Annotated in this window: 61 protein-coding genes (2 of these 61 only partly in view); 12 read left to right on the forward strand and 49 right to left on the reverse strand. The window is 58.5% G+C overall.

What is annotated here, in order from left to right:
• The 10 genes from ACO6TG_RS01010 to ACO6TG_RS01055 all read right to left on the reverse strand — a co-directional run.
• On the reverse strand, positions 1–1,456 hold the 5' portion of the coding sequence (locus ACO6TG_RS01010; RefSeq protein WP_422376493.1) for a xanthine dehydrogenase family protein molybdopterin-binding subunit. It extends 905 nt beyond the left edge of the window; 1,456 of the gene's 2,361 nt are visible here — the first part of the coding sequence; its start codon is at positions 1,454–1,456; its stop codon lies beyond the left edge, outside the window.
• A 209-nt stretch (positions 1,457–1,665) separates the two neighbouring features.
• Positions 1,666–2,157: a (2Fe-2S)-binding protein gene (locus ACO6TG_RS01015; protein ID WP_422376494.1), complete on the reverse strand. Its 492-nt coding sequence runs from the start codon at positions 2,155–2,157 to the stop codon at positions 1,666–1,668.
• A 129-nt stretch (positions 2,158–2,286) separates the two neighbouring features.
• Positions 2,287–2,991, reverse strand: coding sequence for an SRPBCC family protein (locus tag ACO6TG_RS01020; RefSeq protein ID WP_422376495.1), 705 nt, complete (start codon positions 2,989–2,991; stop codon positions 2,287–2,289).
• Positions 2,992–3,263: 272 nt separating this feature from the next.
• The gene (locus ACO6TG_RS01025; protein WP_422376496.1) at positions 3,264–5,507 is read right to left on the reverse strand and encodes a bifunctional diguanylate cyclase/phosphodiesterase; all 2,244 of its coding nucleotides are present in this window, start codon (positions 5,505–5,507) and stop codon (positions 3,264–3,266) included.
• Between the two features lies 1 nt (position 5,508).
• Complete coding sequence (locus ACO6TG_RS01030; protein WP_422376497.1) at positions 5,509–7,182, reverse strand: sensor histidine kinase; 1,674 nt, start codon at positions 7,180–7,182, stop codon at positions 5,509–5,511.
• A 371-nt stretch (positions 7,183–7,553) separates the two neighbouring features.
• Positions 7,554–8,357: a response regulator transcription factor gene (locus ACO6TG_RS01035; RefSeq protein WP_422376498.1), complete on the reverse strand. Its 804-nt coding sequence runs from the start codon at positions 8,355–8,357 to the stop codon at positions 7,554–7,556.
• A 297-nt stretch (positions 8,358–8,654) separates the two neighbouring features.
• A complete protein-coding gene (locus tag ACO6TG_RS01040; protein WP_422376499.1) occupies positions 8,655–10,001 on the reverse strand; it encodes a FliI/YscN family ATPase in 1,347 nt (448 codons plus the stop codon).
• Complete coding sequence (locus ACO6TG_RS01045; RefSeq protein ID WP_422376500.1) at positions 9,970–10,755, reverse strand: hypothetical protein; 786 nt, start codon at positions 10,753–10,755, stop codon at positions 9,970–9,972. The genes ACO6TG_RS01040 and ACO6TG_RS01045 overlap by 32 nt, the downstream gene beginning before the upstream one ends.
• Positions 10,752–11,483, reverse strand: a complete 732-nt coding sequence (flgF, locus tag ACO6TG_RS01050) for a flagellar basal-body rod protein FlgF (RefSeq protein ID WP_422376501.1) — start codon at positions 11,481–11,483, stop codon at positions 10,752–10,754. The genes ACO6TG_RS01045 and flgF overlap by 4 nt, the downstream gene beginning before the upstream one ends.
• A gap of 3 nt (positions 11,484–11,486) precedes the next feature.
• Positions 11,487–12,275: a DUF1217 domain-containing protein gene (locus ACO6TG_RS01055; RefSeq protein WP_422378824.1), complete on the reverse strand. Its 789-nt coding sequence runs from the start codon at positions 12,273–12,275 to the stop codon at positions 11,487–11,489.
• A gap of 185 nt (positions 12,276–12,460) precedes the next feature.
• On the opposite strand from ACO6TG_RS01055, the gene motA reads away from it, so the two are divergent.
• From motA to ACO6TG_RS01090, 7 genes are all read left to right on the forward strand, one after another.
• A complete protein-coding gene (gene motA, locus ACO6TG_RS01060) occupies positions 12,461–13,360 on the forward strand; it encodes a flagellar motor stator protein MotA (protein WP_094070864.1) in 900 nt (299 codons plus the stop codon).
• A 3-nt stretch (positions 13,361–13,363) separates the two neighbouring features.
• A complete protein-coding gene (locus ACO6TG_RS01065; protein ID WP_094070865.1) occupies positions 13,364–14,323 on the forward strand; it encodes a flagellar motor switch protein FliM in 960 nt (319 codons plus the stop codon).
• Positions 14,304–14,873: a hypothetical protein gene (locus ACO6TG_RS01070; protein ID WP_422376502.1), complete on the forward strand. Its 570-nt coding sequence runs from the start codon at positions 14,304–14,306 to the stop codon at positions 14,871–14,873. The genes ACO6TG_RS01065 and ACO6TG_RS01070 overlap by 20 nt, the downstream gene beginning before the upstream one ends.
• 86 nt (positions 14,874–14,959) lie before the next feature.
• A complete protein-coding gene (fliN, locus tag ACO6TG_RS01075) occupies positions 14,960–15,262 on the forward strand; it encodes a flagellar motor switch protein FliN (RefSeq protein WP_208988908.1) in 303 nt (100 codons plus the stop codon).
• 49 nt (positions 15,263–15,311) lie between these two features.
• Positions 15,312–16,376: a flagellar motor switch protein FliG gene (locus ACO6TG_RS01080; RefSeq protein WP_094070868.1), complete on the forward strand. Its 1,065-nt coding sequence runs from the start codon at positions 15,312–15,314 to the stop codon at positions 16,374–16,376.
• Between the two features lie 52 nt (positions 16,377–16,428).
• Positions 16,429–17,502 (forward strand): flagellar biosynthesis protein FlhB, encoded by a 1,074-nt coding sequence (flhB, locus tag ACO6TG_RS01085; RefSeq protein ID WP_094070869.1) that lies wholly within the window; start codon positions 16,429–16,431, stop codon positions 17,500–17,502.
• A 25-nt stretch (positions 17,503–17,527) separates the two neighbouring features.
• Positions 17,528–17,974, forward strand: coding sequence for a hypothetical protein (locus ACO6TG_RS01090; protein ID WP_208988608.1), 447 nt, complete (start codon positions 17,528–17,530; stop codon positions 17,972–17,974).
• 31 nt (positions 17,975–18,005) lie between these two features.
• Here ACO6TG_RS01090 and ACO6TG_RS01095 read toward each other — a convergent pair whose 3' ends face one another.
• Entirely contained in the window at positions 18,006–18,416 is a 411-nt protein-coding gene (locus ACO6TG_RS01095) for a hypothetical protein (protein ID WP_422376503.1), read from the reverse strand.
• Positions 18,417–18,501: 85 nt separating this feature from the next.
• Between ACO6TG_RS01095 and ACO6TG_RS01100 the strand changes: the two genes are divergently transcribed.
• Positions 18,502–18,771 carry a hypothetical protein gene (locus ACO6TG_RS01100; RefSeq protein ID WP_422376504.1) on the forward strand — a complete coding sequence of 90 codons (270 nt, stop codon included), beginning with the start codon at positions 18,502–18,504 and terminating at the stop codon, positions 18,769–18,771.
• A gap of 38 nt (positions 18,772–18,809) precedes the next feature.
• Here the strand turns inward: ACO6TG_RS01100 and ACO6TG_RS01105 are convergent, their stop codons facing one another.
• From ACO6TG_RS01105 to flgB, 31 genes are all read right to left on the reverse strand, one after another.
• Complete coding sequence (locus ACO6TG_RS01105; RefSeq protein ID WP_094070873.1) at positions 18,810–19,064, reverse strand: acyl carrier protein; 255 nt, start codon at positions 19,062–19,064, stop codon at positions 18,810–18,812.
• A gap of 240 nt (positions 19,065–19,304) precedes the next feature.
• A complete protein-coding gene (locus ACO6TG_RS01110; RefSeq protein WP_094070874.1) occupies positions 19,305–19,760 on the reverse strand; it encodes a hypothetical protein in 456 nt (151 codons plus the stop codon).
• Positions 19,757–20,200 (reverse strand): hypothetical protein, encoded by a 444-nt coding sequence (locus ACO6TG_RS01115; RefSeq protein ID WP_422376505.1) that lies wholly within the window; start codon positions 20,198–20,200, stop codon positions 19,757–19,759. The genes ACO6TG_RS01110 and ACO6TG_RS01115 overlap by 4 nt, the downstream gene beginning before the upstream one ends.
• The gene (locus tag ACO6TG_RS01120; protein WP_422376506.1) at positions 20,200–20,640 is read right to left on the reverse strand and encodes a rod-binding protein; all 441 of its coding nucleotides are present in this window, start codon (positions 20,638–20,640) and stop codon (positions 20,200–20,202) included. The genes ACO6TG_RS01115 and ACO6TG_RS01120 overlap by 1 nt, the downstream gene beginning before the upstream one ends.
• Positions 20,641–21,062: 422 nt before the next feature.
• Positions 21,063–21,443, reverse strand: coding sequence for a flagellar biosynthesis protein R (locus tag ACO6TG_RS01125; RefSeq protein WP_094070876.1), 381 nt, complete (start codon positions 21,441–21,443; stop codon positions 21,063–21,065).
• Between the two features lie 27 nt (positions 21,444–21,470).
• On the reverse strand, positions 21,471–22,157 hold the full coding sequence (locus ACO6TG_RS01130; protein WP_422376507.1) for a flagellar biosynthetic protein FliR: 687 nt from the start codon (positions 22,155–22,157) through the stop codon (positions 21,471–21,473).
• Positions 22,158–22,243: 86 nt separating this feature from the next.
• Positions 22,244–24,334 carry a flagellar biosynthesis protein FlhA gene (flhA, locus tag ACO6TG_RS01135; protein WP_422376508.1) on the reverse strand — a complete coding sequence of 697 codons (2,091 nt, stop codon included), beginning with the start codon at positions 24,332–24,334 and terminating at the stop codon, positions 22,244–22,246.
• Positions 24,335–24,632: 298 nt separating this feature from the next.
• On the reverse strand, positions 24,633–24,899 hold the full coding sequence (fliQ, locus tag ACO6TG_RS01140; protein WP_094070879.1) for a flagellar biosynthesis protein FliQ: 267 nt from the start codon (positions 24,897–24,899) through the stop codon (positions 24,633–24,635).
• A 14-nt stretch (positions 24,900–24,913) separates the two neighbouring features.
• Positions 24,914–25,309, reverse strand: a complete 396-nt coding sequence (gene flgD / locus ACO6TG_RS01145) for a flagellar hook assembly protein FlgD (protein ID WP_094070880.1) — start codon at positions 25,307–25,309, stop codon at positions 24,914–24,916.
• A gap of 20 nt (positions 25,310–25,329) precedes the next feature.
• Positions 25,330–25,824, reverse strand: a complete 495-nt coding sequence (gene flbT / locus ACO6TG_RS01150) for a flagellar biosynthesis repressor FlbT (protein ID WP_422376509.1) — start codon at positions 25,822–25,824, stop codon at positions 25,330–25,332.
• 4 nt (positions 25,825–25,828) lie between these two features.
• On the reverse strand, positions 25,829–26,179 hold the full coding sequence (gene flaF, locus ACO6TG_RS01155; RefSeq protein WP_094070882.1) for a flagellar biosynthesis regulator FlaF: 351 nt from the start codon (positions 26,177–26,179) through the stop codon (positions 25,829–25,831).
• Positions 26,180–26,230: 51 nt separating this feature from the next.
• Positions 26,231–27,277 carry a flagellar hook-associated family protein gene (locus ACO6TG_RS01160; RefSeq protein WP_422376510.1) on the reverse strand — a complete coding sequence of 349 codons (1,047 nt, stop codon included), beginning with the start codon at positions 27,275–27,277 and terminating at the stop codon, positions 26,231–26,233.
• Positions 27,278–27,283: 6 nt separating this feature from the next.
• Positions 27,284–28,774 carry a flagellar hook-associated protein FlgK gene (flgK, locus tag ACO6TG_RS01165; protein ID WP_422376511.1) on the reverse strand — a complete coding sequence of 497 codons (1,491 nt, stop codon included), beginning with the start codon at positions 28,772–28,774 and terminating at the stop codon, positions 27,284–27,286.
• A gap of 32 nt (positions 28,775–28,806) precedes the next feature.
• Positions 28,807–30,081, reverse strand: coding sequence for a flagellar hook protein FlgE (locus tag ACO6TG_RS01170; protein ID WP_094070885.1), 1,275 nt, complete (start codon positions 30,079–30,081; stop codon positions 28,807–28,809).
• Between the two features lie 168 nt (positions 30,082–30,249).
• Complete coding sequence (locus ACO6TG_RS01175) at positions 30,250–30,807, reverse strand: transglycosylase SLT domain-containing protein (protein ID WP_371681849.1); 558 nt, start codon at positions 30,805–30,807, stop codon at positions 30,250–30,252.
• Positions 30,773–32,083: a flagellar hook-length control protein FliK gene (locus tag ACO6TG_RS01180; RefSeq protein ID WP_422376512.1), complete on the reverse strand. Its 1,311-nt coding sequence runs from the start codon at positions 32,081–32,083 to the stop codon at positions 30,773–30,775. The genes ACO6TG_RS01175 and ACO6TG_RS01180 overlap by 35 nt, the downstream gene beginning before the upstream one ends.
• Positions 32,073–33,308, reverse strand: coding sequence for a chemotaxis protein (locus ACO6TG_RS01185; RefSeq protein ID WP_422376513.1), 1,236 nt, complete (start codon positions 33,306–33,308; stop codon positions 32,073–32,075). The genes ACO6TG_RS01180 and ACO6TG_RS01185 overlap by 11 nt, the downstream gene beginning before the upstream one ends.
• The gene (locus ACO6TG_RS01190) at positions 33,308–34,768 is read right to left on the reverse strand and encodes a MotB family protein (RefSeq protein ID WP_422376514.1); all 1,461 of its coding nucleotides are present in this window, start codon (positions 34,766–34,768) and stop codon (positions 33,308–33,310) included. The genes ACO6TG_RS01185 and ACO6TG_RS01190 overlap by 1 nt, the downstream gene beginning before the upstream one ends.
• A complete protein-coding gene (locus tag ACO6TG_RS01195; RefSeq protein WP_422376515.1) occupies positions 34,768–35,406 on the reverse strand; it encodes a hypothetical protein in 639 nt (212 codons plus the stop codon). Before ACO6TG_RS01195 ends, ACO6TG_RS01190 begins: the two co-directional genes overlap by 1 nt.
• On the reverse strand, positions 35,406–37,052 hold the full coding sequence (gene fliF / locus ACO6TG_RS01200) for a flagellar basal-body MS-ring/collar protein FliF (RefSeq protein WP_422376516.1): 1,647 nt from the start codon (positions 37,050–37,052) through the stop codon (positions 35,406–35,408). The genes ACO6TG_RS01195 and fliF overlap by 1 nt, the downstream gene beginning before the upstream one ends.
• Positions 37,053–37,210: 158 nt before the next feature.
• Complete coding sequence (locus tag ACO6TG_RS01205) at positions 37,211–38,134, reverse strand: flagellin (RefSeq protein ID WP_094070891.1); 924 nt, start codon at positions 38,132–38,134, stop codon at positions 37,211–37,213.
• 309 nt (positions 38,135–38,443) lie between these two features.
• Positions 38,444–39,187, reverse strand: coding sequence for a flagellar type III secretion system pore protein FliP (fliP, locus tag ACO6TG_RS01210; RefSeq protein ID WP_422376517.1), 744 nt, complete (start codon positions 39,185–39,187; stop codon positions 38,444–38,446).
• Positions 39,184–39,684: a flagellar basal body-associated FliL family protein gene (locus ACO6TG_RS01215; protein ID WP_422376518.1), complete on the reverse strand. Its 501-nt coding sequence runs from the start codon at positions 39,682–39,684 to the stop codon at positions 39,184–39,186. Before ACO6TG_RS01215 ends, fliP begins: the two co-directional genes overlap by 4 nt.
• 26 nt (positions 39,685–39,710) lie before the next feature.
• The gene (flgH, locus tag ACO6TG_RS01220) at positions 39,711–40,415 is read right to left on the reverse strand and encodes a flagellar basal body L-ring protein FlgH (RefSeq protein WP_422376519.1); all 705 of its coding nucleotides are present in this window, start codon (positions 40,413–40,415) and stop codon (positions 39,711–39,713) included.
• Positions 40,415–40,957, reverse strand: coding sequence for a MotE family protein (locus ACO6TG_RS01225; RefSeq protein ID WP_422376520.1), 543 nt, complete (start codon positions 40,955–40,957; stop codon positions 40,415–40,417). The genes flgH and ACO6TG_RS01225 overlap by 1 nt, the downstream gene beginning before the upstream one ends.
• Before the next feature lie 179 nt (positions 40,958–41,136).
• Positions 41,137–42,240 (reverse strand): flagellar basal body P-ring protein FlgI, encoded by a 1,104-nt coding sequence (gene flgI / locus ACO6TG_RS01230; RefSeq protein ID WP_422376521.1) that lies wholly within the window; start codon positions 42,238–42,240, stop codon positions 41,137–41,139.
• Entirely contained in the window at positions 42,241–42,693 is a 453-nt protein-coding gene (gene flgA, locus ACO6TG_RS01235) for a flagellar basal body P-ring formation chaperone FlgA (protein ID WP_422376522.1), read from the reverse strand.
• Positions 42,694–42,709: 16 nt separating this feature from the next.
• Positions 42,710–43,498 carry a flagellar basal-body rod protein FlgG gene (flgG, locus tag ACO6TG_RS01240; RefSeq protein WP_094070897.1) on the reverse strand — a complete coding sequence of 263 codons (789 nt, stop codon included), beginning with the start codon at positions 43,496–43,498 and terminating at the stop codon, positions 42,710–42,712.
• Between the two features lie 51 nt (positions 43,499–43,549).
• Positions 43,550–43,882 carry a flagellar hook-basal body complex protein FliE gene (locus tag ACO6TG_RS01245; protein WP_422376523.1) on the reverse strand — a complete coding sequence of 111 codons (333 nt, stop codon included), beginning with the start codon at positions 43,880–43,882 and terminating at the stop codon, positions 43,550–43,552.
• A gap of 2 nt (positions 43,883–43,884) precedes the next feature.
• Positions 43,885–44,301 carry a flagellar basal body rod protein FlgC gene (flgC, locus tag ACO6TG_RS01250; protein ID WP_422376524.1) on the reverse strand — a complete coding sequence of 139 codons (417 nt, stop codon included), beginning with the start codon at positions 44,299–44,301 and terminating at the stop codon, positions 43,885–43,887.
• A 12-nt stretch (positions 44,302–44,313) separates the two neighbouring features.
• Positions 44,314–44,694, reverse strand: coding sequence for a flagellar basal body rod protein FlgB (flgB, locus tag ACO6TG_RS01255; RefSeq protein WP_094070900.1), 381 nt, complete (start codon positions 44,692–44,694; stop codon positions 44,314–44,316).
• A 182-nt stretch (positions 44,695–44,876) separates the two neighbouring features.
• Here flgB and ACO6TG_RS01260 point away from each other — a divergent pair, with 182 nt between their 5' ends.
• From ACO6TG_RS01260 to ACO6TG_RS01270, 3 genes are all read left to right on the forward strand, one after another.
• Complete coding sequence (locus ACO6TG_RS01260; RefSeq protein WP_422376525.1) at positions 44,877–45,404, forward strand: hypothetical protein; 528 nt, start codon at positions 44,877–44,879, stop codon at positions 45,402–45,404.
• A gap of 9 nt (positions 45,405–45,413) precedes the next feature.
• A complete protein-coding gene (locus ACO6TG_RS01265) occupies positions 45,414–45,782 on the forward strand; it encodes a PilZ domain-containing protein (protein ID WP_422376526.1) in 369 nt (122 codons plus the stop codon).
• 236 nt (positions 45,783–46,018) lie between these two features.
• Positions 46,019–46,774, forward strand: a complete 756-nt coding sequence (locus ACO6TG_RS01270) for a FadR/GntR family transcriptional regulator (RefSeq protein ID WP_422376527.1) — start codon at positions 46,019–46,021, stop codon at positions 46,772–46,774.
• 30 nt (positions 46,775–46,804) lie between these two features.
• On the opposite strand, the gene dgoD is transcribed toward ACO6TG_RS01270, so the two are convergent.
• The 6 genes from dgoD to ACO6TG_RS01300 form a co-directional block, all read right to left on the reverse strand.
• On the reverse strand, positions 46,805–47,938 hold the full coding sequence (dgoD, locus tag ACO6TG_RS01275) for a galactonate dehydratase (RefSeq protein WP_422376528.1): 1,134 nt from the start codon (positions 47,936–47,938) through the stop codon (positions 46,805–46,807).
• Positions 47,935–48,813 (reverse strand): NAD-dependent epimerase/dehydratase family protein, encoded by an 879-nt coding sequence (locus ACO6TG_RS01280; protein ID WP_422376529.1) that lies wholly within the window; start codon positions 48,811–48,813, stop codon positions 47,935–47,937. Before ACO6TG_RS01280 ends, dgoD begins: the two co-directional genes overlap by 4 nt.
• A 4-nt stretch (positions 48,814–48,817) precedes the next feature.
• Positions 48,818–49,822 (reverse strand): ABC transporter ATP-binding protein, encoded by a 1,005-nt coding sequence (locus tag ACO6TG_RS01285; protein WP_422376530.1) that lies wholly within the window; start codon positions 49,820–49,822, stop codon positions 48,818–48,820.
• A gap of 3 nt (positions 49,823–49,825) precedes the next feature.
• Positions 49,826–50,647: a carbohydrate ABC transporter permease gene (locus ACO6TG_RS01290; protein ID WP_422376531.1), complete on the reverse strand. Its 822-nt coding sequence runs from the start codon at positions 50,645–50,647 to the stop codon at positions 49,826–49,828.
• Positions 50,644–51,609 carry a carbohydrate ABC transporter permease gene (locus ACO6TG_RS01295; protein WP_422376532.1) on the reverse strand — a complete coding sequence of 322 codons (966 nt, stop codon included), beginning with the start codon at positions 51,607–51,609 and terminating at the stop codon, positions 50,644–50,646. Before ACO6TG_RS01295 ends, ACO6TG_RS01290 begins: the two co-directional genes overlap by 4 nt.
• 70 nt (positions 51,610–51,679) lie before the next feature.
• Positions 51,680–52,933 (reverse strand): ABC transporter substrate-binding protein, encoded by a 1,254-nt coding sequence (locus ACO6TG_RS01300; RefSeq protein WP_422376533.1) that lies wholly within the window; start codon positions 52,931–52,933, stop codon positions 51,680–51,682.
• A gap of 341 nt (positions 52,934–53,274) precedes the next feature.
• Here ACO6TG_RS01300 and ACO6TG_RS01305 point away from each other — a divergent pair, with 341 nt between their 5' ends.
• Positions 53,275–54,426, forward strand: coding sequence for a fumarylacetoacetate hydrolase family protein (locus ACO6TG_RS01305; protein ID WP_422376534.1), 1,152 nt, complete (start codon positions 53,275–53,277; stop codon positions 54,424–54,426).
• A 14-nt stretch (positions 54,427–54,440) separates the two neighbouring features.
• Here the strand turns inward: ACO6TG_RS01305 and fumC are convergent, their stop codons facing one another.
• On the reverse strand, positions 54,441–54,828 hold the 3' portion of the coding sequence (fumC, locus tag ACO6TG_RS01310; RefSeq protein ID WP_422376535.1) for a class II fumarate hydratase. Its footprint extends 998 nt past the window's final position; the window shows 388 of its 1,386 coding nt (coding positions 999–1,386); its start codon lies beyond the right edge, outside the window; it ends in the stop codon at positions 54,441–54,443.

Here is a 54,828-nt window from a genome sequence, read left to right on the forward strand (position 1 = left end):
CAGATTCCCAAAGCCCGACGCCGGCACCGAGCGAACCGACAGCCGCAGACGGAGCGATGCCGCAAGCTTCGATGTAGCAGGAAAGGCCGATCCCGCGGAGCTTGCCCCGCGAGGCTGCTTCCGCCTTGCGTGCAGCAAAGCCGTCATAGTCCGCAGCCTTCATCGCCGCATCAAGTGTCGCATCGTAATTGCCTGCGTCGTAACACATGATCACGGGCGTCTGGTGCGGGAACTCGCGGATGAAGTTCTTGCGCCGGAACTCGGCCGGAGACAGACCGACTTCACGTGCAGCCGTCTCCATCACCCGTTCCAGAAGGTAGGTTGCTTCCGGGCGACCTGCCCCACGATAGGCATCCACCGGAGTGGTGTTGGTATAGACCGTCTTCACGTTGGCGTGGATTGCCGGAATATCATACTGGCCCGACAAAAGTGTCGCGTAGAGATAGGTCGGAACCGAAGAAGAAAACAGCGACATATAGGCGCCGAGATTGGCCACCGTCTTGACCCGGAAACCGATGATTTTGTTGTCAGCGTCAAGCGCGAGTTCCGCTTCGGACCTGTGGTCGCGTCCATGTGCGTCGGTCAGGAAGGCTTCTGTCCGGTCCGACACCCATTTAACGGGGCGGCCGACACGCTTGGAGGCCCACAGACAGACCATTTCTTCAGGGTAGATGTAGATCTTGGAGCCGAAGCCACCACCGACGTCCGGCGCGATCACCCGCAGCTTGTGCTCCGGCGCCACATTGTAGAACGCCGACAGCACCAGACGCGCGACATGCGGGTTCTGGGAGGTGGTGTAGAGCGTATAGTGCTCTTCCGCCTCGTCGTATCCGGCCAGAGCCGCCCGCGGCTCCATGGCGTTCGGTACCAGCCGGTTGTTATGGATTTCCATGCGGGTGACATGGGCGGCTTTTTCAAAGGCGGCATTGGTTGCAGCCTCGTCGCCGATCTCCCAGTCATAGATAAGATTGCCTTCAGCTTCCGGGTGAAGCTGCGGCGCCCCCGGTTCAAGCGCAGCCAGCGGATCGATTACGGCCGGCAGTTCTTCATAGTCGACCACAACGGCATCGGCGGCATCCCGCGCCTGCGCCTGGGTATCTGCCACAACAACGGCCACGGCCTGACCGACATGCCGCACGATTTCCGGCTCCAGAGCGCGCCAGCCACCCATTTTCATCGGCGAACCATCCTTGGAGTGGATCATCCAGCCGCAAATCAGGTTGCCGATGCCGTCGCCAACCAGCTGATCCCCCGTGAGCACCGCGTCGACGCCCGGCATTGCCAGGGCGGCGCTGGCGTCAATTCCGGTCACCTTTGCATGTGCATGCGGTGAACGCACGAAGGCGGCATAACCCATGCCTGGCATGGACATGTCGTCGGTATACCGGCCCTTGCCGGTTATGAAGCGCTTGTCTTCCTTGCGCAGGGCGCGGGCACCAATCCCATCAACTGCCATGTTTTCTCTCCCAAATTCTTCGACCGGTCCCGCCTAAACCGGACTGTCTCCTCCAACCGGCCTGGCCGGTTCCGCCCAACGGGCGACAATTGGATCAAGACCTGGCGGGCCACCCTTCGGGCCAGTCTCCTCCCGGCTGGAGAGGTGGCAAAGAGGTCTTGCTTGAACTCGGCGCGGTCTGGCCGCGCAGACGTGTGGGAAATCGCCGGTTATTCGGCGGCTTGGGCCATGCCGGCTATCTGGTCGGACGCGGCCTTGATGGCCTTGACGATGTTGTGGTAGCCGGTGCACCGGCAGATATTGCCTTCCAGCTCGTGACGAATGGTGGCCTCATCCAGGTTACCGGCGCCGTGACGGTTGATCATATCAACGGCACTCATGATCATTCCGGGTGTGCAGAACCCGCATTGCAGACCATGATGTTCACGGAAAGCCGCCTGGACCGGATGAAGATTGTCGGCGGAACCAAGTCCTTCCAGCGTCACCACATCGCTGCCATCCGCCTGGGCAGCCAGCATGGTACAGGCTTTGACTGCCTTGCCGTCGACATGCACGACACAGGCACCGCATTGAGACGTGTCGCAACCGACATGCGTGCCGGTGAGACCGCGGGTCTCGCGGATAAACGATACGAGCAGCGTCCGGTCTTCGACATCAGCCGAAACCGTCTTGCCGTTCAATACCATCGATACTTTCGACATGAATTCCTCTCCCTCATGAAATTCCGTGAGCAAAGGCTCGTGAAAGATCCGGCTTGTCACCGTGTTCTATTGGGTTCAGCGGCGCGACCCGCTTTGGAACCCGATCATTTCAAAAATTGGACCGTCCGGTCAACTTGCAAGGGCAAGAACAACAATTAAGGCCCCCAGAAGCACAAGTCCCCAGACCATCGGACCACCAAAGGCATTTCGACCTGCTGCGGCCTCAATATTCTCTTCCGCCTTGTGAATTGTCTCCTCGACCGCGTGCTCTGCATCCTCGATTGCATGCATCACCTCGCCAGGGGATTCCTCGATCGCGATCCGTTTCGCCTCCTCCGCAAGGCCCGGATCCAGATCATCGCCCGCAATGTCCAGAGCAGGCCCCTCCTCGCGGGTTTCTCCGACCATCTCGGCAAACTTTGTGAAAAAATCCTCCGCCATTTTTTTCGCAGTGGAATCAATCAAGCGGCTCCCGAGCTGCGCAAGTTTACCCCCGACCTGGGCCTTGGCCTCATAGGAGAGCACGGTATCGTCCCCATCCTCGGCAAGAGACACGTTGGCTGAGCCCTTGGCAAAGCCCGCGACACCGCCCTTGCCTTCTCCGGCAATCGTGTAACTCTCGGGCGGATTGATATTCTCAAGCGTGACCGCGCCCTTGAACTTGGCTTTCACCGGCCCGATCTTCGACGTAACGGCAGCCGTCATTTCCGTTTCGGACGTCTTTTCAAGGCTTTCACAACCTGGAATACAGGCTTTCAGAATTTCCGGATCGTTCAAAGCCTCCCAGACTTTTTCCCGCTTAGCCGGAATCCGGTGGGAGCCATTCATGTCCATGTGTTTTTCTCCCCAGGTCGCTCTTAGGCGATTTTTCAATGCTTTAGGGAATGCACAGCAGCGCGGCAGCGCATTCTTAAAAACGCGTCGTCATCATGAGAACGTGTTTCGTGCAAAACTTCAATCGCTTAAATGAATGTGCCTGCAATTTGGCCGGATGTGTCGGCTGAGCAGCAGGACAACATCAAGGAAGCCGCGCAGGCGTAACCTATCGGGAATGGCCGACACCAGGGTGGCGTGATTGCAGGTCAGCTGACCCGGTGATGGTCCGTTCAGCCGAACTTCACGCCCGGCTCAACGGCCATGGACACGAAAGACCGCAGATCGTCCGCATTGAGCGGCTTGGAATAAAGATACCCCTGCAGGTAGTCGCAATGCAGTTCCTGCATGATCTTGCGCTGCGCCACCGTTTCCACGCCTTCCGCAGTGATGCTCAGATCAAGAGCCTGGGCGACTGCAATGATGGACTTCACGACGGCAAGCGCATCACCGTCCTGATCCATGTTCATGATGAAGCTCCGGTCGATCTTGATGCCATCGACGGGCAGCTTGCGCAGATAGCTGAAGGAGGAATAGCCGGTGCCGAAATCGTCGATCACCACCTTTGCGCCCTTGTTGCGCAGCCAGGTCAGCAAAGCCAGGGTGACCTGATCGTTGCTCAGGAACAGGCCCTCGGTAACTTCAAAGACCAGGCGATCCATCGGCAGCTCGGCCGCATTGACCGCGTCTTCGATATCCTTGTAGATCCTGTTTGTCTGAACCTGTCTCGGCGACAGATTCACGTTTAACCGCACGCTTTCGTCCAGTCCGCTCATCTGACTGAACTCGGCAAACGCGTTCTTGAACATCCACGCCCCGATCTCGGTGATCAGGCCGCTGGCTTCCGCAGCCTCGATCATGCGTGCTGTATTGAGGAAATTGCCGGAGGGTGTGCGGAACCGCATCAACGCCTCAAAGGAAGCGATGGACTCGTCCTTTGCCAGCATGATCGGCTGATAATGCAGCGAAAATTCGGTCTGGTTGCTTGCACTTGTCAGCAGCGAAGCGAGACGAAGGCGCTCAAACGCCGCTTCCTGCATCAGTGGATGGAAGACCGCGTGGTTTGTCAGCCCCTTCTGCCGAACATCATTCAGTGCGATGGAAGCAAAACGAACGAGCTGCTCCGCATTCTGGCTGTCTGTATCTTCCGAAGCGAACCCGAGCCGCATGCGCAGTGTGATCTGATTGTCGTCAAGGGTGATCGGTTCCTGAAAGGCTTCCTCGACACGTGCGACAACATCCTGGATCTTGTTGGCATCGCCTCCCTTGAGCAGGATGAGAAACTCGTCCTTTTCCTTGCGGGCTATGGTCAACGCATCCGGGAAGGTCTGGGACAGACGGTGTCCTGTTCTCTTCAGGACCGCGCCGGCCTTTTCATCCCCGATCCCGTCAACAATCACGCGGAAGCGTTGAATGTCCGAATGCACCACCAGAAGCGGCGTGTTATTGGCTGCATTGCGCTGGAAGGTTTCGATGAACCCGGAAAATGTCGACAAGCCGGTCACCCGGTCAACATAGGCCAGGTTTCGGATATGCTCCAAAAGCCCGGTTTTTTCGTAGCCGAGCGCGACATTGGAGACGAAAAGCTTCACGACTTCCGCACCGACCAGCTCTTCAAGCTGCTCTTCGGACATGCTCAGGTAAAGTGCGCCCGCCATGCCGTTCCGTGTGACCAGCGGCAACGCCATACCGCTCGGCGTCGAGCAAGAAACTTGCGATTCCATGCACTTTGAGACGCAACCACGGATCACGTCGTCGCTGATCACATCGACCGGGAGATCAACCTTGTCCTCGAAGCTGCCTGTGGCCGCAAGCACACGAATGCTGGATTTGTCGGCGACCCCGTAATCCGGCAAAGCCTCCAGTCCGCAGAGCAGGCAATCAACAGGTTGACCGACCAGGTCGGTCAGGTGCTGCAAGACGGCAGACGCGAACTCGCTCAAGGCATTCTTTTCGACGATTGCCGCGAAATGCTCATTCAGCAGCTGCAGTTTTTTCCGATTGGTCTCCAGCGACATGACCAGTTTGTAACCGCGCAACGCGGTGATGATCGCTGTTATGAGCTTGGTTCGGGACAACTCCGCTTTTTCGGTGTAGCCATCAATGTCGAATTTCATGATGACATCGGTCTGCGGCGCGTAGCCCGGCTGGCCGGTGCGCAGAATCAGGCGCGTGAAGTTGTTGTTCAGTTCTGAACGGATCCAACTGACCAGGCTGAGACCGGCCGTATCGCTCTCCATGACCACATCGACGAGAGCGACGGCAATATCCTGCTGCTTTTCCAGCACTTCCCGCGCTTCCTGGGCCGACAGCGCATGCAGCAGTTCGAAGGGGCGGTTTTCAAACATGCAGCCGGCAACAGCAATCTTGGTGACCTCGTGCACATCCGGGTCGTCATCGACGATCAGGATCTTCCAGGGCACTTGCGTGGCCTTTTTGACGTCGGGTTCCGAAGGAGCGAGAAAGTCCATCACCATGTCAATGCACCTTCTGTCCGCGTCGTTTGGTTGCTTCCACCGGGGTAACGGCCGGGAATTCGATGGTGAACTCCGTACCGGTTCCCACATTTGAAGAAACGGAGATTGTTCCGTTCAGCGCTTCTGTCACCAACTGATAGCAAATCGCCATTCCCAATCCGGATCCGCCTTTACCAAATTTGGTCGTAAAGAAAGGTTCAAATACCTTCTTAAGATTCTTTTCGGGAATGCCCACCCCGAAATCCTGACACTTGAAGACTATTTTCTTCTCTTTGTGAGCGTTCCGTCCACGATCATTGGGCACAACGAGCCGCGACGACAGTTTGATGACCCCTTCGCTACGGCCTTCATATCCGTGCTTCAAGGCGTTTTCGACCAGGTTTGACACCAGCTGACTGACGGCGCCCGGATAACTGTCAACAATCTCGTCCGCATGGAGATCAAGTTCTACCTTGAAAGGCGTCTTCTTGAGAGTTGGCTGAAGGGTTGCCAGGGTTTCTCGGATGATGTGGTCAAAGTTGAAGGACCGCTTCTTTTCGCTCTGCCGGTCAACGGCGACCTGCCGGAAATTGCCAACCAGTTCGCGCGCGCGCCCAAGGGTCTTCTCGATAATACTGGCCGTTTCCGAGATTCGGTCGACTTCGTTTTCGAGCGCTTCCTTGCTGAGGCTCTGGGCTTCGAGTTCCTTGTGCAGATACCCGGTGGCGTCCTTGATCGTCGTTGCCGCCATCAGTGCGTTGCCGAGTGGAGTGTTCAATTCATGAGACACCCCGGCGACGAGCGCGCCAAGCGCCGCCAGGTTATCCGCCTGAATGAGCTCTTCCTGAACCAACTTCAGCTGCTCCGTACGATGGGCCACCAAGTCTTCCAGGTTAGTTTGATATTCTTGAATTTTTTGCAAATCGAGATGTCGTCGCTGCACCATGGATTGCAGGCTGGCAGAAAGAATACCGATTTCATCTGCACGCCCCGGCATCAACTCTGCCTTGGGCGGATCTTCGATGAGCCTCGGCGTCGACAAATACTCAACGATTGCGGACAGGGGCTGGCCGATCAATCGCCGGAAAACCGTTCGAATGACGATGGCAAGCAACAGCAAATAGATGATAATTGCCGTGACGATAAACCCGACAGTGGACACGATTTCATAAGAGATCGTGTTCCGGTCGATCAGGATGAAAACCTGTCCGATGGCATCCTTGTGCAAGATGGTACTGGGCGAATTCAGCGTGTAACTCAGAGCCTCCTGCGCCCGCGCGCCCGTCACCGGCTCGCCGAAGTTTCCGGTATCCGGCGTTTCAACCCAGACCTTTTCGACAACCTCAAGACTTTCAAGCCCCCTGATGAGCTGCAGCGTTGCATCGGCATTCACGGTCCAGATGGCGCGCTCGAAGGGCCGTTTGGTTGCTTGAAAAAACGCCTCGGTGACACGGATGGCCCGCGCATGGGACGCGTCCCAGGTGATCTTGGTCAGAATTCCGATGAAAATGACGCCAAGAATGGCAAACAGCCCGAGTGTATAGAGAATAAAGGTTCGGGACAGGCTGGCACGGCCCATCTCCTTGGGAGTATATGGCAACGACGTACTGCCGCTAAGACTCAAGACGCCCACCTCAATCCATGGTGTCCGTTTCGTCGCTTGAGAAGACGGCAAAACGCTTTGCTTCGAATCCACCCCTTTCGGGGATATTCCGAACCGCAGGAGCGGACCGTTTCTTCACTACATATTCACAGACACTTCAACTTTGCCCCTTGCCCAACCAACAGGCACGCATCTAGCACGTCACATGATCAGGGCGCCGGTGTGCCGCTATTGTGGCTAGGTTTTCTAAATTTTCCATAAAAATCAATTGTAAATAGAAACAGTCATTACGTCGGTAGCTTGAAGCGAGAATAAACCGGACAAAGAGAAGTAAAAACCGATGTTTCCGAGCGGCATCGCATCATGCAAATTTGTCTGGCAACGTCCTCATGCCATACCGCTCCATCCTTGTTTCAACCGATCTCTTCCGCTGCCAGGTTTACCGGCGAATCTCCGACCTTCGACTAGGCATTCACGACAGACAGGAAAGGTTTGCCGGAATTTCGCAGGTCCGAAGCAGCTTCCAGCGCTTTCGCGGTTGCCTGAGACGCCTGAACCGGACGGCGTGTATCGTTGACTTTCTGCTTGGTAGCGTTGGCATCCTTCAACATGTAACCGATGTAACGGGTGGACTCGATGGCGTCGAAACCAAGCTTCTTGCGCAGCTTCTTGCGCAGCTTCGAGATATGACTCTCCACCACACATTCATCGACGCCATCGTTCATGACACCATATACGGCGTTAAAGATCTGCGTCTTGGTGACCCGGCGCCCCTTGTTCTTGACAAGATACTCAAGGATCCGGCGTTCCCGCCGCGGCAATTCCATGACATCACCCCCCACCATCGGGTCGCGCCCATCGAAGAATACTTCGATTGCGCCAGTGCCGGCGGAATTGTTGCGCGAAGTGATGCGACGACGGAAGGCGCCCACGCGAGCAATGATTTCGCGGACATGGACAGGCTTTTTCAGAACGTCATCCATGCCGGCTGAGAACAACTCAAGTGTGCTGTCCAGACTTGCCGTGTCTTCCAGTGCCACGATCTGCGCTTCCGGGCAGCGGGACCGGATAGGTGCGACATAGCCGCAACGCTCGGCACATTCTCCAAGCAAGATCGCATCAACCGAACTCAAGTCCTGCGCACAGGTGATTTCCAGCCAGTCCAGCAACTCCTGAGGTTGCAATTCCAGGGAGGCATAGCCTTCCCGTTCGAATGCCGAGGCATAACCTGCGGTTACTATCTCTCGTGTATCTACTATGATGAACATGTCAGCCCCTTGGATTTTTCCAATACCAAATCCGTAGAATTGACGGGGCACTAGGTCAACGCTCCTCACCTGTTTTAGATACTATTTCAAGATTTAAGGTAGCGGCAATTCTTATATCCACATAGAAATATGAATAAAAACTCAGAGGTATTGCGAATAACTTGAGAGAAAAATTTACTAAAAAACGACAGATCGCTGTTTTCTGCGACTTTTCAAAGAATATTGGCTAGGTATATACGCAAATGGCCGCTTTAGAAAGCGGCAATTCGACATTTAATACTGTTGTGAACAGGTCCTTCAGCCCTCGGCGGCCAAAGCCTGAGCAAGGTCTGTAAAGGGATCCGTTGGCGCCACCTGGTCGGCACGCTGCCGCAACGCTTCATAAAGTTTCGGCACCAGGCGACACGCCTTCTCCAGTTGTTCATCACCGGATGCCTGGAACCCGCCCATCATGCGCAGATCCTTGGTATCTTCAAATTGAGAAATCAGCCCCTTGATCCGGTGGATCAACTCCTGCTGCTCGGGCGTCCAGGCACGGTCTGCCAACCGCGAAGCGGAGCGCAGCACATTGACCGGAGGATATCGACCGGCATCGGCAACCTGACGATCCAGCACGATATGCCCATCCAGCAAACCGCGGATGGCATCAGACACCGGGTCGTTGTGGTCGTCACCATCCACCAACACCGAAAAGATGCCCGTAATCGAGCCCTCACCGCAGGCCCCAGGTCCGGCCCGCTCGATCAGGCGCGCAAGATCGGCAAAAACGCTGGGCGGATACCCACGGGCGACGGGGGGTTCGCCAGCTGCCAGCGCAACATCCCGTGCGGCATGGGCAAATCGTGTCGCAGAGTCCAGAATCAGCAGGACCTTGTGTCCCTGGCTTCTAAAGTACTCTGCAACGCTCATGGCCGTTTTTGGCGCAAGGCGGCGCTGCATGGCGCTTTCGTCGCCGGTAGAGGCAACGACAACAGAGTTGCTCAGCGTTTCCCCGAGGATATCGTCAATAAACTCCCGCACTTCCCGGCCGCGTTCTCCAACAAGGCCAACGACGACCGTGTCAAACTCGCCGAAACCTGCCAGCATGCCAAGCAATGTCGACTTACCAACACCGGAGCCGGCGAAAATGCCGACACGCTGACCGACACACAGCGGCGTGAACAGATCAATCACACGGACACCGGTGCGCGCGGCTTCCGAAATCTTGTTACGATTCATGGCAGGTGGCGGTGCCCGGTCCAGCAAAAACGCCTCGACACCGTGACTAAGCGCGCCGGCACCGTCGATCGGCTCTCCCAGCGCGTTGATAATGCGCCCGCGCCAACTCATGTCCGGATGAATGGCCAGGCCGCCCATCACCGAGGCAACGCTGCCAATACCGATATCGGTCACCCGTTCCAGGGGTTTCACCACGACATCGGTCTGATCGAGCCGGATGATCTCACCCTGACGCTTTGCAGACCGGCCCTCGAATTCAACGAGGTCTCCCAGGCAGACAACACGTGACAGACCGGAAACCCGGATTGATTCAGACGACACCTGGGTGACCCGGCCGCTCAGTTTGACCGGTCCGACTTCTGTCTCAAGCGCGGCCAGCGACGCGGAGACCTGATCAAGAGCGTTCAGATGCGGAGCGTTCGGCATGGCGTTCCTGCAGGGCTTTCAAGACGTCGAGCGGCAGACGATTGGATTGATGCGTGGCAAGTTGGCCAAGACCGGCGTCGGTCGGCACCACAGGGGCCTTTGCCACATCAATCTCCGTCCGTTCCACATAGGCCACAAACGACGCAGCCGTTGAGGACACCGCCCCGTCAGTTTTGATATCGTTCTGCATCAAGGCGTGGTCAGCAGAGCCTGTCTCGAACAATGCACCAAGCCCAGCCCCCACTTTTGGAACCTCACCGGTTTTGGCAGTTGTTTCCCCCAACAAGCTGGTTTGACCACCGGGCGGGCTCGCTGGAACCTCGTCCGGGCCCGGTTTGCGCGGCGGCACTGGAACGTCTGGCAACTCCTGGACCTCGCCAATCGGGGAACGTGTTTCCGCGACGAGCTGAGGCTCCGCGACGGGCGCGGCTTCACCACCTTCAAATCGGTCGCCAAGCGCGTTATAGGCCAGCATTGCCCCGAGACCGACCGGCCCGCCAAGTGCAAATCCATAAAGCGCATTGCCGGTCTTGCGGGCTTCAGTGGAGATCTGGTCGTTTGTCACGGAACGGTAGAGTTCGGCGATGCCAGGAATATGCTGCAGCGGGTTGATGACGTCGATGAAGTCGCCAAAACTGAAACCCGATTGCGCGACGTCCGGCGTTTTGGCGGCAACAGGACTTTCCTTCCGGGCTGCAAGCCCTGCGAGATCCAGCGGCTGGCCGACCGGTACGGTCAGGTCGACGGCGGTCATGAGGTCGCCCCCAGTTCGCGAATGGCCTTCTCCTGGCTCTCATTACTTGTGTCGATCATCTTGGTCGCGCTTTCGAAGGCGCGCGAGATCATGATCATTTTGGTCATTTCCCGAACAGGGTTGATATTCGCCCCTTCGACATAACCCTGCCGGATGCCATGAAGATCATAGGTCTGAACGGGTATGACCGGTTGATCCGGAATGACGGCCGAGTTTTCGGTTCTGGTCAGTGTCGCGTTGTTCGGGATCAGGAACAGCCCGATCTGACCGATCACTCCGACATCGCTCTGGCTGACTTCACCGGACTGGGTGATGAGCGGCGGCCCGCCTTCCGGGTCGAGCGAAATCGGCTGCCCGCCCGTCCCCAGGATCTGTTGACCGGTCAGTGTCCTGAGCGTGCCGTCGTCGGCAATCTGGAGCCGTCCGTCACGTGTGTAGCTGAGTGCGCCATTCGGGCTGCGGATCGCAAACCAGGCCTCGCCTTCAACGGCCAGGTCCAGCGGGTTGTCGGTCTTGTTGAGGCTGCCCGACTGCCGGGAAATATAGATCTCCCCGCCTGTTGCGAAACTCACCTGGTCCTGTCCGGCCTTGGAAATCAGCTCGGCGAATTTCACTTCGTCCGCCCGGTAACCGGCCGTGTTCATGTTGGCGACGTTGCGGGCAACCGTTTCGAGCCGGTTGGACAGGGCGACCTGCGCCGAAAGGGCGACATAAAGTGCAGACTGCATGGATCAGGATCCTCCGAGACGCAAATTCTGAATGCTGGCAAGAAGCCCCTCGCCCATCTGAACGACGCCGCTGCCATTGCCGTAAAGAGTGAGCGTCGGCGACGTCGCGCCGGCCGGTCCGTTGGCCAGGTCGTAAAGAGCGGAAAAGCGGTTGAGGAATTTCGACAGGTAGTCCGGATCGCCGAACTTGTCGAACTCCAAGTGTTCTTCCAGATAGGCCGCCTGCTTGTCGATGTCGGACAAGCCAAATTCCTGCGGCAGTCCCAGCGACGTATAGACCGCTTCCGACAAGGCCCGGTCGGCCAGAACGTCATAGGCGTTGGTAATGTCCGGAGCACGTCGCTCGAAATAGAGTGCCAGACGAACGCCCTGGTTCTGTTCGCCTTCGCGCACTTCCAGTGTCTGTCGATGAAACTTCTCGACAATTCCTTCCTGGGTTCGGGAAAACGAGGTGGTCGTTTCGCCGTAGCGCTTGAAATTGAAGGTCTCGGCGAAGGTCTTGTATTTCTGGTCTGCCAGCTGATTGGCAAAGGCCGTGCGCTCGTCCGTTCCCTCTTCCAGCACCTTGCGAATGAAGGCCTTGGCATAGGTCATGTCTTCCAGACCCATTGCCGTCATCGCGTAGCTGAAGATCCGGTCGTCGGTCAGGAACTCGTCGATGGTTTTGATGTTCCGGATGTTCTCCAGATAATACTCGCTCTGGCGCTCGACCGTCGGATCCGCCGCCACCGTCTTCAGCGAGCGCTCCATGTTGGTTCTGACCAGCTGAACCTGTGTCAGGGTGTTGATCATCGTCTTGGTTCCCGTTGCGCCCGGATGCGGGCAATCATTCACGGAAACCTTCCCCGTCAAACCTTACGCCAGGCTGACCCGACCCGGTCGTGGAATGGCGTTCCAATCGGTCAGCTTCAGACAAGTCTCAGCTTCTAGCGTCGTCCCGATCCGAGTTGACATCCACACCAGTCGGGAGCTGTTAGGTGACTATTTTAATCGGCCTGTTTATTGCGGGTGCATCTCTCATCGGCGGTTTCGCCGCCCTCGGCGGCAAGGTCTCCGTGCTGTGGCAGCCGTGGGAACTTCTCATCATCCTGGGCGTCGCGATCGGCGCCTTTGTTGTCGCCAACCCGATGAAGGTCATCAAGGGCACGCTGGTTGCCGTCTCGGATGCCCTGCGCAACGCGGTCCCGAACAAGCGCGAACATCTGGATGTGCTCGCACTTCTTTATGGGCTGATGCGTGAATTGCGCGCCAAGGGCCGCAACCAGGTGGAACCGCATATCGAGGATCCGAACACCTCGCCGATTTTCCAGAAATATCCGTCGGTCCTGCGCAATGCCAGCCTGACCACGTTCATCTGTGACTATTTCCGGCTGATCATTGTCGGCAATGCCCGGGCACACGAAATCGAGGCACTGGTCGACGAGGAACTGCACACCATCCACCGCGACCAGATGAAGCCCTTCCATGCGGTCTCGAGCATTGCCGATGCCCTGCCTGCCATTGGCATCATCGCCGCTGTGCTTGGCGTCATCAAGGCCATGGGCGCGATCGACCAGTCGCCGCAGCTTCTGGGCAGCCTGATCGGCGCAGCGCTTGTGGGCACCTTTGTCGGCATTTTCTTCTCCTATTCGCTGTTTGGGCCCCTGGCCGCGAAAATCCGGACGGTCCGGGAAAGCCGGCTGCGCCCCTATATCGTGGTCAAGCAGACCCTCCTGGCCTTCATGAACGGGGCAGATCCCCAGATCGCGCTGGAACATGGCCGCAAGACCATTTCCGACATCGATCGGCCGACCATCGACGAAGTTGAAAACGAGACCATGAGCGCCGGCGCCGCTGCCAGCGCAGACAATGTCCAGGACCTGCAGGGAGCTGCCTAAGCCATGATCGAAGCAGCGACCGCAAGCGCCGGCTCCTCCAGTTCCGAACGGGCGATGATCGCAGATCGCCTCCTGGATGCCGCCGGCATCTCTGTCGACCGCCTGCCGATGCTTCCGGTGGTGTTCGACCGGATGGCCAGGCTGATGGCCGACGCCATGCGCCAGAAATCGCCCTCACCGTCCTACATCTCGGTGAGCTATGTGGAAAACAACCGCATCGGTGACGTGCTCGACGAATTCGAATCCAACGCTCTTGTTGCCGTTCTCTATTCGCCCGAATGGGATGCGCGCGTGCTCGTCGGCTTCGACCGCGACTTCATCTTCACGCTGGTGGATGTGCTTTTCGGCGCGGACGGCACCGAACCGCCGATCGACGACGAACGCTCCTTCTCCAACATCGAGACCCGCATTGCGCGCACGATGTTCGAGGTCGCCGCCAAGGCGTTGGCGGAGAGCTTTGCTCCGATCGCTGAGACGACCCTGAAGATAGAGCGTATCGAAAGCCGCATGGATTTTGCCGTCGTCGGCCGGCGCAACAATCCGGCTGTCGTCGCCCGCCTGCTGCAACAGGCCATTGGCCGTGGCGGCGAGGTCTTCGTGGTGATGCCGCACTCGACCCTCAACCCGCTGCGTCAGCGACTGTCACAGGTTCTCTCCGGTGAGATGTCCAGCCGCGACAAGCAGTGGACCCAACACTTCCACAACGAGATCCAGCGCACCGAAGTCAAGCTGGAAGCCATTCTGGAAGAACGCGAAATGTCGCTGGGCGATCTCACCAGCCTTCAGGTTGGTCAGGTCATCGAACTCCAGGCGACTGCGCGCTCCCCGGTCACCCTCGCCTGCAACGAACAGCCCGTCTTCACTTGCCAGCTTGGTCAGCTGAACGGGTCCTACACGCTGCAGATCGAGGAACTCATCCACGAGGAAGAAAAGGATCTGTTCGATGATCTCCGTAATCGTTGATGGCATCCTGCTGGTTGCGCTTGTCGCGACCACGGTCCGGATGCTGACCATGCACCGGGAGCTGCGCCAGCTCGGCAGCTACCATGAAGACTACCAGCGCATCTTCGACCAGACAGCACTCGCGCTCGATGGCATCGAGGTCTCGATCCAGGAAATCAATGTCAAAAGCGCGCAATTGCTCAATGCCCTTGGCAGCCGGATGGACGACGCTCGGGAGCTGATCGCGGAGATCGACGGGCTGACCCGGGAAGCCAAGCGTCAGCAATCCGTCCTGAGAGCGGAGCTGAAAGAGCTTTCCAGAGCAACAGCCGTCATGAACGATCCGAAGCGCTATCAGCCGTCCCCCGACGACCTGGACCTTTTTGTCAAGGACGCAGCCGAAGATCCCGCCGCCGACCGGACTGACCCTCCCCGCACGTCGGTCCGGTCTCAGACAACCATTCATCGTGGGCAGGCCGTCGAGCAGACCCCGACCCGGGTGCATCGCATCGAAAACTCGCTGCACAGCCCGTTCCGCACCGTCTCCATGACCCAGAAGGATAAGATGTAATGTCCGACACCATCATTGATCACATTGACGCTGACGCCGGCACCAAGGCCAAGCCCGCCGATGCCACCAATTTCGCCAAGGTGGAAATGCCGGAAAAAGACCAGGCCGAGACCATCGGCGACGACCGCAATCTGGACACCATCCTCGGCATCCCGGTCAATATCCAGGTAGTTCTGGGTTCGGCGACCATGCTCGTTTCCAATCTCCTGAAACTCGGTCGCGGCGCTGTCATTCCGCTCAATCACCGGGTCGGCGAACCGATCGACATCGTTGTCAACGGCCGGGTGATCGCCCGTGGCGAAGTGGTCGTTGTAGAAGACGACAATTCCCGTTTTGGCGTTTCGCTTACGGAAATCATCAATACGCAGAACGGCGCGCTCGAGGTCTGAAACCGATCGCAAGCCTCCTCCCGGGCAGTCTCCATAAGGTAAGAAGAGTATGACGAGCACCGCCAACGCTGCCGCAGCGACCGCCAATGCCCTGGCCAAACCACCGGCACCACCAGCCAGACGCCTGAACGGTGTCCAGAGAGTGGCCGCCCTGCTGCTGTCATTGGGCAAGACAAGTTCGCAAAAGCTGCTCCGGCATTTCGATCAGGAAGAAATCCGCATGATCACCGTGACGGCCGCGCAGCTCGGCACGGTGGCCTCCACGGAACTCGACTGGCTTGCAGAAGAATTCATCGAACAGTTCTCCACCGGCACCACACTCTACGGATCCGCCAACGAGGTGGAGAAAATGCTGGAGGGCGTGCTGCCGGACGACCAGCTGGCCGACATCATGTCGGACGTGCTTGGCAACTCCAACCGTTCGATCTGGGACCGGCTGACCACCGTGTCGGAGACTGTCTTTGCCAACTATCTCCTGAAGGAGCATCCGCAGACCGCTGCCCTGATCCTGACCAAGATCAAACCGAGTGCAGCGGCAAAGGTGCTCGGCCAGATCAATGTCGAGACGCGCAACTCACTTGTTCGCCGCATGTTGTCCATCAAGGCGGTGGTACCGGAAATCATGCGGGACGTTGAAAAGACCATGCATGAGGATTTCATGCTCAATCTGTCCGGAACCCTGGAGGCCGACAGCCATGCCCGCATGGCGGACATCCTCAACAAGATGGACCGCGAGCACATGGAAGATGCGCTCGACAACCTGAACGAGGTCCGGCCGAAGACCGCGGAACTGCTGAAGGGCCTGCTCTTCACCTTCGACGATATCATCAACCTCAATGCCCGTACCCGCATGGCCATCTTCGACCAGATCCCGACCGATCGCATTGTCATGGCGCTCAAAGGGACGGACGGGCAGTTCCGGGAAGTGATCCTGTCGTCGTTGACCTCCCGTGCCCGGCGCATCGCCGAACACGAGCTGGCAGCCGCCGAACCTGCTGCGCAACGCGACGTGCTCGATGCGCGCAGCGCCATTACCAACCTTGCACTGGAAATGGCCGGGCGCGGCGAAATCGAACTCAATCCGAAACAGGACGAAGGGGCGTTCTTTGCCTGATCTGTTATCGGCCGGGTCGCGTGTTCTCGCATCCGCCTAGGCAGGAGGCCTGATGTCGGAAGAAGACAAGGATCTCAAGACAGAAGAACCCACCGAGAAGAAGATCAACGATGCCATTGAGAAGGGCAACACACCGGTCTCCCGGGAAGCCCCGGTTCTGGCAACGTTCATCGCAACGCTTCTGATCGGCAGCTTTGTTCTTACCTCGGCTGCGCAGCGGCTTTTGGAACGGCTGACCCATCTTCTGGACATTTCGGGAGGAGTGGATCTTGGAAACAGTGCAGACGCCTTGCTGCTCAGCCACGCAGTCTCCGTCGAGGTGCTCATCTTCCTGGCGCCGATCGTCTCGCTGCTGGCCGTGGCGGGGCTCGCCTCGGCCTTTCTGCAAAATGCACCCCGCATCGTCTTTCACCGGATCAAGCCGGACTTTTCAAAGCTCTCGCTCGCCAAGGGCTGGAACCGGATCTTTGGCGCCCAGGGTCTCGTGGAGTTCCTCAAGGCTGTCTTCAAGTTCTCCACGGTCAGCGCCATTGTCTATGGCCAGTTCCGAACAAATGAAGCGGATCTGATCAACGCCATGTTCACCGACCCAAGCGCCCTGCCCGAAGCGATCCTTCAGATCTCCATGAAGCTGATCGCCGGCGTCTGCATCGTCACCATCCTGCTGGTCACCGTCGACATCCTGTGGTCCCGCGCCCATTGGCGCAAGAACCTGCGCATGAGCAAGCAGGAGATCAAGGACGAGCACAAGCAGATGGAGGGTGACCCGATCGTCAAGGCGCGCCAGAGATCGCTTGCCAGGGACCGTGCCCGCAATCGCATGATCGCAGCCGTGCCCCAGGCCACCCTCGTCGTCGCCAATCCGACACATTTTGCAGTTGCACTGCGTTATGACGGGGATCAAAACCCCGCGCCGATTGTTGTAGCCAAGGGACAGGACCTGATCGCGCTCAAGATCCGCGAGATCGCGGAAGCCAACGAAATCCCCGTGATCGAGGACCGCCAGCTGGCCCGATCCCTTTACGCGGCCACCGAAGTGGAAAGGATGATCCCGCCGGAATTCTACAGGGCAGTTGCGGAAATCATTTGCTACGTGTACTCACGCCAGGCCAAAACTGCTGTATAATTTAATGTATTTGGAGGCCCGGGGAATGCACGATATGCCGGAAGGCGACGGCGACAAGCCGTCCCCGTTGGAAAGCGACCGCCAGCGCCAGGAAGCCATTGCCGCCGCCCTCACCGAGTTCATCGAAGACCTGAAACTGGTCGATGCGATCGACCTGATTGCCTATATCCGCACCGATCAGCACGGCAACATCGAAGAACTGATCAAGACGTCTGCCGAGCTCTTCTTCAAGGAGGGCTCGTTACGGTATTCCATGGCCGCCCAGGCCGAGGTCGAGTGGGACCAGACCCCAAGGGTTTCGCTGGATCTCGAGTTCTTCAACAAGGGCGTCTGGATCTATTTCACCGTTGTGCTGGCCTGGCCGGACAACGCCGTGAACGTCTCTTATGTCGAAGTGCCCGATGCCGGCGGCAGCAAGGCGAAGGAAACCGAGATGTTGCTGGATGCCCTCAAGGACGCGCGGCTGCGGTAAGGCATGCCCGTCGGACTGTGATCAATTTCGACTATTCTGGAACACGCAAAAAACCTCCTCCGGCCACGGCGGGCGGGTCTTCTTTCAGGATTTTGATCATGGACGCACCTTCCGCGTCCATGCACCATCCTGAGGGCAACTTCTTGCGCCACACAGTCGAGCCTTCACGTGTTTGCCCCTCGACATCGTAGTCGTAATCCCACTTCAACAAGAAATCGACATGACCGAGCTCTGAGGTGTTACAAAACCGAAAGACCTTTACCATATCGCGGTCCAGTCTGCTTTCATCAAGAATGCCCTGAACACGGTTTGTCGCTTTCCAGGCTGTTCTTTGATTTTCGCATTGATTGCTCAATTCAAAAAACACCGGCTCATGGTCCGCCAACGCCAGACCTGGCGCGAGAAGAAAGGCAAACAAGTTCAACAACAATCTCATGTTCACCGCTGCTTCCTTTTGAATCACATCTCAAAACCCGATATCGATCGCATGGCGGCAAAGGGCAAGGTAAGTCAAGGCACCATCATTCATGAAAAAGATCCCCATTCCGGACGATCCCGCGCACGCGGTGACGGCCATCATCGCTTATGCCGGCATCGCCAAGCGGCTGCATCTGGAGCTTTCAAAACACGCCGAAAAAACGGGCGTCGATCTTGACGCGATTCGCGACGATCTATTGCGGGAAGCCAAGAAGGCTGTGCCGCACGGGGATTTCGCCAAGGACGAGATCGGGGTCTACAAGACCATGTTCCAGGCCATCGACACGATTTTCGAAACAGGTGACCATGAACAAACCTGAAATAGGCGGCTGCCCGTCCTGTGTGCCTGTTCCTGCCTTTAACGCTTGAGCGCCTCTTCAATCTGACCGGCAAGATCCTGCAAGGTCATTTTGGCCTTTTTGTCATCCAGAGCGCTGAAGACATCATCCGGCAAAGAACACCCGAACTCGCGCTCCACGGCCATGACCAGCCCGATGGCATCGAAACTGTCTGCTCCGAGTTTTTCAAGAGTTGCATCGGGTGTCACGATCCAGTTTGAGAGGTTAAGTGTCTGGGCGACAACGGTTCTTGTTCGGCTCTCAATATCTGACATGGACTGAAAACTGCCTGGCGGAAACGGGAACGCGCTTCCTAGTGCTCCCGCCCGAGTACCGCAAGGGAACAATCAACCTTATTCAGACATTTATGCATACATCACTGTCACACAGCCGTGATGAGCGGATGTTTGTTGGACAATCTTCTTGAAGCACAAAAAAGACGCCCAGTCGAAACCGGGCGCCAATTGCCTGGGAGGCTGCAGGACAAAACGAAAGACCAGGAACGCAGATCACTTTCAATGCGTGATCACGTCCTCCTTGTCGAAATAGTTGAACTCTTCCACCAGGACATCATGCACGACCTTGCGGCCGAGTCTGCCGTTGGTGGTTTCCTTGAGGTGGACCGTGAGAGCCTCGAGGTCGTAGCGCTCCAGGCCACGGAAATCCAGGGTTTCATCGGAATAGAGCACCCTGAAGGCTTCGTCGACCAGGAAGGGATGCGGCGGTACCGGCAGCCGGCGTAGCGTGTCTCCATCGGCCGTGAACACCATTTTGATGACCACATAGCCCTGCAGGATACCATCGGACAGGATCGGAACATTGACCGGTTTCACGGTCTCGTAGTCGAGCCCGACAAAGGCCGGCTCCTCCTCCCCCACCCGCTTCTGGGCCGCCAGGTATTGCGTCGTGCCATACCCGGAGATCAGCATGGTCGCAGACATCCACAGCCCGGCCGCCAGAATCTTGATCATCGGGCACGCTCCGGAAACGGGGCCTGATAGGTGCCGTCGCTGTCAAAATCGATCATCGTCCGCGACATCAGCTGCACCACTTCGGAAACTGCATTCATGTGCAGCTCCAGAAGGCCGATATTTTCTTCCAGGACCTGTTTGAAATCGGCAAGCTCGGCCTTGAGCTCGTCCGAATAGGCGGCCGGCGGCACCAGCGCACGCGCGCGCATCAGGTCCAGCAACGCCTGGCTCTTGCCGTATTCGTAGGTCTTGAGATCGGTGGTCGGGTCAGCCCGAAGCGCCCTTGTTTCGTCGCGCACCGCCTCGATCGCGCGTTTGACGGCCAGGGTCAGAGGTGTGGAGCGCGCCGGATCCGGCCGGTGCGCCTGAACGACGACGCCGGTGGCGGCAGGTTCCGGTCCAGTGGCGTCAATCTGAGCGGTTTCCGGGCTTGAATCCATTATGCCGTATCTCCCTTGTCAGCTGTCGCCTGGGTCAGGTTGTTATTGATCATGTCGGCGATCCCGACGCCGCCGCTTGCTGCCAACTGCGTCGCTACCTGTTCGGCGAGCATCGACTTCCAGATCTCTCCAGAAGATCCCTTGCCGAAAACCTGCTCGGCGTCATCCGGCAGCATCGTCTCTACAAACTGGGTGAGGATCATCGCTTCAAAATCTTCGCCCGGCGATTTTGCAGCTGTGGCCGCGACCGCCCCTTTCGAACGGAAACTGCTCCCGGCCTCGAAGGCACGCGTCGAAGCATCCTGGAATGCCAGAGCGAACCCCTCGCCCGATCCGCCGGTGGCAATGCTGCGCAATCGGCCGGTCGCTTGCTTGAGCTCCACCGGATCGGCGGCGTTGGCGACATCCAGGATCAGGTCTGAGGGAGGTGAGATCGCCATGGTTGGCTCCTAGTGAAGATCAGTTGCAAACAAGACCCGGCGGGTGACAGGCAAGGCAAGCAATGGGCTCTGCCGGGCCTCGTTTGCAGGATCATGTCTAGCCCGCTGAGCTTGCTTGGGGCTTGTGTGGTGATTGGGCAGGCAAGCGGAACGTCTATGGTCAGGGCTCATCAATTTGATCGAAGTGGCGCAACAAACGCCGATGAGCTGCAAGGAAAAGTGCGAAAAGCGGGCTGTTTGCCCGGTTGAGCGGTTCGACGCAGCAGATCAAAGCCGTTTTTGGCCCCACCGGGATGGGGTGAATTTGCCCGGCAACGTCGTTGCAGATCTCTGGAAACCTTTCGGTTTCCTGCAGCTTTGCGCCTCGTATCCTAGCAAGTTCATCCCGACCATTTCACTCAAATACGTGGTCCTGACCCTGGCTAACCGTAACGCCGCTCCAGCAGCTCAAGCAGGTCCCGTTCCTCTTCCGCACGCTGTTCTTCGCCGCGCATCCTGGCAAGACGTTCGGACATCAGTTTCAACATCAGGCGCTGGCGGTCATATTCGGAATTGACCTTGTCCCTTGCCTCCGAGAGACGCGACATTTCTTCGATAATCCGCCGCAGACGCTCGGCCGCATTGGCAATGAAGCGGTCATGTTGCGCCAGGTCGCCGCTGGAAAGCGCCAGCAGGATACGCCGTTCCTTTTCACTCAACTGGTAGACCTGGGCATCGAGCTTCTGCAGAAGCCAAGAGGAAAACAGGAAAATCTGCTTCTGCATCCGGAACAAGCGTTCGATTTCCTGACTGTTGCGAGCCATCGACCTGAGAACCTTTCACGGCTGGGATCAGCCGAACTGGAGCCATTGGAAGTAGCTGTCGAGGAAGATCATGATGGCTTCCGCGACAACGAGATAGAGAAAGTAGAGACCGCCCGCGATTACAAACGGCATGGAGATGAAGTAGACCGGGATGGTCGGCGTCAGCTTGTTGATCAGGCCGACTGCGAAATTGACCACCACGGTGTAGACGATAAACGGGCTGCACACCCTGAGGGCCAGGATGAAGGTGCGTCCCAGTTGTTCGGCGAACTGCTCCAGGCTGGCAACGGCGGCCAGCGGCTGGCCTGGCGGTATCGCCTCATAGGACGCCACAAGCCCCCGCAGGATTTCCCAATGCTGATTGGTGATGAACACCATGGCAGTCGCCGTCACGGTGAAGAGACTTGCAACCGGCGGCAAGGTGTCCGTTCCGTCAATCGGCATGCCCGGCATGTTGGACAGGCCGATTGCCATGGAGACCAGCGTGGTCAGTGTCTCCAGGGCCGCCAGAAAGATCCGGCCGAGGAAACCGATAAAGGCGCCGGTGAGGATTTCCGCGCCGATGAACCAGGCCACCGTCCCGAGCTGCTCGTCGGGCAGCGATGCCTGGATACCGGGAACGAGCAGCGGTGACAGGGCCAGTGATATCGACAGGGCCACAAACAGGCGCACACGTGCCGGGATCCGGTTGCTGCCGAATCCCGGAATGATCATCAGGCAGGCCCCAATTCGGCAGAACAGCAAAAACACGGCCAGCAGCACGGATGCACTGAAGGTGCTGAAAAAGAGTCCGCCCGAAATCACGACACGGTTCCAAGCGCGGAGACATCGACACCGCGGGCAATCTCCAGATGCGAAAGAACCGGCAAGGTTGGGAACATGCGCTCCACGATCATGCGCACATAAGGCCTTGCATCCGGTGCGGCCACGATGGCAAAGCGGCTGCCCTGCTTCATGTGTTTCTTGACCGCATCGGACATCTGCGTGCCGAAATCCTCAACCAGCTGAGGCTCGATATCGAATTCTACAACATCGCCCTTGGCATCGCGCTTCAAGGCATTGTGAAAGGCGAGATCCCAGCGGTTGCCGAGCCGGAGCACCTGCAGCGGGCCGCCTTCGGCGAGATCGCCGCAGATCTGCTGGGCAATGCGCATGCGCACATGTTCCACCACCTGTTCGGAGCGGCGTACATGCGGCACGATTTCGGCGATCGCCTCCAGGATCAGGTTCAGATTGCGGATCGACACCCGTTCGGCCAGCAGAAGCTTGAGAACCGCCTGCAGACCGGAAAAGGAAGTGTGCGCCGGGCAGATGTCATCGAGCAGCTTCTGGTATTCCGGGTCCAGCCGGTCGAACAGTTTGCGCATGTCCTTGTAGGACAGGAGTTGCGGCAGGTTGTTGCGGATCACTTCGCTCAGATGTGTCAGGATCACGGTGATGTTTTCCGCAGGCATCAGGCCGCGGCGCTTCAGTTCATCCTTGTAGGCCTGGGGCACCCAGTAGGCGGTCATGCCGAACGCCGGTTCGCGGGTCTCGTCTGCAGGCACCGGCAGTGCTGCATCGCTGTTCGGGATCACCAGCAGTTCGCCGACCTTCAACTGCTGTGAGGTGATGATCGTGCCGTGGATCTTGATCTGGTAGCTTTTCGGGTCCAGCGTCAGACTGTCGGTCACCCTTATATCGGGCACGACAAAACCATATTGCTCAGCGAATTTCCGGCGCATCTTGGCAACACGCCTGGAGAGTTCACCGGTCTTGGTCATCAGGTCGGCCGACAATTGTTTGCCGAGAACCAGTTCGACCTCGGCCGATTTCAGCGTTTCCTTGACGGAATCCTTTTCTTCCAGCTTGGCCTGCTCTTCCGCCTCACGCTGTTTTTCCTCTGCAACCTTCTTCTGGGCCGCCATGCGCCTCGGGATGGTGTAGCCGATAAAACCCATCAGGCCGGCCAGCAGAAGGAAAGGCAGCATCGGCAGCCCCGGCATCAGCGCGAAGACGCCCATCAGGATTGCGGCCACAAAGAGAGCGCGCGGATAAGCGCCCAACTGGCCGAGAACGGCCTTGTCGGCTGACCCGCGCGTCCCGCCCTTGGAGACCAGGAGACCCGCTGCAAGAGAGACGATCAGTGCCGGGATCTGGGACACGAGACCATCGCCAACAGACAGTTTGGTGAAGACGTCCGATGCGCTGGCAACGGTCATGTCATAGCGCGTGACCCCGATAATGATGCCGCCGAGAATATTCACCGCTGTGATGATCAGGCCGGCAATGGCATCGCCGCGCACGAATTTGGAGGCACCGTCCATTGCACCGAAAAAGGAGCTTTCCTCTTCCAGTTCCTTACGCCGCCGCTGCGCTTCCTTTTCGTCGATCAGACCGGCGGAAAGATCCGCATCAATCGCCATCTGCTTGCCCGGAATGGCATCAAGCGTGAAGCGGGCGCCGACTTCCGCGATACGGGTCGCGCCCTTGGTGATGACGAGGAAGTTCACGGTCACCAGGATCGCGAAGACGATCAGACCGATGACAAAATCTCCACTCATGACGAATTGCGAAAAGCCGTTGATGACGTATCCCGCCGCATTCAGCCCTTCGTGACCATTGGCCAGGATCACCCGCGTGGTGGCGATGTTGAGCGACAGGCGCAACATGGTCGCGATCAACAGGATCGTCGGGAAGGACGAGAAGTCGAGAGGCTTCTGGATCCAGAGCGCCACCATCAGGATGAGTACCGACAGGGCGATCGACATGGCCAGGCCGATATCGATCAGGAAAGTCGGGATCGGCAGGAACAGCACCGCCAGGATGACAACAATACCGAGCGCAAAAGCAACGTCCCGGCGGCTGTCCGGCGCGCCCTCGGCAACCGGCGAAAGGGAGGTGTCTGTCATGCCGTTCCTCTGTTGCATGTCTATCGACTGGCAACCTCGCGCCCGAAGCTTGCGCGAGGCTTTTTGTGAGGCGGATAATCAGGGAGAAGTTTGTAGGGCTGCGCAGCAGCGGCAACGGACGTCACCTCGGACAAGTGCAGCGCAGAGCCGGGCCCTCTCGCAAAAACATTTGCCAAAGCCAGGGTGTTTTTTTCGAATAGGCAGCTGCGAAATTCCGCGTCTCTGGAATGCGCGCCCCCGGCTCGCCCCGGGGTAAAACCGAGGCTTTCAGCAACCCCCAGTTACATCAAGAAAATCGCTAGAATCCGGTTTCGATCCGGCTGTAAATCAATGTCGTCAGCGTATAGATCTGGCCGCCGATAAACGGACCGGCGACCACGATCATCACCAGAATGGCAACGATCTTGGGAATGAAGGTCAGGGTGATTTCCTGGACCTGGGTCAGGGCCTGCAACAGCGCAATGCCGATGCCGACGACCATGGCAGGCACAATGGCGGGGGCAGAGCCGACCAGGATCGTCCATATGGCGGACCTGACCAGGTCCAGGGCATCAACTTCATTCATCGGAATTTTAGTCCTCAGGAAATGGTTACACCTGGCCCAAGCAGAATGCCCTCACCATTGTCGAGACCGAGCACCGTGCCATCCGAATAGACTTCGACACGTTCCACAACACCGGTGGTCCCGCCCGGATCGGTGACCGTTCGCCCGATCAGGTCATCAACCTGACCGAAGGACATGTTGGTCAGCAGGGTTTCGAGCTTGGCATTGGTCTGGATACCCTGCTCGACTTGACTGAAGCTTGCGAGCTGAGACAGCTGCTCTGTGGCATCCATCGGATTGGTGGGATCCTGGTTCTGCATTTGCGCCATCATCAGCTGCAGAAACATGTCGTAGTCCACGGTCAGTTTCTGCTGCGCCGCAGCTGCTGATCCGGCGGCCTGCGTTCCCGTTACACCTTCAACGCTTGTCATTGGGGGTCTCCTTGAACTGTTCAGACGACAGCCAGTTGTGGTCCGTTGTGAAATCGGCTCGGCGCGGGCCTTGGCGCGCTCGCCGACGCGTTACCGCCCTGACCGTTCCGGTTGGATTGGCCCGCCTGGCTTTTTTCCGACATCATCAGGTTCGCTTCGATCGGATAAAGCGCCCGGACGACTTTCATGGCTTCAAACCAGCGCTCTGCCTTGGCCAGCTCATCGACCTCGTCGAGGCGCACCAGAATTTCCCGCGTCGAGAAGGCTGATTTCACCGACCCGAGCACAAGATGGAACATGTCCTGGACCGCGGGCGCCGACACCGGATCGATGATCATGGTCTGCAGAATGAAATAAAGCTGACGCAGCGGCGTTGTTGCATCCTCCGGCTGCAGCACATGGGCTTCCAGCAGAAAGACGGCATCATTCATGAGTTCGATGTTGGTTTTCTTGTCAGCCCGGATCACCGCGCCGTTGATGAACAGGCGCTCGCCCGCTTTCAGTCCGATTTTCATAAGTTTACCCGTCCAGGCTGTCGCGGATGATGGAGTTGATCTGGATGATGTCGGAGAAATCCTCCTGCTCCCACTGGCGCAGGGCTTCGACCTCTTTCAGCACCCAGATACCGACCGAGATCAGGTTGGCTCGTGTCTCGATGGGCAGTTCATTGGCGTCGTCCGCCAGGTGTTCCAGGAAGTAGCTCCAAAGCCGCCTTGTGTAGAACAGGGCGTCGACGGCTTCCGGCGACTTGACCCCGCGCTCCTTGGCGACATTGAGCTTGTCGATCACGATCGACATGGCCTCGTGTTCGTTGAGCCGCTGATCAGAGCAGAGATCATCCATAACCTCGGCATAGGACAGATTGTACATGGGCCCTCTCAAGCTTGAGTTTGATAAATCATGTCAGGCACTTGGCCGGTGTTACAGGTAATTGAGGATGCTGAGACCCTGCATCCGGGCTGTGACCGCATAGGTGGTTTCCAGCTGGGTCAGCGCGGTGTTGAGCCGAACCGAGGTCTCTTCCAGATTGACATTTTCCAGGTCGTTGACACGGCTGTTCAGGATGTCGGTCTGAACCTTGAGGCGCTCGCTGGCGAGGTTGACCTGTTCCTGGACATTGCCGAGCTTGCCCATCTCGCTGGTGACGCCGGCAATTCCGGTTCCCAGTTTCTCGATCGCCTTGTCGACAACCGTTTTCCAGGTGCCTGGATCAAGGTTCTCGTTGCCGAGGTCGGACATCATCGTGTAGGCGGCCGCCAGGTCGCGGAAAGCCTGTTCATTGGCACTGACCGAGCTGGTGACGGTTTCGCTGGCCGATATCCGGCTGACCATCACATTGTCGGACGCGCTCGACCAGGTGGCGCCCCAGGCAGGGTCCTGGAACATGGCGTCAAAGGCACCGTTGAGATAGGTGTCCATGGCCGCCGGCGTGATCGCCGAAACGGCGGGGTTTGCCTGCGTGATGCCGAACTCGGTCAGGAAAGCCGCATCGGCCGCAATCTTGTTCGGCGATGCCGGGTCGGCGTAGTCGGCGAGCGGTTCCTGGTCGGTGTTGATACCCGCGAACATGAAGTTGCCGTTGAGCTGCGTATTCAACCGGGAGGTCAGCAGTTCCATGTTGCCGATGGCATCGGCCTTCACAATGTCCGAACTGGAATCGTTCTCCCGCAACGCGACCAGCGTCGACAGGAAGTCCTGAGCATCGCTCAGGATATCATTCATGGCCGCCTGGCTGACATCGAGCCGCGAGGCCGCCAGCGCATTGGTGTCGATGATGCCGTGCAGAAAGTGAAACTCCGCGCGGATCGAGACAGCTTCACCGGTCCGCGTTCCAAGATCGAGACCCACGTCGTATTTGCGGCCGGAAGACAGTTCCACGCCCAGTTTCTGCACGAGACTGGCCTGGCTCTGGATCTGCCGGCGCGAGGCATCGGACAGTGAAATTGTTGAGATATAGGTGGTTTTCATGGCGCGTTACCTCGCTGCTGCCAGAAGGTCTTCAAGCATTGCATCGACGGCCGAGATCAGCCGGGTCGCGGCCGAATAGGACCGCTCGATCTCCAGGAGCAGGGTCATTTCCTCGTCGATATTGACGCCCGTCTTGTTGTTGAGATTTTCCGCAGTCCGACCAAGGATCACGCTTTGAACCTCGACATTGCTGGTCATGGTCTTGCGGCCGCTTTCCAGCCAGCTGACCGACGATGCCGCAAAGCCGCTCAAGGAATCTGTCGGATCAAGTTCAACGCCGGCATCAAAGACCGTGTCCTGATCAAAAGCGGAGACAAGCTCCTGCAGGCGATCGGAAAACCCGGCAGCGCCCGACGGATTGTAATTGTAATTCGGATCCAGCGGGTCGGAGATGCCGCCGTCCCGCAACCGATCAAGGCTGCCGCCCTGATCCGGGTCCGCATTGGCATTGACGGCAATTTCGGCCGCCAGTCCCGGTGACAACGTCGCCGCCGCGGGCATGCCCGGACCGCCGGACCAGGTGAAGAGACCCGCCTGGTCAGGCCCGCCGCCGCCACTCTGGTCACTTTCTGCGAAGGCTTCGATCAGCCCACGCGCGATTTCATCCAGCTGGCTTTGATAGGTAACCGCCACATCATCGCGTAATTCGGCCAGACCATGCAGCCGGCCGGACTTGATTTCCATCACTGCACCGGGACCGGCAACCGGGACACCGTCCACCGTGACTGTGTTGCCCACCGTCGTCGCGTCATAGACAACGGTCGGCTGGAAGGCCACTTCCCGCGCCGTTGTCTCGAACAGGGTCACGCCGCTGTCGGTATAGACAACGACATCCCCGTGGCTGCGGTTAAGCGTGGTGATGCCGATCTCTTCTGAAAGACTGAGCAACACCTGATCACGGCTGTCCAGGGCGTCGGTAACATCGGCCCCGGCCTGGGTCCCGCGGACAATCACGGAGTTGAGATCCTCCAGCTGGGTGAGCAGCGTGTTGATCTCCCGCACCGAGGTTGCCATGTCCGCATCGGCATTGGCGCGGACCTCCTGGACCAGTGCGGAGCCGGACTGCAATGTGCTGACCATGTCTTTTGACGATTGCAGCACGTCCTGCGCCTGGATGGCGTTGCCGGGATCGGATGCATAGGACTGCAGGGACAGTTTCAGCTCACCGAGCCTGGCAGCCGCAGACATCTTGTTCTGCGTGTCGCCTGTGGTTTCAGACATGCGCGTCAGGCCGGCAAGCACGGCTTCTTGCGACGTTCCGACCGAAGTCGACTGCAAAAGCGAAGAATAAAGCGCACTGTCGGTGACCCGGCCGATACCGTCGACCTTCAATCCACCGGTCTGACCGCTGTCGGTGTAGGTCTGGCTGAGAAGAACGGATTTTCGTGAATAGCCGGGATCCTGGGCGCCTGAAATATTGCGGGCGATTACCGAGGATTCCGTCTGCCGGGCCGCAAGAGCGGATTGGGCGACCTGAAGGGCGACTGACAAACTCATGATGAAAACTTTCCAGTTGGCAGCAGCGCCCGTTAGCGGACCAGGTTGACGAGCTGTTCGAGCAGGTCAGAACCGGCCTTGAACACCTGCGAGTTGGCCGTGTAGGTGCGCTGGGATTCGATCATGGAGGTCAATTCGTTGCCGAGATCGACATTGGAATCTTCAAGACCGCCGACCTTGATTTTTCCAAGCCCCCCCTCGCCCGCAAAACCGACGCGGACATCGCCTGAATCAAAGGACGGGCTGTAGACATTGCCTGAAAGCGGCGACAGCCGGTCCGGGCTCGGCACGTCGGCCAGCGGGATCTGGTAGATCGCGCGCCGGTCGCCATTGGTGTAGATGGCGTAAAGCGTTCCATCGTCGTCGAATTCGACATTTTTCACCGAGCTCGGTGCGTTGCCGTTGGCATCGACATTGGTCACGGTGAAATCGGCGTTCAGATAGGTCGACTGGTCGAGATCAATGTCGAAGGTTCCACCATTGGGAACCGTGATGTTGATGTCGGTCGGGCTGGCGCCGGTCAGATTGCCGGTCGTCACATCAAAGGTGAGCGTCTGGGTGTTCAGTGCCGGGGAGCTGTAGGGAAAGCCCCCGCCCGGCCCGGCATCCGCCGCGTCGTAGATGGCAACTTCCCAGTCTGAATCCGCCGCGGTTTCGGAAACCTTGGAATAGTAGACATCAAGTTTCACCTCATTGCCGAGATTGTCGTAGACGATCATCGACGTCTTGTGGGAATAGGTGGACGTTGCAGCGTTTGCAGACGGCAGATCCGCAGCCGGCACGATCGCGGCATCCTCACTCACATTCACGCGCAGGAAGGCCTCGCTGGTAGGCGTTGCTTCCAGCTGGTTTTGGGTGATGTTGATCCGCTCAAGACCACCAAGCCCGTTGGCAACCGTGGTCGGCGCCGTATTGCCGGTAATCGGGTACCCTTGCAGGTAATACCCGGCCGTGTTCAGGAGATACCCGTCACCGTCCGGAACAAAGTGACCGGCCCGCGTCAGAAAACTCTCGCCAGCCTCGTTGCCAACGACAAAGAAGCCGTTGCCGTCGACGGCCAGGTCGAGCTTTGACGTCGTGAAGCTGATATTGCCCTGCTTGGACACCTGGTACTGGGTGTGAGCTTCCACGCCGCCGGAGTTGAACGACCCGGCACCTTGCGAAACCACCAGCGAAGAAAACTCCGACTGGGCACGCTTGTAGCCGGTGGTGCTCGAATTCATGATGTTTTCGGCGACGGTGCCGAGTTTGCTCGATTGCGCATTCATGCCCGAAACGCCGCTGCGCATCACTCCGAAAAGGCCCATGACAGGTCTCCTGTGTCCAAATCAACTGGTCACAGTCAAACCGGCCTAACTTGTGCGAAGCTGTTCAGGCAGAATGTTTTTTCTTTCCATTCAAATACTTAATTGAGTAAAATTGTATCTATCAGGTACAGAGAAAGCATTGGCACTGAAGGTGCCAATGCTGATCTGTCAGGCGCCGCAAAATTGCTTGGATTTTTGTGTCCAGTTACCAAAACCGGAGGCAACCATGTTGCGGATCACGGTACACACGTAGCGTTTCTGCGCAGGATTGTTATTCGGGCCAGCGTGATAGCGCGCAACAGCCATCGTCCAGGACCCCTGCCGCTTGCGCAGATCCTTCAGGAACCTGGCCGCATATTGCACATTCGCACGCGGTTCCAGCATATGCTGCACCGAACGGAACTGGTCGCCGTGATAGTGGTGATTGATCTGCATGCAGCCGATGTCGATCAGCTTCTTGCCATGCTGGCGCGCTGCCAGAACGTCCTTTTCGGCCGCCGTCCTGCTTGGCGGAAACACCGATTTACCTTCAATGTTCAAGGCGTAGGGATAAAGCGAGTTGCGCCGCCCCGTTTCCGTCAAGCCAACCGCATATAGCACGCCGAGCGGAACCCGGTACTTCTGAGCTGCGGCAACCATTTCGCGTTCACAGACATTCTGGACCTCCGCGATGGCTGACTGCGAGCCGACACTAAAGATAGATGCCGTCAGACAGGCTGTTGCCAGTATCTTCCTCATGGGTGTTTCCTCTCGCTGTTTCACCTGACTGACCGCTATGCTCCTGCTGGTTCTGACCAGGTCTGTCCTGGTCCTGCCCGGACGCGTTACGGTCTGAATTCTGTGCCTGGCCCTCTGAAAACGCACCGTTGCCGGAGGTGTTCTGCCCCGAGCCCGCGGCGTTGCCTGCCGATGGTCCTGCCTGTACGGCGCCTCTGTCATCGGCAGCCTGGATCGTGATCGTGTCGGCCTTGAACCCGGTTGCCCGCAACATCTGGTCCAGCAATTGCCGGTCCTGTTTCAGGAGATCCGCCGTCTGCGGGTTGCTGGTTTGAAGCGTTACTTCAACGCTATCACCAACCATTCGAAGAGACACTTTCACAGTGCCGAGCTCATGTGGCGTCAGCTGGATATCCAGCGTTTTCAGCACCGGCCCCTCGGCCCTGTGGGTAACCCCGGCCTGCCCCTGTTGCCCGTCGGCGGACAGGGTTTTCAAGGCCGTGGCAATCTGATCGCCAACCTGTTGCGCCGGAGACAGGCGCATATTGGGGGCAAAATGCGTTTCCTGGCGCAGGATCTTGACCGTCCCAGATGCCTCTTCCGGAAGAAGCGACCGGCGGCCGGCTCCCGACAGAAGCGGATCGCCGACCGTCTCGGGCTCAACACCGAATTGCGCAAAGAGAGAACTCGTTCCGGTCCTGGCACCATCAGCTCCTTCAGGGCCTGGTGCTTGAGTTCCCGGCAGTGCTGCCTGCAAGTGAGCTGGCAATTGCGCCGATGGTTGCCCCGAACCTTGCGCGCCCCCTGCATTTCGAGCCGCCAACACCGCGTTTGCCGGCATCGAAACCGCTGCCCCCGCATAAAGGGCCGCATCGCCGCTTGGAAGGGTTTGCGGTGCCGACCGGTCTTCCTCTAGAGCGGAACCATCGCCAATGGCATCCCGGGCATGCATGTTGCTGGACACCTGGCGCAAGGCATTGACCAGGTTGGAAGTGGAATAGGCAACAGACGTGGACTGGCCTTTGTTGCTTTCAGCCGAGTTTGCGTTTGCCTCAGGCGTGTCGCCTGTTTCGGCGTTCGCCTGGTTCTGCCCCTGCCCGGACTGACGTCCGGACTGCTCACCACCGCCTTCGACCGGAGCCTCGCCGCGTTTCATGCCGTGCAGGACGGACTGGAAGGCAGCAGCAGCCTCCTTGGCCGACGCCTGTCCGCTGCCGCCCGAACCATCAGCTCCTGCGCCGGACTTCGGGGCAGCGGGTACCATGGCATGGGTGTTAACGCTCATCTTTGTCTCCCATGCTGCGCAAGGTCTGCTCACTGCGGTTCAAAAGAACTTCCGCCAGTTCCATATCTGCCGTGATCCAGTCGCGCTGCGCCGGGTCGGCCATGGTGCTGGCAACATTGAACTCGCCGATCACGTTTTCGGGCGGTTCGGGAAAATGCCGGACGGAATTGAGAACCACATAGACGCCATCCAGAACGGCACGATCTTCGTCGGATAGGATCCGAAGGTCGACGGACCAGAGCAGATCCCTGTTGGCTGTGATCATTTCCGGGTCGAGGCGGGTCGCCGCCAGATAGATTTTCAAAATCTCGTGTTCCTTGGTGCCCGCCACCGCAAGCGAGAGCGCTTCGCCGGTCGCCTTGCGGGCAACCTTAAGATGCCCAGCCAGGAGCGCTGAACGGGCCAGCCGAAGATAGAGGCCGCGGCGGCTATCGGCATCAAACTCGTGCAGGACGGGGTCCAGCAGCGCAAACTTGTCTTCGCTCTTGACGAAGCCGAGCGTATCGAGTGCAAGCGCAAAGCGGCGCCGGAAATCCCCCGCATAGACAGAACTCCTGAAGCGGCGCAGATACCGAATGCTGAGCACACGGAACCGGTCGACATCGGCCATCATGCCGGCCACGAACACTTCACGACGAAGCGCTGCTTCTTCGACCAGCGTGCCTGGCATCAACAGGCTGGCCACCTGCAACAGCTCCATGGCCTTGGCCGGTTCAGAGCGGATGTATGGTGCTGCTTTCACCAGAGCGACATGCCCGCCAAGGCTTGGCGGCAGCTCAAGCGGATCAATATCCTTAAGCAGCTCCAGCATGTCTTCTTCCCGCCCTTCCACATAAGCCAGCGAAGCCTCCATCAGCCGTCGGTCAATGGCCGGAAACGGCTCGAGTGCAAGCAGGTGCCGCATGACACGTGGATGTCCACCGCTCAACAGATGCACCACGGCGGCCCGTGCGTTGCGGGGCTCTTGCCAGAGATCCGCCGGCACCTTGAGGAACATGTCATCCATGTCTGCAAGGAGCGCCCGTTGTGCCTTCATGGCATGGCTGTTTCCTTGCGCGATCTGTTCCTGAAGCGTCTGCAGCGAGCGGATCATTTCAAAGGGCTGGCTTCTCTTGCCGGTTACTGTCGGCTCTGCCGCAAGGCCGCTTGAAAGCATGGCATTGCAGAGACCAACACCAAGAACCGCTGCCAGGAGAGCCGATTTGATCAGGGGGCCCAACCTCATCACTCGCCCCCCTCCAGCAGGTAGATCTCGATGCGGCGATTGCCGGCAGCAAAGGGATCGCCCGGGACTTTCAGATGACGGTCGGCCGAGCCTTCCACACGGTCAAACCGCGCCTGGTCGACCCCGCCCCGTGTGAGCATGTAGCGCGCCATATGGGCCCGGGCTGTCGACAGGCGCCAATTGTCATAGGTTTTGCTGCGGAACGGACGGGCATCCGTGTGCCCCTTGATCACGATCTGACCGGGCGTTTCCGCAACCACTTTGCCGATGCGCTCCAGCAACTTGACCAGTTCCGGGCGCGGTTCTGCCGAGCCGATCGCGAACATGCCGAAATTCTGGTCGTCCGTCAGGCTGATCAAGGTTCCATCCGCTTCGCGGCTGACCGTGATCAGTCCTGCGGTTTTCTCAAGGCTTGTGCCATCCGTTTCCGCCAGGACCTCGGACAGCCGGGCCACGAGCCGGTCGGTCTCCGGATCAGTCGACGTGTCGGCGCTCCCGGTCGACGGGTCTTCAAGACCATCTGCAACGGTCTGTTCGGAGCGCCCCATCACATGGGCCACCACGGGATCGATGCGGGAGCCGGTTTCAGAAAGCTGACTTGTGCCGGACTGACTCAGGTCCGATGTTCCCTCGCCGGCACCTGAAAACAGTTCCTCGTCTTCAGAAATGGCAGCAATTTGCGGCAATGCCTGTGTGTCCGTGATCCCGGCATCAAGCGGGTTGCCCTCATCATATGGCGCGCCGAAGGCCGCGTTTCCTTCAAGGTCCATGTTGCTCGCGGTCTGGCCCTGACCGGGCGTTCCAAGTGCGGCCGCCTCCGAACCGTCGACACCGCGCCCTGGGCGGAACTGCCAGAAAAGCGGGTCAAAGGGATCACGATAGGCTTGGCCACCCTGGGCACCTTCATGTTTTTGCAGGCCGGTACCGATGCCCTGGGGATTGTCTTCCAGCGTTTCGGCGACGCGGATCTTCTCTGCCAGTGTGTCCAGGACCGCATAGGGATCGGAAAACAGGATCGATTCCGCATGTGTCTGTGTGAACTGTCCGGAGACCGGAACACCACCGGTCTCCGGCGTTTCCTCAACCTCTTTCGCCTTGTGTCCGGCTTCGTGGCCGGATCCGAAATTGTCGTCCTGATCAACAGGATCCTCGGAGCCTCCAAGTTTGCCGGTAAACAGTTTGGTGCCGTTTTCGTTGGTGTCGCCGTTGATCTGCGGATCGTTCAGCCCCTTGCGATTGGGCGCGGTCGAGGCCAGCTTGACGGGATTGAAATACTGGGCCACGCCCCGGCGAACGCTGTCATCGGTCACGTTGATCAGCCACATCACCAGAAAGAAGGCCATCAGTGCAGTCATGAAATCCGCATAGGCGATTTTCCAGACGCCATGCGGCAGGTGGTCGTCTTCCCAGCTGTTCTTGCGCCGGACAATGACAACCTCGTTCGGAACCCCGTCCAGCATCACGCAGTCTCCCCGTCGATCATCTCGACTTGAGCAAGCCATTGGCTCAGCCGGGTTTCGATTGTGGTCTCGTCGATGAGAGCGACGAGTTCAACTTCGTCACCATGCTGGATATCGATGCGGTCCTTCAGCGTCGGCAACTGATCCACCACCCGTGAGACCAATGTTTCCGGTCCGCGCAGACGGATGATCTTGTCCTGATCATCTGCTGTCAGCTGGCGCAGGTTGCTTGAAAAGGCGGTGACCAGCTGGTCGACAATCCGTTCCTTCAAAAAGGGCTGCAGCAGTTTGGCGACCGAATAGGACAGGCGCTGCTCCAGAATATCGACAAAGCCCTCGATAGCGGCACCGATGTTGGCGGCCTCGCGCATGTCGAACCGGGTGCGCTCGTCTTCGAGCGCGCGGGCATGATCAGCGCGTTCCTGCTCCAGCAGCGCCTCGTAGTGAGCCCGCGTGCGTTCACTGCCCTCGGCAAGGCCGCGCTCGAACTCCGCCTGCAGGCGCTCCTCCAGGCTCGGTTCCGGCGGATGCTCGTCACAAGGTTCCAGAACGTCGGCCAGCGCGGCGTCATAGGCCCCAAAGGTCCTGAATTTCGGAACAGAAAGGACGGGAATGTGGGAGGCAACGGATGTCGACATTAGACGCGCTCCGATTCATAGAGCCACTGGCGCAGGATCGCAGCGGACTGTTCTTCGTTGAATTCCAGGAGGGATTCCAGCTTCCGCAATGCGGACTGATTGCGCTTGCTGTTCAGGTCCTGCAGCATGTCGGAATGATCCGGCGGCACCAGGAAGGCCTGTTCGCCGTCGTATGTTTCGTCCTGAACTTCGACGCCTTCCGGCAACATGCCGAGTTCCGCCATTTCCACCTGCGGCTGGGACACCTGCGGCACCAGTGCGGCGACTGCCGGCCGCAGGCCGAACCAGATCACCAGCATCGAGACTGTCAGAATGGCGAGCGCATTGATGATGTTGCCCGACTGGCGCAACAGGTATTCCGTGACGCTGATCGGCGGGATCGGCTCCAGGGCCTTGCCGCCATCGACGAAGTCGACCACAGATACCTTCACGTGATCACCGCGCGTGCTTTCAACGCCAGCGGAAGACGCAACCAGTGCTTCGATTTCCGTGAGCTGTTCCTGGATCTGTGCCTGGGTCGGCTCGCCGCCGAGCGACTGGGCCAACCGCGCCTTGTCCACAAGCACCGCGATCGACAGCCGGTCGACCTTGTAGCCGTCCTGCGAGGTTTCGATACGTTTAGACGAAATCTCGTAATTGACGGTCTCCTCGCGGCGTTCGTTTTCTTCACTCGATCGTTCGCCATTCTCTGAAGAAACATCTTCTTCCGGCAGATTCTGCTCCACCGTCGTCGGCGCGCGCACGCTCGAGTTCTGGGCATTTTCATTCTCACGGATGGTGCGCACGGAGCGCTCGATGCGGGAATCCGGGTCGAAGATCGTCTCGGCAATCGTCTTTCGATCGGTGTTCAGTTCAGCGGCGACGCTGACCTGGAAGTTCTCCAGCCCCAGATAGGGTGTCAGGGTCTTGCGGATGTTTTCCTGAATGCGGTTGCTGACAGCTGTCTCCAGGCTTGCCAGTTGTCCGGCCGACGCCTTGGTCGGGTCCTTGCCGGCCGCCAGGATACCGCCGGACGTATCCAGGACGGTCACTTTGCTGGCTTCCATGCCGGGAACACCCGCAGCCACCAGGTGCCGGATGGCGTCGGCGGTGCGCACGTCATCAGGCACATCCGAGCGGATCACCACGGAGGCAGAGGGGGGCTGCTGGTCCCTTCGGAAGGACCCCTTTTCCGGCAGCACGATATGAACGCGCGCGGCACGAATGCCTTTCATCAGCTGGATCGTGCGCGCCAGTTCCCCCTCAAGCGCCCGCACCCGGGTGACCTCCTGCATGAAGGAGGTCAGACCGAGCGATCCCAGTTCATCGAACAGCTCGTACCCGGAATTGGCGCCGCGCGGCAGGCCCTTTTCGGCAAGCAGCATGCGCGCCTTCGCGGTCTGGGCGTGGCTGACCATGACAGAACCGCCATCGGCGCTGATATCGAACTGGATGCCGGCATCGCGCAGCGCGGAGCCGATCCTTGTGACATCGTCCCCGTCGAGGCCCGTATAGAGGACCGTTTGCTCCGGTCGGCTCAGATAATAAGCGCCCGCGCCGACGGTCGCGATTGTAGCGAGCCCGATTAAGGCGAGCGCGACCAGTCGGCGCACGCCCAATTCCATCAAGTTTGCCCACAGTTTCTCGGCGTGTTCACGGCCCGGCATGCATAACCCCTTCATGCACGTATCACTTTGTTGCTGCCACTATCGGCAGCGGAGCTTGCGCGAGCCTGTCAGAACGGGTTCAGCCGAAGAGAAATTCAGACGCAAAAAGACCGCGCCCCGGAGGGCGCGGTCCTCTTTCCATGAAACCCTGAACGGGATTAACGGAACAGGGACAGAATGTTCTGGGAACCCTGGTTGGCGATCGACAGCGCCTGGATACCGAGCTGCTGCTGGGTCTGCAGAGCCTGGAGACGGGTCGATTCCTTGTTCATGTCAGCGTCAACCAGCTGACCCACACCACGATCGATCGCGTCACGCAGGGCAGACACGAAGTCCTTCTGCAGATCGACGCGGCTCTTCACGGAACCCAGGGTGGTTGCAGCATCGGTGATATCGTTGAGAGCGGTATCGATGCCGGCGATCACGGTGTCCAGACCAGCAAGGTCAGCATCGGTGACGGCGGAAATATCCAGATCCGCAATACCGTTGCCGGAGATGTTGGTCAGGGCTGCGAAACCGCGGTCCTGGTCGAGGATGCCGGACTGGTCGGCAGCGTCGTAAAGTTCCGTTGCAGTGGTGTCGAGCGTGATGGTCTGGATGGTGATGGCACCACCAGCGCGGGAGAAGGAGGCCACGATGTCTTTGGCAGCAGCGTAGCCGGCCGCACCGGAGTCAACAGACAACCAGTTTTCACCGTTGAAGACAGCCGAGTCGGCCGTGTTCTGCAGCTGGTTCTGCAGCTCGTTGATGTCGGACTGGATCTTGCCGCGGTCAACACCCGGGGTCCGGGCTGCGACAACTTTGGCTTTGATTTCGTTCATGACATCAACAGTGCTGTCCATGGCGGTATACATGACGTCGACGGTCGCGGCACCAAGACCCAGAGAGTCTTCAACGGCACCAAGAGCCATGTTGTCGGAACGCATGGTTGTCGCGATGGACCAGTATGCAGCGTTGTCTTCCGCGCCGTCGACGCGGTAACCCGTGGAGATGCGGTTCTGCGTCTCTGCCAGGTTGGCGTTCGTGCTCCGCAGGGTCTGCAGAGCGGTCATTGCGGAAGCGTTGGTCATCAAGCTAGACATGATATGTCCCTTTCAATGTATCAGTTTGGTACTGGATTGGAGCGGGACATGCCGGGTTTGCACCGGCACAGCAGGAGCAGCGTCATGCTTTTGAACCTGATGGGTAGTGGTTCAACCTGCTGTCATCTGGACCCTAGCGGCCCAATCTTGCGCGAAGCTTACCCCGATAGCGCCAATTTGATCTTTTTGTCCTTTTGCCTCCAGTCAGCCTGCACCAGAAAAATCGCTTCACGTAATATCGCTCACGATAAAAGGCGGAGCGATGACGCTCCGCCTTTTGGAAGGTCTATAGATTTCAATATCCTGCCGTCAGATAAAGGATCGGATCAGGCTGCCGACAAGCAGGTTCCAACCGTCGATCAGAACGAAGAAGAGCGCTTTGAACGGCAGGGAAATCACCGTCGGCGGCAGCATCATCATGCCCATCGACATGGTGATTGTAGCCACGATCATATCGATCACGAGAAAAGGCAGCGCGATTAAAAAGCCAATTTCGAAACCTCGCCGCAATTCGGAGATCATGAATGCCGGGATCAGGACCCTGAGCTCAACCTCTTCGGCAGAATTTGCTTCCGTGTCGGTGATCCGGCCGGCCGCCAGATCATCGAACAGAACCAGGTCCTCCTCGCGCACCTGGCTCAGCATGAATTCCCGGAAGGGCGTGGTGATCCTGACATAGGCCTCTTCCTCCGAGATCTCATTGTTCATCAGGGGTTTCACCCCTTCATCCCAGGCGCGGTCGAAGGTTGGCGCCATGACGTAGAAGGTCATGAACAGGGCCAGCGAAATCAGGATCAGATTGCCCGGTGTCGTCTGCAGCCCGATGCCGGACCGCAGGAAGGAAAAGGCAATCACGAAACGGGTGAAACTTGTCACCATGATGAGAATGCCGGGAGCAACTGACAGCACCGTCAAAAGCGCAATGACCTGCACGATACGGCCGCTTGCACTGCCCTCGCCCGCCGGCAGGAGCGACGACAGATCAGGCACTTGTGCTGCCGCTGCGCCTGTCATCAGCAGGAGCGCGGCAATAGCCGACAGGGCCCGGATCATTGAATCACCACCGATTCCAGAATGACTTCATGGACCTGACCCTTGGTGCGCGTGCGTGCACGCTCGGTTAGATCTTCCTTGAGGTGCTGAAGTCCGATGCCGCCTTCCAGATGCGACAGGGTGAGCGTTCTGAGATAGGTCAGAAAATCGTCCTCGACCTTCTTCCTCATCACCGCAACGTCGCCATCCACATCGTCTTCAAGCAACACCGAGGCCTGCAACCGGATCCAGGCTTCCTTTGGCGATGACAGATTGGTCACCAGGGGATCGAGCGACTGCAGCCGCGTCGACGGCGAAAACGGCAGCGTATCGGCAAAACTCTGCTGCTGCCGCAACCGGCCGTGAACCTCTTCTTCCGTGTAATCGGAAATATACTTGGCCAGGCCGGCCCCAGCTCCACCACCAATCAGGGTCAAAAGCACAAGGGCCGCCATGAACCCGGACCCGCGGGAGGACTGTCCCTGGGTTTCAATCGGAACTTCGATGATATTGGACATGTTTGTCTTTCCGCTGCTTGTCGGAACTAGAATGGCGTCACGATGTCGTAGATCTGCTGACCCCAGCCTGGCTGCTGCACCTCGGAAATCCGGCCACGTCCACCATAGGACACTCTTGCCTCGGCGATCTTGTCGTAGGGAATGATGTTATTGGCCTGGATGTCCCTTGGCCGTACGATCCCGGCAATCTGCAAGATGCGCATTTCAAAATTGACGCGGATTTCCTGTGACCCGGCGATCACGAGATTGCCGTTTGGCAACCGCTCGGTGACCACTGCGGCAATCGAAAGCTGAATTTCCTCGGACCGGTCGATGGATCCGGACCCGGCAGACCCGGATCCTGAATCCAGATCCAGGCTCGCATCCCCGCTGGTGGAACTGCCGTCCCAGCTCGTGTCCACCGAGCCACCAATGCCGATATCAGAAGTCCGGCGGCGATCGGAACTGTTGTCGAGGTTGGCGCGGTCGTCGATCTGGATCGTTACGGTAAGGACGTCCCCAACCTTCTTGGCGCGTGGATCGGCAAAGAAGTTGTCTCGGCCACTGGCCCAAAGGGAATTGTAGTCCTTGACCGCGCCGCGGCCGAACGTGTTGATCGGGTAGGCGGTTGGCGGCTGGGCAGCCAGACCGTAGCCGACCGGGGACATTTCCGGCGCCCGGCCGACATCTTCCAGTTGCCCGGCACAACCGGCAAGCGCGAGAGTTCCGAGGGAAATCACGAAAGCGCGCATCAGAAACTCCGTTGGGCTTCGGGGTTTGTGAACCCCATCATGGATTGGGTCAGCTGGGCAGCGCGCGACGGTTCCATTTCATCGAGAATGCTGCTGGCGACGCGCGCCTTGAGCTTCAGGAGCACACCAACGGCGGCTTCCTCGTCCGTGGTCGACAACTGCGCTGCAGCGGCCTCGGGCCGCATCCGGCCAATGATCGTCACAACCTGGTCCTCAACCTCGTTGAGCAGATCCTCGCGGCGTTTCACCCAGGCTTCGAATTCTTTTTCCTTGCGCTGCAGCTCATCGATCCGGTCTCGCAGCCGGGCCTCAAGGCTGATCAGCTTCCAGGTCTGCCACTTGATGCGTGCATCGCTCGCCGCTTCGGCGATGTTCTTGCAGTAGAGTTCGCTGTCGCGCGGCGGCGCCTCTGCCTGCTCTGCAGCAGCCTGCGGTTTCTGTCGCGGTGACTGAGCCGAAACAGCGTGCGTTCCGAAACTGATTGAAACCGCGGCAACGGTCAGAAGGACCAGCTTCCGGCAGCGGTTCATGTGACGTGGCATTGCGCCTTCCCTTGTGCTGAACCCGATGATCTGAACCTTCGGTGATCGAGCTTGCGCGGGGCTGGCGGGAAAGAAAAAACCGCCGCTCCAGGAGCGACGGTCAATATCTGAAAGCAGAAGGGTATTTGCACGCAGGCCTTTGCAGGCATGCCGCTGCATGCCCTGGCCTTTTTCATCTCCTACTGGACCACGAGTTCGGCCTGTAGTGCACCAGCTGTCTTGATGGCCTGAAGAATGGCGATGATGCCGGTGGGCCGAAGGCCGATGCGGTTGAGGCCGCGTACAAGCGTTGGCAGGTCCGTGCCGCCCACAACAGCCAGCTGACCGCCCGTCTCCTGCGCGTCGACATAGGTGCGCGGCACCACAACGGTCTGCCCATTTTGTGAAAATGGCGATGGCTGGGACACTTCCGGCGCCTCTGAGATCCGGACGGTCAGATTGCCGTGGGTGATTGCCACCGTAGAGATCTGAACATCCTTACCGATGACAACGGTTCCCGTGCGCTCGTCGATCACCACCTTGGCCGTCTGATCGGGATTGACCCTGATGGCCTCGATCTCTGCAATGAACCGGGTCATGCTGATATTCTGCGGCGGTGTCAGCACCACGGAGCGGTAGTCGCGCTCCCTGGCAACTGTCAGCCCGTAACGCTCCTTGGTGAAGCGATTGATCGCATCGGTTATCCGAACGGCAGTTCTGAAATCCGGATTGGAGAGTTCGAGAACAAGCCCCGGAATATGGGAAAATTTAGCCGGCAAATCCCTTTCAATCAGACCGCCATTCGGCACGCGACCGACGGTAGGAATGCCCTGCGTCAGGCTCTCGGCCTGCCCCAGCTCCGCAAAGCCGGACACGGCCACCGGTCCCTGTGCAACCGCATAGATCTGGCCATCAGCACCCAGAAGCGGCGTGGCAATGAGGGTGCCGCCGGCAAGGGAAGTCGCATCCCCAAGCGATGAAACCGACACATCGATCGTCGCGCCCTTGCCGATGAAGGACGGCATCTCGGCCGTCACCACGACCGCGGCCACATTGCGCGTGCGCAAGCGGCTGTCACGTACATTCACACCCAGGCTATCCAGCATGGATTGCAGGGATTGCTCGGTGAATGGAGAGTTCCTGAGCGTGTCGCCGGACCCCTTCAGACCGATGACCAGGCCATAACCGACCAGCTGGTTGTCGCGCACGCCTTGCAGGCTGGCGATATCCTTGATCCGGACCATGGCAGATGCCGGCGTCGCCATCAGCAGGGCCAGAAGGCAAATGAAAATGCGGGCTATCATTCAATTCTCCACGCGGATCGTGCCGTCTTCCTGAACCCGGCCGGACACCACCAGACCGCTGTCGATGTTGCGCACCCTCACGAAGCTGCCGGCACCGCCATTCTGCAATGCTTCCACCTGCATGATGATCACGAGGCCTTGCTCGCGGAACACCAGCCTGGCCGGTTCGCCACGGCGAACCAGAACCGGTTTCTCCACCGATCTGGCGGGGATGGGTTGCCCGGGCAGCAATGTCCGGCGCGCGACCATGCCGACCAATTCGGACCTGTGAACGCTGACGGCAAATTGCTGCGCCGTTCGGCTGGGAAACTTCCGCTCGACCAGATCCTGATGCGAAATCTCCGTCCCGGCCGGAATGGTCTGGCGTGGCACCGGCAGGTCAATCGTGCCGGCCCTGACAGCAAGACCGCTCAGACACATGGCAAACACGAACAAGAAGATACGGATCGGCATGGTCCTGCGCCCTTTCCTATCGGATTCCGTTGGTCACGGTTCCGGCCATCTCGTCGGCCGCCTTCATGACCTTGGAATTCATCTCGTAACCGCGCTGGGCATTGATCAGGGCGGTGATTTCCTTGACGGGGTCCACGTTGGAGCTTTCAAGATAGCCCTGACGAACCACCCCAAATCCGGGATCGCCCGGTACACCCGCCACAGGCACACCCGAAGCTTCGGTTTCCCGAAACAGGTTGCCCCCGACCGGTTCCAGGCCGACGTCATTGGCAAAGTTGGACAGGGTCAGCTGACCGAGTTCACGCGGCGCCATTTCGCCATCGACCTTTGCAAAGACCTGCCCGCTCTCATTGATCACCACCTCGATGGTTTCTTCCGGAACGATGATCGCGGGTTCGATGGCATAGCCGTCGATGGTCACAAGGCGGCCGTCAGCATTCTTGTTGAAGGACCCGGCGCGGGTGTAGAGGGTTTCATCGTCCGGACCGGTGATTTCGAACCAGCCTCGCCCATCAAGCGCCACGTCGAACTGATTGCCCGTGTTGCTCAGGGAGCCCTGGACATGCAGCTTGCGGATACCCGCCGTGCGCACGCCCAGACCAAGCTGCGCGCCCTCTGGAACCGGGTCTTCGCCGCCGCGGTTCGGCACCCCTTGCAGGCGCTCCGCCTGATAGAGCAGATCGGAAAACTCCGCCTGCGAGCGCTTGAACGACGTCGTGTTCATGTTGGCGATGTTGTTGGCGACCACCTCGACATTCAATTGCTGGGCGCTCATGCCGGTCGCGGCAATGGCTAGGGCTTTCATGGCTTATCTCCTTTGTTCACGCAGGGCTCATTCCGGGTCCTGAAGACCTGGTCAGATCGACATGCGGCTGATTTCCTGATAGGCGTTCACGACCTTGTCGCGGATGGCGATCGCGGTCTTCAGCGTGGATTCGGCAGCCATGACGGCCTCGACCACCTGCTGGACCGAGGCCTGGCCATCAACACCTGCAATCGCCGTCGCCTCACCGGCCTTGATCTTGTCGATCGCACCTTGCGACACCTCGGCCATCGTGTCCGAGAAGCTGGGACCTGAGGCCTGCACAGTGCCTCCAAGGTCCGGGGTTCCTGCCGTGAACCGGGTCGTCGAAGTGGATTTCAGAACACCATCGGTCGACGACGTCAGTGCAGCAATTTCATTGATCATGATCAGGTCCTCAGAAGGTCGATGTGACGCATGACCATCTCGCGGGCCTGGGTCATGACTTTCAGGTTGGCTTCATAGGAACGATTGGTTTCACGCATGTCGGCGAGTTCCAGCAGCGTGTTGACATTCGGCATCTTGACGTAGCCATTTTCGTCCGCGGCCGGATGACCTGGTTCGTACTCCACCGTGAATGGCGCCTTGTCCGAGCCGATACCCTTGACAGAAACCAGGTTTGCCTGGTGGGCACGGTTGAACTCGCTCTCAAAAGTGATGGTCTTGCGGCGATAAGGATCGTCGCCTGAGGTTTCGCCTGTCGAACGGGCATTGGCCAGGTTCTCGGAAACAACGCGCAGACGCTCGGACTGCGCCCGCAATCCGGCGCCGGAGATCTGAAGTGTTGCGGCAAGAGGATCAGACATCGTTGTTTTTCCTTAAGATTTCACGGCAGCCAGATACATGCGATGGAAGGACTTCGCGATACTGGCGTTCAACGAATGATCGCGCGCGACCTCACCAGCCTTCATCAGTTCCTGCTCGATGCTGACCGAGTTTCCGGAGTGGGTGACTGTCCAGCTGTCGGCTTTTTCGACATCGGATTTACGGGCCGCTTCCATCGATTGGCCTAGATGGCTGTCATGGGTCGCAGTCATGGCAAGCTGTGTCTTGCTGATGACCGTGGTGAAGGGTTCCAGATCCCTGGCGTTGAAACCCGGCGTGTTCGCATTGGCGATGTTTTCCGCAATGGTCGCCTGGCGAACGGACAGCCAGTCATTGTTTTGCGACACAAGCTTGGTCAGGAACACAGGCTCCATTGGAGACCTCCTTCTGGATCAGAGTGCTCTAGGGTTTAGGAGATCAAGCTTGTCCGAGGCTGTTCCGCTCCGGCCTTCGCGCCAGAATCACGCAAGGTCCACACAACCTTCGGAGTGCATGCATTGTTGCACGGGCGATCACTGCCTGAATTTATATGACGGCTCACAAGCAGGAGACGCGGATGATCCGGCGGCCCAGCCACCCAGCAGCGATCTGTTCCGGCCCGGAACGCACACACCCGGGAAACCGGCCGCTGACTTCTGTCCGACGCCTCAAGGTTTTATTGACCTGCGCAACCTGCCTGCTCAGCGCGCCTGCTTCACTTCAGGCGCAGGCGTTCGATTGCGACGTCTATGCAAGGAATTATGCCGACGCCCATGTGTCCGGTGACCCGACAGACCTGCATATTGTGGACCAGGCTATGGACGGTGCTGTGGTTGGTGGGGCGTGGCGTGGTGCCAGCGGCGCACGCAGGGGCGCGGTTGCAGGTGGAGCGTTGGGTGTTCTCGACACGCTGGGAAATGACCCGGCCGGTTGGCGCGGTCTCTATGATCTTGCCTACCGGCTTTGCCGGAACTCTCAGTCGCCGGTGACACACCGTCCTTCAACACTTGGCGATCCAAGCTATCGCGCTACACCGCTTCGACCGGGAGCACACGAACCGCCCCTTCCCCCCTTGCCCCTCGCGCCACAAAAACCAGAAAACTGAGGCTGTGCCATGTTCTCTTTCCTGACCGCAAAAAGGGCTTCTTTTGCAGAAGCCCTGCAACGACGCCTTCACCCCCGTCAGCGCACGCGCCTGCGGCCAGCCAAAATCGCCAGCCTGGAGAACGAATTTATCTGCGATTGCACCATAAGGGACATCTCCGAAGGCGGAGTGCGCCTGGTGCTGGACGAGGACCTTGACCTTCCGGAAGAATTCTATGTTTTCGACGCAGTTGCCAAGACAGTCGCAGAAGTCCAGCTCAGGTGGCGGCGTGGACTTGCCGCCGGTGTAGTCTATCTTGTCCCGCCTGCAAGTATCCGGCTCTTTCGAAACACTGGTGTGCGCAAGCTCGCACAAAGACTCTATGCGCTTGACGGATAGTTCCTAGTACTTGTTGGACAAATATTGATTTTGCCCAAATTTTCTCGACGGCAATTCCGCTTTCACAACAACGGGAACGAGATCAATTTCAGCAGCGTAAATTCTTCTTCTTTTAGATTGTGCGGTTTGCATGCATTAATTCTAGTTTTCTTCAGAAATCACGGCTAAAACGGTTGTAGAAGCCGGTGCAGTGACGTCCGGCACGCATCGCAAAATTGAGTCCTCCGGGCACCTTTATGGATAAAGCCAGACAACAGACTTTCGAATTACCGGACAAGGCCCTGACCTCCCTGCCAACTGGCGCGGTCAAGGACACGGTCGAACACCTGGGCAAAAGCGTCGTTCAGGGTGTTTTTGCAACCGACGCAATCTTGCCGCGGGAAGAAGAACTCGTCGACAGTCTGGGAGTTTCCAGAACCGTTGTCCGCGAAGCCATCAAGGTTTTGTGCGGCAAGGGCCTGGTGCGGACTGCCCGGCGCTACGGGTCACGCGTTTGCCCGTTCGAAAGCTGGAACCTGCTGGACCCGGACGTGATCCGATGGCACGATCCGGATAGCCCGCGCACCGCGCGCATCTATGCAGAAGCCACCGATCTGAGGCTGATCTTCGAACCGGAGGCTGCGGCCCTCGCGGCAATGAATGCCACCCCTCAGCAACGCGACACCATTCTTGCCGCGGCCGACGGTATCACACCTGTCAACGGCGAGGAATCGATGATCGGTGCGGACTACACGTTCCACGCAACCATCCTGCAGGCCAGTGGCAACCTCATGCTGGCACAGCTTCAAAACGTCATTTATGCGGTGTTGCTCTTTTCCTATTCAGCCGGCCGTGCAGGAGCACCGGAAGAGCAGGTTTCGCGCCGAAATCACTTGAGTGTCGCGGAAGCAATCGCCGGCGGAGAAGCGGACCTGGCGCGAACGCGCATGCGGGACATGCTTGCCCAGAACAAGGCCATTGCCGAAAAAATTGCCGCAACGGCTGGAAGCTAGTCCCGATGTTCGCCTTCGGATAGGCAGCTTCTACCAGTTGGTGAAGCTGCCATCCTCACGTCTAAGGATCGGCAGGTGTTCCGGCTCAAATCCGTATCGGCACAGAGCGCCAAGCTCTATGTCAACGCCGAGCCCCGGTGCATCAGAGCAGGTCAGATAGCCCTCCTCCCAATGCTGGTTCGACGACATCAGATGGGCCAGGCTTTCACCTGGCAGCTTCGGCAACTCCTGAATACCGACATTCGGGCAGCTGAGATTGAGATGAAGACAGGCTGCCGTTGACACCGGCCCCAGGGGATTGTGGACCGCAAGGTCGATCATGTGTGTTTCGGCCATGGCCGCAATTTTCTTGGCCTCGGTCAGGCCGCCAGCGATGCAGACGTCAACGCGTATGAAATCAACCAGGTCCTCTTCGATCATCGGCCGCATCATCCATTTGGAAGCCAGTTGTTCCCCGGCTGCAAGCGGGGCCGAAGTCTGTGCCCGCAGCCGCCTGTAGCCCTCGGTGTATTCACTGCGAAGCGCGTCTTCCAGGAAGTAAGGCCTCAACGTCTCGACCGCCTTGCAGAAATAGGCGGCCTCGGGAGGCGTCAGTTTGGTGTGAATATCAAACAGAAGTTCGATTTCATCGCCAAGTTCCTTGCGCAACAGACAAAACTCGGTGATGGCCTGGTTGGTTGCCTCGCGCCCGCACATCACGCCATTGCTTCCGCTGAGTGGCTCCCAGCGGATGGCCCGCCAGCCGAGAGCAACCTTTGCTTTTGCCTGTGCCAGCGTTTCTTCCGGTGTCGCTCCGCTGATGTGGCAGTAGGTCAGCACCTTGTCCCGGGTTTTGCCACCAAGCAGCTGGTAGACCGGGACGCCGAGCTTCTTGCCCTTTATGTCCCAGAGCGCAATGTCGATCGCCGCAATGGCCGATGACAGAACCTGACCGGACGGATGGAAACCTGACCGCCACAACCTCTGCCAATGGTGTTCCGTGCGAAAGGGATCTTCACCGATCAGCAGCGACTTCAGATCGCGGACCATGCCTTCAACCGCGAATTCACGGCTTGTCAGCCCGGATTCGCCCAGGCCGTAGATGCCTTCATCGGTTTCCACCAGCACAAACAGCATCGTCCGCCATTCCTTCACCAGGAAGGTCTTGATGTCGGTGATGATCATGACCGTCCCTCGCCGTTTGGTCCGATCACGTCTTGCCAGGTCACTTGCGGTTGCCAACCAAGCAGCCGTTTTGCCTTGTCGCAGCTGAGCATGGCGCCATGGCTTGCCAGCCCCTCGCGCACCGGTACGCCGGGGAACACGGCATCGATCAGAGCCCGGCTGGGCTGGGACATGAGCGTGTTGCCGGCTGCAATGCTGAAGGTTTCGGCACCCGCCAGATCAGCTTCCAGTGCAAGACGAACGGCCCGGGCGCAATCCCTGGCATCGATGTAACCCCAGAGGTTGAATTTCCGGCTCGTGAGATCCTGCCAGTATCCCGGGATCTTCTGAAAGCTGGGCTCGGCCTCAACATCATCGTAAAGAACATTCGACAACCGCAGGCCGATGATGGTCATGCCGTATAGCGTTGCCATCTCTTCGGCAAGATCCTCGGAAATCGCCTTCGAAAGGGCATAGCCGTTCTGGGGTTGGCGCGGAGCCTCCTCGGTCAACGGAACCTCATGCGGCCGACAATTTTCAAAGGGAAAGCCGAAAATCGTTTCGGAACTTGCCCAGACAACCCGCCTGATGCCATGCGCGCGCGCTGCATTGAAGGCATTGAACACCGCGTCAGTGTTGTTTGAAAACCGGTCTGCGGCTTCACGATGGTTTTCGTCCGGATGCGGATTGCCGGCAAAATGAACCAGCCCGTCTGCCTCCGCACAGGCCGCGTGAACTGCTGCATAATCAGTGAGATCCACTTCAATGAAGGGACACAGATCCTCTTTTGGGGGGACACGATCCAGGTTGATGCAGGAATAACCATGGGCCATCAGTTCCAGGATGACAAAATGGCCGGCGCCGCCGCTGCCCCCTGTGACGATAATTGTTTTCATAAACCTAGACCCTTTCCACCGTTCCATCTGCGCGGAACAGATGCAGGTTGCCAGCTTCCGGCGTCATCCAGACCGACGTGCCCGCAGTGATCGGCACTTCTCCGGTCAATCGGATCGTCACCGGCCCGATCCCGTCGGCATCCACGTAGGCCACCGTATCAGATCCCAGATGCTCGGCATGACGTACCTTGCCATGCCATTCGCCTTCCTCGAAAGACATTGAAATGTGTTCGGGCCGCACACCGACCATGCGCGCCCGGCGCTGGTCCGCAACGTCTCCTTCGATGAGGTTCATTCTGGGTGAGCCTATGAACCCGGCGACAAACGGATTTTCCGGACGCTTGTAGAGATCCATCGGTTCTCCGACCTGCTGCACCACGCCCGAACGCATGATGACGATCTGGTCCGCCATGGTCATCGCCTCCACCTGATCATGGGTAACGTAGATCATCGTTGCATCGAGCCGGTCGTGCAGTTCCGCCAGTTCAACGCGCATCTGGGTACGAAGCGCAGCGTCCAGATTTGAGAGCGGCTCGTCGAACAGGAACACTTTCGGGTTTCGGACGATGGCGCGTCCAATCGCAACCCGCTGGCGCTGACCGCCGGACAGTTGCCGCGGCTTCCGGTCGAGCAGAGGACCGAGTTGCAAAATGTCGGCGGCCTCCTCGACACGATCCCGAATTTCCTGTTTCGGACGTTTCGCCAGGCGCAGCGCAAAGCCGATGTTCTGTCGAACGGTCATATGGGGATAAAGCGCGTAGGACTGGAACACCATGGCAATGCCGCGCTTGTCAGGTTCTGCATGCGTGACATCTTCTCCACCGATCGAAATTGCCCCTGAAGAGACCGTTTCAAGACCGGCGATCATGCGCAGCAGAGTGGACTTGCCGCAACCGGATGGTCCCACCAGGACGGTGAAGGATCCGTCTGGAATGTAGAGTGACAGATCCGGGATCACTTCAACCGACCCGAAACGCTTCTGGACATTTTGCAAGATGACGTCGGCCATGGATTATCCTTTCACGGCGCCGCCGGTCAGGCCGGCCACGATGTATTTCTGAGCTGCCAGGAAGAACACGACTGCGGGTGCCAGTGTCGCGGAGACAAAGGCCAGGGTCCGGTTCCATTCCCAGGCATATTCACCGCGGTAGTCCATCGCGCCGAGCGTCCAGGTGTACCCATCCCGATCGTTGAGCATGATCAGCGGCAGCAAGTAGTTGTTCCAGCTCTGCACGAAGACAAAGGTGGCAATGGTAGCCAGGATCGGGGTCGACAAGGGCAGCGTGAACAGGAAGAAAAAGCGGATGTAGCCGCAACCATCCACGCGTGCGGCTTCGAACAGCTCCGCCGGCATCTGCGCAAAGAACGTTCGGAAAAACATGATTGAAAATGCAAGTCCGAAGGCCACCTGCGGCAGGATCACCCCCCAGGGCGTATCCAGAATGCCGAGATCGCGCACTGTCAGAAACAGCGGCAGGATCGCCGCAGCAAAGGGAAACATCAATCCGAGCAGCAGATAGCTGTACAGAAAATTCGCCCCGAAAAACCGGGCCTGTGCAAAGGCATAGGCCGCCATAGAGCCAAGGATCAGCGTCAGCATGACCGTCAGCAGAGAGATCACCAGCGAATTCCAGAGATAGATCCAGAAATTCGGATCTGCGAGGATCTGCCCGTAGACTTCGGTGTTCCACTCGTTGGGCAGACCGAAGGGAGACACCCGCATTTCCCCGGTCGACTTGAACCCGCCAAGGATGGTTGCCGACAACGGGATCAGGATCAGGGACGAGACGAACAGGAGCACGGCAATCCGGGCGACCTCTTTCCAGGTGATCATGTCTGTCCCCTTTGCACGGTCTTGCGATAAAGAAATGCGAAGGCAACCCCAACCACAAACAGGAACACACCGACTGCGGAACCGAACCCGATGTTCAGCCGGATGAAGCCGAAATTGTAGAGGTAGCTGACCAGCGTGTGGGAGGAATTTGAAGGTCCGCCGGCGGTCATCGGCATCACCACATCAAACACCTGAAGGCCGCCCAGGACCGCGTAGAAAACCGAAATCGTTATGGATGGCCAAAGCAGCGGCAGCTTGATCAGAAAGACTGTCTGAAGCGTCTTGGCGCCATCGATTCTGGCCGCTTCCAGCACTTCGTTGCTGATCGATTGCAGCCCGGCAATGAAGATCATCATGTGAAAGCCGAAATACTTCCAGACGATCACCGCCAGAATGCAATAGAAAGCCCAGGGTCTTTCGGCGAGCGGAAAAAAGGCCTTGTCCCACCCCATCAGGTCCGAAAAGGACTTCGACAGGCCGTAATTGCCATCCAGAACGAAGGAGAAGATAAGCCCCGTGGCGACCTCGGCCATGATGTAGGGAAGAAAGAAGATCAGCCGAAAAATGGTGTTGATGCGACTGCTGCGATAGATCATCAGGGCCATGGTCATGGCCAGCGGGATCTGGATAGCGATCGAGACTCCGATCACCAGAAGCGTGTTGATCAGGGACTGCTTGAAGGCAGAATGCGACAGCATGCGATCGAAATTCTGTGCGCCGACCCAGCGGCCGAAGGTCTTGCCCGTGTCTTCGTTCAACGCCCAGGGCACAGGTCCATAGCCGGACCATTTGTAGGGTGAGAACAGCCCTGCCTGAAGCATCGGCAAGATCACGAAAACAGTGAAGACCAGAATGGCCGGCGGCACGAAGATCAAGATCATCTTGAGCTGCCCGTTCGACAGCATGCGCTGAAAGGCCGATTGCCGCGGCAAGGTGACCGCTCGGTCTGCGGAGACAAGCATGGAATTTCCCGAATAAGTGTGCGGGCCCGCCCGTCAATGGGAAAACGGACAGGCCCGGTTTATTCCAGCTTCACTGGAATTGACGTGTTTCTTCCAGAAGCTCGGCCGCTTCCCGGGGCGTGATGTCGCCGGTGGCCAATTGAGCGGAAACGTCGTTGATGACACCGCCAAGTTCCGAGCCGAAATACTGATCGAGGAACAATTGGTGGTAGGTTGAAGCCCCGCCGATATCGGCGAACTGCTTCAGGACGACATCTTCCACCAGGCCGCTGGCTGCCGGCACCGTCGGAATGTAAATACCTTCGGCGGCGGCCCGTTTCTGAGCCGTTTCACCCATGAAAAATTTGAGAAAGTCGACGGCTTCATCCGGCGCATTCCTGGTCAGGACGAAACCGGACGCACCACCAAGCGTATCGGTGATCTTGCCTTTGCCGCCTTCAACCGCGGGAAACGAAATGACCCCCAATTGCTCGTCCCTGAGCCCGCCGTTGGACGCGGCCGCCCGGCTGGCGCCGAGGTCCCAGTCGCCCATCAGGTGGAAGAGGCTGCCGCCATCGCCCCAGATCCCGGTCGCCTGATCATATTTGACGCCCATGAACCCGTCCTGAAACGGTTCCAGCTCGATCAGCCGGACGAATTCTTCACCCGCGCGTACCCAGTCCTGATTGGCAAACCCGCCATTCTCGCCGGCAGCGGAGGCCGCCATCCCTTCCTGCCCCATGATCCGCATGGCCAGAAGCGAGTAGAAGAAATGAAGCGGCCACTTGTCCTGTCCCCCGACCGTGAACGGGGTGACGCCGGCCTCTTTCGCGGCCTTCACCGTTCCAAGGAGGTCGTCGTAGGTTTCGATCTTGGTTGGATCGAGACCGAGTTCGCTTGCGATATCCTTGTTGTACCAGATACCGACCGTCTGAGATGCCTCAGGCGCGCCATAATACTTGCCGTCATGTGACAGAGCGGCCATGCCACCGGCGGACAATTCCTGCTGCCATTCGGCGACGGTTGCCTCATCAAGCGCTTTCAGAAAGCCCTGCTCTGCCTGCTCGTAGAACACACCCCCGGACCAGCTGAAAAACAGATCCGGAGCCGCATCGGACTGCAAGAGTGTCGGCAGTTTCTGCTTGAAGGATTCATCCTCCATGAACTCGACATGGACGGTCACGCCATCATTCGCGGCATTGTAATCCGCGACCAGATCCTCATAGAGCTGCTTCCAGGTGGCACTGTCCCGATTAATGGACAGGACGTCGATCGTGACCTCTGCCTGAGCAAGGCCGGCCGAGAGTGCAATCACACTGGCCAGCGCGAGTGACTTGATTCTCATGTGTCTCCTCCAGACGTTTCCCCAAGACGCGCCTGTGCCTCCACAACACGCCCCGGTCCTGGGGATCCAGAACGACTGAGGTACGCACCTCATTTCATGCCTGGTGAATGCGTTTTCACGCTGCTGCAACGCGGGACTTTTCAACCAGGCTCGTTCTAGATATTATCTAGAATAATTCAACTTGATGACGAGGTCAACGGACTTTGGCAGCCGAAGCAGAAGCCGGTCTCTTGCAGCAAGGGGCCCGGCGGTGCAGCGCCTGAAGGCGTTTACCTGGACCGAAAACCGCGCATAGTTATCGTTGGATACTGGCGGCAAGCGTCGCTGACAGGAGGAAACAGATGACAATTTTCACGCCCGATGAACTGGCAGGCGGCGTTTTTCTGGGACGGCTCTGGCGGCCCGAGGTCAGTGGCCCGGCGGTCGTCACCGTGAGAAACGGAAATCTTGTCGACATCACGTCCAGAACAGCTCCAACGGTGCGAGACATTTGCGAGCTGGAGGCCCCTGCCTCCTATGTTTCCGAGGCCACCGGAGAAATCATTGGTCCAATTACCGAGATATCAGCTGCCTTCACAGGTAATTCGGATGCGCCTCACTTGCTTGCGCCTTGCGATCTGCAAGCGGTCAAGGCTTGCGGCGTCACTTTCGCAAGATCGATGGTCGAGCGGGTCATTGAGGAAAAAGCCGCAGGTGATGCAAGACAGGCCGAGACAATTCGAACCAGAGTAGGCGCAGCCATCGGCGACAGTCTCCGTAACATCAGAGCGGGCTCGAAGGAGGCGGCCAAGGTAAAGGAAGCCCTGATCGCAGAAGGGCTTTGGAGCCCTTATCTTGAGGTCGGCATCGGGCCAGATGCCGAGGTTTTCTCCAAGGCACAAGTATTGTCCTCCGTCGGCCCAGGCGCGAGTGTCGGCCTTCATCCAAGTTCAAGCTGGAACAACCCGGAGCCGGAAGTGGTTCTGACCGTGTCTTCAAGAGGAGAAATAGTCGGCGCCACGCTCGGCAACGACGTCAATCTGCGTGACATCGAGGGCCGGTCGGCGCTCCTTCTGTCAAAGGCCAAGGACAACAATGCCTCCTGCGCGATCGGTCCAATGATCCGCTTGTTCGACGAAACGTTTTCCCTCGACGATATCCGCAGTGCGGAGCTGACTCTCACTGTGGCAGGAGAGGACGGATTTCACCTGACCGGTCACTCGTCCATGGCCGAGATCAGTCGCGATCCGCAAGATCTCGTCGCCCAGACCATCGGGCGGCACCATCAATATCCCGATGGTCTCATGCTTTTCCTAGGCACAATGTTCGCCCCAACGCAGGACCGGGACGTTGCCGGAGAAGGCTTTACCCACAAGATTGGCGACAAGGTCACGATCTCCGCCCCCGGCCTCGGCAAGCTGAGCAACACCGTCGATTTGTCCACCATATGCCCGCAATGGACCTTCGGCATCAGCCAGCTGATGCGCAATCTCGCCCAGCGCGGTTTGTTGTAACCAGTTCAGCCTTATCAGATAGAAGGCCCCAACATTCGTGAAGGATCGACGAGCCTGTCGAAATCGTCGCCGGTGACAAAACCGAGATCGAGACAGGCTTGTTTCAGCGTCAGGTCGTTTTCGAATGCGTGGTGGGCCGCATGGCTGGCCTTGTCGTAACCAATCACCGGGCTGAGCGCCGTGACCAGCATCAGGGACTGATCGAGATAGTCCTGGATCCGTTTTTCATTCGGCTCCATGCCATCCACCAGGAACTGCGCAAAATTGGCGCTGCCATCTCCCATGATCTTCACCGACTGCAGGATCGCGTTGATCATGAGTGGCTTGTAGACATTCATTTCCAGATATCCGCTCGCTCCGCCAATACCGACCGTCACATCATTGCCCATGACCTGGGCCGCG

This window comes from Roseibium sp., assembly GCF_965233565.1.
Lineage (GTDB): Bacteria > Pseudomonadota > Alphaproteobacteria > Rhizobiales > Stappiaceae > Roseibium.

What these genes read in the sequence shown, in the direction of transcription:
- ACO6TG_RS01015 (WP_422376494.1), bottom strand. Translation starts at nt 2,157, where the DNA reads ATGTCGAAAGTATCGATGGTATTGAACGGCAAGACGGTTTCGGCTGAT.
- ACO6TG_RS01020 (WP_422376495.1), bottom strand. Translation starts at nt 2,991, where the DNA reads ATGGACATGAATGGCTCCCACCGGATTCCGGCTAAGCGGGAAAAAGTC.
- ACO6TG_RS01025 (WP_422376496.1), bottom strand. Translation starts at nt 5,507, where the DNA reads ATGGTGATGGACTTTCTCGCTCCTTCGGAACCCGACGTCAAAAAGGCC.
- ACO6TG_RS01035 (WP_422376498.1), bottom strand. Translation starts at nt 8,357, where the DNA reads ATGTTCATCATAGTAGATACACGAGAGATAGTAACCGCAGGTTATGCC.
- ACO6TG_RS01040 (WP_422376499.1), bottom strand. Translation starts at nt 10,001, where the DNA reads ATGCCGAACGCTCCGCATCTGAACGCTCTTGATCAGGTCTCCGCGTCG.
- ACO6TG_RS01045 (WP_422376500.1), bottom strand. Translation starts at nt 10,755, where the DNA reads ATGACCGCCGTCGACCTGACCGTACCGGTCGGCCAGCCGCTGGATCTC.
- flgF (WP_422376501.1), bottom strand. Translation starts at nt 11,483, where the DNA reads ATGCAGTCTGCACTTTATGTCGCCCTTTCGGCGCAGGTCGCCCTGTCC.
- ACO6TG_RS01055 (WP_422378824.1), bottom strand. Translation starts at nt 12,275, where the DNA reads ATGATCAACACCCTGACACAGGTTCAGCTGGTCAGAACCAACATGGAG.
- ACO6TG_RS01065 (WP_094070865.1), top strand. Translation starts at nt 13,364, where the DNA reads ATGATCGAAGCAGCGACCGCAAGCGCCGGCTCCTCCAGTTCCGAACGG.
- ACO6TG_RS01070 (WP_422376502.1), top strand. Translation starts at nt 14,304, where the DNA reads ATGATCTCCGTAATCGTTGATGGCATCCTGCTGGTTGCGCTTGTCGCG.
- fliN (WP_208988908.1), top strand. Translation starts at nt 14,960, where the DNA reads ATGCCGGAAAAAGACCAGGCCGAGACCATCGGCGACGACCGCAATCTG.
- ACO6TG_RS01080 (WP_094070868.1), top strand. Translation starts at nt 15,312, where the DNA reads ATGACGAGCACCGCCAACGCTGCCGCAGCGACCGCCAATGCCCTGGCC.
- flhB (WP_094070869.1), top strand. Translation starts at nt 16,429, where the DNA reads ATGTCGGAAGAAGACAAGGATCTCAAGACAGAAGAACCCACCGAGAAG.
- ACO6TG_RS01090 (WP_208988608.1), top strand. Translation starts at nt 17,528, where the DNA reads ATGCACGATATGCCGGAAGGCGACGGCGACAAGCCGTCCCCGTTGGAA.
- ACO6TG_RS01100 (WP_422376504.1), top strand. Translation starts at nt 18,502, where the DNA reads ATGAAAAAGATCCCCATTCCGGACGATCCCGCGCACGCGGTGACGGCC.
- ACO6TG_RS01105 (WP_094070873.1), bottom strand. Translation starts at nt 19,064, where the DNA reads ATGTCAGATATTGAGAGCCGAACAAGAACCGTTGTCGCCCAGACACTT.
- ACO6TG_RS01110 (WP_094070874.1), bottom strand. Translation starts at nt 19,760, where the DNA reads ATGATCAAGATTCTGGCGGCCGGGCTGTGGATGTCTGCGACCATGCTG.
- ACO6TG_RS01115 (WP_422376505.1), bottom strand. Translation starts at nt 20,200, where the DNA reads ATGGATTCAAGCCCGGAAACCGCTCAGATTGACGCCACTGGACCGGAA.
- ACO6TG_RS01120 (WP_422376506.1), bottom strand. Translation starts at nt 20,640, where the DNA reads ATGGCGATCTCACCTCCCTCAGACCTGATCCTGGATGTCGCCAACGCC.
- ACO6TG_RS01125 (WP_094070876.1), bottom strand. Translation starts at nt 21,443, where the DNA reads ATGGCTCGCAACAGTCAGGAAATCGAACGCTTGTTCCGGATGCAGAAG.
- ACO6TG_RS01130 (WP_422376507.1), bottom strand. Translation starts at nt 22,157, where the DNA reads ATGATCATTCCGGGATTCGGCAGCAACCGGATCCCGGCACGTGTGCGC.
- flhA (WP_422376508.1), bottom strand. Translation starts at nt 24,334, where the DNA reads ATGACAGACACCTCCCTTTCGCCGGTTGCCGAGGGCGCGCCGGACAGC.
- fliQ (WP_094070879.1), bottom strand. Translation starts at nt 24,899, where the DNA reads ATGAATGAAGTTGATGCCCTGGACCTGGTCAGGTCCGCCATATGGACG.
- flgD (WP_094070880.1), bottom strand. Translation starts at nt 25,309, where the DNA reads ATGACAAGCGTTGAAGGTGTAACGGGAACGCAGGCCGCCGGATCAGCA.
- flbT (WP_422376509.1), bottom strand. Translation starts at nt 25,824, where the DNA reads ATGAAAATCGGACTGAAAGCGGGCGAGCGCCTGTTCATCAACGGCGCG.
- flaF (WP_094070882.1), bottom strand. Translation starts at nt 26,179, where the DNA reads ATGTACAATCTGTCCTATGCCGAGGTTATGGATGATCTCTGCTCTGAT.
- ACO6TG_RS01160 (WP_422376510.1), bottom strand. Translation starts at nt 27,277, where the DNA reads ATGAAAACCACCTATATCTCAACAATTTCACTGTCCGATGCCTCGCGC.
- flgK (WP_422376511.1), bottom strand. Translation starts at nt 28,774, where the DNA reads ATGAGTTTGTCAGTCGCCCTTCAGGTCGCCCAATCCGCTCTTGCGGCC.
- ACO6TG_RS01170 (WP_094070885.1), bottom strand. Translation starts at nt 30,081, where the DNA reads ATGGGCCTTTTCGGAGTGATGCGCAGCGGCGTTTCGGGCATGAATGCG.
- ACO6TG_RS01180 (WP_422376512.1), bottom strand. Translation starts at nt 32,083, where the DNA reads ATGAGCGTTAACACCCATGCCATGGTACCCGCTGCCCCGAAGTCCGGC.
- ACO6TG_RS01185 (WP_422376513.1), bottom strand. Translation starts at nt 33,308, where the DNA reads ATGAGGTTGGGCCCCCTGATCAAATCGGCTCTCCTGGCAGCGGTTCTT.
- ACO6TG_RS01190 (WP_422376514.1), bottom strand. Translation starts at nt 34,768, where the DNA reads ATGCTGGACGGGGTTCCGAACGAGGTTGTCATTGTCCGGCGCAAGAAC.
- ACO6TG_RS01195 (WP_422376515.1), bottom strand. Translation starts at nt 35,406, where the DNA reads ATGTCGACATCCGTTGCCTCCCACATTCCCGTCCTTTCTGTTCCGAAA.
- fliF (WP_422376516.1), bottom strand. Translation starts at nt 37,052, where the DNA reads ATGCCGGGCCGTGAACACGCCGAGAAACTGTGGGCAAACTTGATGGAA.
- ACO6TG_RS01205 (WP_094070891.1), bottom strand. Translation starts at nt 38,134, where the DNA reads ATGTCTAGCTTGATGACCAACGCTTCCGCAATGACCGCTCTGCAGACC.
- fliP (WP_422376517.1), bottom strand. Translation starts at nt 39,187, where the DNA reads ATGATCCGGGCCCTGTCGGCTATTGCCGCGCTCCTGCTGATGACAGGC.
- ACO6TG_RS01215 (WP_422376518.1), bottom strand. Translation starts at nt 39,684, where the DNA reads ATGTCCAATATCATCGAAGTTCCGATTGAAACCCAGGGACAGTCCTCC.
- flgH (WP_422376519.1), bottom strand. Translation starts at nt 40,415, where the DNA reads ATGCGCGCTTTCGTGATTTCCCTCGGAACTCTCGCGCTTGCCGGTTGT.
- ACO6TG_RS01225 (WP_422376520.1), bottom strand. Translation starts at nt 40,957, where the DNA reads ATGCCACGTCACATGAACCGCTGCCGGAAGCTGGTCCTTCTGACCGTT.
- flgI (WP_422376521.1), bottom strand. Translation starts at nt 42,240, where the DNA reads ATGATAGCCCGCATTTTCATTTGCCTTCTGGCCCTGCTGATGGCGACG.
- flgA (WP_422376522.1), bottom strand. Translation starts at nt 42,693, where the DNA reads ATGCCGATCCGTATCTTCTTGTTCGTGTTTGCCATGTGTCTGAGCGGT.
- flgG (WP_094070897.1), bottom strand. Translation starts at nt 43,498, where the DNA reads ATGAAAGCCCTAGCCATTGCCGCGACCGGCATGAGCGCCCAGCAATTG.
- ACO6TG_RS01245 (WP_422376523.1), bottom strand. Translation starts at nt 43,882, where the DNA reads ATGATCAATGAAATTGCTGCACTGACGTCGTCGACCGATGGTGTTCTG.
- flgC (WP_422376524.1), bottom strand. Translation starts at nt 44,301, where the DNA reads ATGTCTGATCCTCTTGCCGCAACACTTCAGATCTCCGGCGCCGGATTG.
- flgB (WP_094070900.1), bottom strand. Translation starts at nt 44,694, where the DNA reads ATGGAGCCTGTGTTCCTGACCAAGCTTGTGTCGCAAAACAATGACTGG.
- ACO6TG_RS01260 (WP_422376525.1), top strand. Translation starts at nt 44,877, where the DNA reads ATGATCCGGCGGCCCAGCCACCCAGCAGCGATCTGTTCCGGCCCGGAA.
- ACO6TG_RS01265 (WP_422376526.1), top strand. Translation starts at nt 45,414, where the DNA reads ATGTTCTCTTTCCTGACCGCAAAAAGGGCTTCTTTTGCAGAAGCCCTG.
- ACO6TG_RS01270 (WP_422376527.1), top strand. Translation starts at nt 46,019, where the DNA reads ATGGATAAAGCCAGACAACAGACTTTCGAATTACCGGACAAGGCCCTG.
- dgoD (WP_422376528.1), bottom strand. Translation starts at nt 47,938, where the DNA reads ATGATCATCACCGACATCAAGACCTTCCTGGTGAAGGAATGGCGGACG.
- ACO6TG_RS01280 (WP_422376529.1), bottom strand. Translation starts at nt 48,813, where the DNA reads ATGAAAACAATTATCGTCACAGGGGGCAGCGGCGGCGCCGGCCATTTT.
- ACO6TG_RS01285 (WP_422376530.1), bottom strand. Translation starts at nt 49,822, where the DNA reads ATGGCCGACGTCATCTTGCAAAATGTCCAGAAGCGTTTCGGGTCGGTT.
- ACO6TG_RS01290 (WP_422376531.1), bottom strand. Translation starts at nt 50,647, where the DNA reads ATGATCACCTGGAAAGAGGTCGCCCGGATTGCCGTGCTCCTGTTCGTC.
- ACO6TG_RS01295 (WP_422376532.1), bottom strand. Translation starts at nt 51,609, where the DNA reads ATGCTTGTCTCCGCAGACCGAGCGGTCACCTTGCCGCGGCAATCGGCC.
- ACO6TG_RS01300 (WP_422376533.1), bottom strand. Translation starts at nt 52,933, where the DNA reads ATGAGAATCAAGTCACTCGCGCTGGCCAGTGTGATTGCACTCTCGGCC.
- ACO6TG_RS01305 (WP_422376534.1), top strand. Translation starts at nt 53,275, where the DNA reads ATGACAATTTTCACGCCCGATGAACTGGCAGGCGGCGTTTTTCTGGGA.